This is a genomic window from Vibrio injensis, from assembly GCF_001895205.1.
Classification (GTDB): Bacteria; Pseudomonadota; Gammaproteobacteria; order Enterobacterales; family Vibrionaceae; genus Vibrio; species Vibrio injensis.
In genome coordinates, this window is sequence record NZ_BDJF01000027.1 from 692,058 (window position 1) to 749,728 (window position 57,671).

At 42.2% G+C, this 57,671-nt stretch carries 53 protein-coding genes and 2 pseudogenes (2 of these 55 cut by a window edge); 31 read left to right on the forward strand and 24 right to left on the reverse strand.

The window, feature by feature from the left end:
• The 3 genes from BSR11_RS15020 to BSR11_RS15030 form a co-directional block, all read right to left on the reverse strand.
• Positions 1-280, reverse strand: the beginning of a protein-coding gene (locus BSR11_RS15020) for an efflux RND transporter periplasmic adaptor subunit (protein ID WP_072671137.1). The gene continues 848 nt to the left of window position 1, outside the view; the window shows 280 of its 1,128 coding nt (coding positions 1-280); the start codon lies at positions 278-280; the stop codon falls past the left edge of the window.
• Positions 281-589: 309 nt separating this feature from the next.
• The gene (gene ylqF, locus BSR11_RS15025; RefSeq protein WP_072671138.1) at positions 590-1,534 is read right to left on the reverse strand and encodes a ribosome biogenesis GTPase YlqF; all 945 of its coding nucleotides are present in this window, start codon (positions 1,532-1,534) and stop codon (positions 590-592) included.
• 306 nt (positions 1,535-1,840) lie between these two features.
• Positions 1,841-2,926 (reverse strand): ABC transporter substrate-binding protein, encoded by a 1,086-nt coding sequence (locus tag BSR11_RS15030; RefSeq protein WP_072671139.1) that lies wholly within the window; start codon positions 2,924-2,926, stop codon positions 1,841-1,843.
• Positions 2,927-3,314: 388 nt separating this feature from the next.
• Here BSR11_RS15030 and BSR11_RS15035 point away from each other — a divergent pair, with 388 nt between their 5' ends.
• Together BSR11_RS15035 and BSR11_RS15040 are read left to right on the forward strand one after the other, a co-directional pair.
• Positions 3,315-4,367, forward strand: a complete 1,053-nt coding sequence (locus BSR11_RS15035) for a FecCD family ABC transporter permease (RefSeq protein WP_072671140.1) — start codon at positions 3,315-3,317, stop codon at positions 4,365-4,367.
• A gap of 1 nt (position 4,368) precedes the next feature.
• Positions 4,369-5,136 (forward strand): ABC transporter ATP-binding protein, encoded by a 768-nt coding sequence (locus BSR11_RS15040; RefSeq protein ID WP_072671141.1) that lies wholly within the window; start codon positions 4,369-4,371, stop codon positions 5,134-5,136.
• 104 nt (positions 5,137-5,240) lie between these two features.
• Here BSR11_RS15040 and BSR11_RS15045 read toward each other — a convergent pair whose 3' ends face one another.
• Genes BSR11_RS15045 through ltnD form a run of 6 tightly spaced genes read right to left on the reverse strand, consistent with a single transcriptional unit; the run spans position 5,241 to position 11,336 of the window.
• Positions 5,241-6,743 carry a GntP family permease gene (locus BSR11_RS15045; RefSeq protein WP_072671142.1) on the reverse strand — a complete coding sequence of 501 codons (1,503 nt, stop codon included), beginning with the start codon at positions 6,741-6,743 and terminating at the stop codon, positions 5,241-5,243.
• Positions 6,743-7,714: a D-erythronate dehydrogenase gene (gene denD, locus BSR11_RS15050; protein WP_072671143.1), complete on the reverse strand. Its 972-nt coding sequence runs from the start codon at positions 7,712-7,714 to the stop codon at positions 6,743-6,745. The genes BSR11_RS15045 and denD overlap by 1 nt, the downstream gene beginning before the upstream one ends.
• A gap of 52 nt (positions 7,715-7,766) precedes the next feature.
• Complete coding sequence (otnI, locus tag BSR11_RS15055; RefSeq protein WP_072671144.1) at positions 7,767-8,543, reverse strand: 2-oxo-tetronate isomerase; 777 nt, start codon at positions 8,541-8,543, stop codon at positions 7,767-7,769.
• Positions 8,543-9,175 (reverse strand): 3-oxo-tetronate 4-phosphate decarboxylase, encoded by a 633-nt coding sequence (otnC, locus tag BSR11_RS15060; RefSeq protein ID WP_072671145.1) that lies wholly within the window; start codon positions 9,173-9,175, stop codon positions 8,543-8,545. The genes otnI and otnC overlap by 1 nt, the downstream gene beginning before the upstream one ends.
• The gene (otnK, locus tag BSR11_RS15065) at positions 9,172-10,428 is read right to left on the reverse strand and encodes a 3-oxo-tetronate kinase (RefSeq protein WP_072671146.1); all 1,257 of its coding nucleotides are present in this window, start codon (positions 10,426-10,428) and stop codon (positions 9,172-9,174) included. The genes otnC and otnK overlap by 4 nt, the downstream gene beginning before the upstream one ends.
• A 2-nt stretch (positions 10,429-10,430) precedes the next feature.
• Positions 10,431-11,336, reverse strand: coding sequence for an L-threonate dehydrogenase (gene ltnD, locus BSR11_RS15070; RefSeq protein WP_072671147.1), 906 nt, complete (start codon positions 11,334-11,336; stop codon positions 10,431-10,433).
• Between the two features lie 260 nt (positions 11,337-11,596).
• On the opposite strand from ltnD, the gene BSR11_RS15075 reads away from it, so the two are divergent.
• The 7 genes from BSR11_RS15075 (at position 11,597) to BSR11_RS15105 (ending at position 20,063) form a co-directional block, all read left to right on the forward strand.
• Positions 11,597-12,367: a DeoR/GlpR family DNA-binding transcription regulator gene (locus BSR11_RS15075; RefSeq protein WP_072671148.1), complete on the forward strand. Its 771-nt coding sequence runs from the start codon at positions 11,597-11,599 to the stop codon at positions 12,365-12,367.
• 300 nt (positions 12,368-12,667) lie between these two features.
• On the forward strand, positions 12,668-13,648 hold the full coding sequence (locus tag BSR11_RS15080; protein ID WP_072671149.1) for a Bug family tripartite tricarboxylate transporter substrate binding protein: 981 nt from the start codon (positions 12,668-12,670) through the stop codon (positions 13,646-13,648).
• A gap of 102 nt (positions 13,649-13,750) precedes the next feature.
• Positions 13,751-14,242, forward strand: coding sequence for a tripartite tricarboxylate transporter TctB family protein (locus tag BSR11_RS15085; protein ID WP_072671150.1), 492 nt, complete (start codon positions 13,751-13,753; stop codon positions 14,240-14,242).
• A 12-nt stretch (positions 14,243-14,254) separates the two neighbouring features.
• Positions 14,255-15,757, forward strand: coding sequence for a tripartite tricarboxylate transporter permease (locus tag BSR11_RS15090; protein WP_072671151.1), 1,503 nt, complete (start codon positions 14,255-14,257; stop codon positions 15,755-15,757).
• Between the two features lie 125 nt (positions 15,758-15,882).
• The gene (locus tag BSR11_RS15095; protein ID WP_083545020.1) at positions 15,883-17,538 is read left to right on the forward strand and encodes an ATP-binding protein; all 1,656 of its coding nucleotides are present in this window, start codon (positions 15,883-15,885) and stop codon (positions 17,536-17,538) included.
• 20 nt (positions 17,539-17,558) lie between these two features.
• Positions 17,559-18,245 carry a response regulator gene (locus BSR11_RS15100; RefSeq protein ID WP_072671152.1) on the forward strand — a complete coding sequence of 229 codons (687 nt, stop codon included), beginning with the start codon at positions 17,559-17,561 and terminating at the stop codon, positions 18,243-18,245.
• Between the two features lie 222 nt (positions 18,246-18,467).
• Entirely contained in the window at positions 18,468-20,063 is a 1,596-nt protein-coding gene (locus BSR11_RS15105) for an ABC-F family ATPase (protein ID WP_072671153.1), read from the forward strand.
• Between the two features lie 108 nt (positions 20,064-20,171).
• Here BSR11_RS15105 and alr read toward each other — a convergent pair whose 3' ends face one another.
• Positions 20,172-21,272 carry an alanine racemase gene (gene alr, locus BSR11_RS15110; RefSeq protein WP_072671154.1) on the reverse strand — a complete coding sequence of 367 codons (1,101 nt, stop codon included), beginning with the start codon at positions 21,270-21,272 and terminating at the stop codon, positions 20,172-20,174.
• Positions 21,273-21,722: 450 nt separating this feature from the next.
• On the opposite strand from alr, the gene BSR11_RS15115 reads away from it, so the two are divergent.
• The 6 genes and pseudogenes from BSR11_RS15115 to BSR11_RS15135 all read left to right on the forward strand — a co-directional run bounded on the left by BSR11_RS15115 (position 21,723) and on the right by BSR11_RS15135 (position 26,839).
• Positions 21,723-23,246 carry a YjjI family glycine radical enzyme gene (locus BSR11_RS15115; RefSeq protein WP_240004081.1) on the forward strand — a complete coding sequence of 508 codons (1,524 nt, stop codon included), beginning with the start codon at positions 21,723-21,725 and terminating at the stop codon, positions 23,244-23,246.
• Entirely contained in the window at positions 23,246-24,055 is an 810-nt protein-coding gene (locus tag BSR11_RS15120; RefSeq protein WP_083545022.1) for a 4Fe-4S cluster-binding domain-containing protein, read from the forward strand. The genes BSR11_RS15115 and BSR11_RS15120 overlap by 1 nt, the downstream gene beginning before the upstream one ends.
• A gap of 537 nt (positions 24,056-24,592) precedes the next feature.
• Positions 24,593-25,273: pseudogene (locus BSR11_RS17480) on the forward strand (DUF1538 domain-containing protein); the annotation flags it as partial.
• A 75-nt stretch (positions 25,274-25,348) separates the two neighbouring features.
• The gene (locus BSR11_RS17485) at positions 25,349-26,077 is read left to right on the forward strand and encodes a DUF1538 domain-containing protein (RefSeq protein WP_374058305.1); all 729 of its coding nucleotides are present in this window, start codon (positions 25,349-25,351) and stop codon (positions 26,075-26,077) included.
• Positions 26,074-26,439, forward strand: a complete 366-nt coding sequence (locus BSR11_RS15130) for a hypothetical protein (protein ID WP_004396364.1) — start codon at positions 26,074-26,076, stop codon at positions 26,437-26,439. Before BSR11_RS17485 ends, BSR11_RS15130 begins: the two co-directional genes overlap by 4 nt.
• Positions 26,440-26,452: 13 nt before the next feature.
• Positions 26,453-26,839 (forward strand): CBS domain-containing protein, encoded by a 387-nt coding sequence (locus tag BSR11_RS15135; protein ID WP_004396362.1) that lies wholly within the window; start codon positions 26,453-26,455, stop codon positions 26,837-26,839.
• Positions 26,840-26,904: 65 nt separating this feature from the next.
• Here BSR11_RS15135 and BSR11_RS15140 read toward each other — a convergent pair whose 3' ends face one another.
• Positions 26,905-27,540 (reverse strand): hypothetical protein, encoded by a 636-nt coding sequence (locus BSR11_RS15140; protein WP_072671157.1) that lies wholly within the window; start codon positions 27,538-27,540, stop codon positions 26,905-26,907.
• Positions 27,541-28,061: 521 nt separating this feature from the next.
• Here BSR11_RS15140 and BSR11_RS15145 point away from each other — a divergent pair.
• Both BSR11_RS15145 and BSR11_RS15150 read left to right on the forward strand, forming a co-directional pair.
• Complete coding sequence (locus BSR11_RS15145) at positions 28,062-28,601, forward strand: cytochrome b (RefSeq protein ID WP_072671158.1); 540 nt, start codon at positions 28,062-28,064, stop codon at positions 28,599-28,601.
• Complete coding sequence (locus tag BSR11_RS15150; RefSeq protein WP_004396355.1) at positions 28,598-29,161, forward strand: YceI family protein; 564 nt, start codon at positions 28,598-28,600, stop codon at positions 29,159-29,161. Before BSR11_RS15145 ends, BSR11_RS15150 begins: the two co-directional genes overlap by 4 nt.
• A gap of 102 nt (positions 29,162-29,263) precedes the next feature.
• On the opposite strand, the gene focA is transcribed toward BSR11_RS15150, so the two are convergent.
• A complete protein-coding gene (gene focA, locus BSR11_RS15155; protein ID WP_072671159.1) occupies positions 29,264-30,718 on the reverse strand; it encodes a formate transporter FocA in 1,455 nt (484 codons plus the stop codon).
• 217 nt (positions 30,719-30,935) lie between these two features.
• Between focA and BSR11_RS15160 the strand changes: the two genes are divergently transcribed.
• Together BSR11_RS15160 and BSR11_RS15165 are read left to right on the forward strand one after the other, a co-directional pair.
• On the forward strand, positions 30,936-31,841 hold the full coding sequence (locus tag BSR11_RS15160; protein ID WP_072671160.1) for a LysR substrate-binding domain-containing protein: 906 nt from the start codon (positions 30,936-30,938) through the stop codon (positions 31,839-31,841).
• A 163-nt stretch (positions 31,842-32,004) separates the two neighbouring features.
• Complete coding sequence (locus BSR11_RS15165) at positions 32,005-32,499, forward strand: DUF1097 domain-containing protein (protein WP_072671161.1); 495 nt, start codon at positions 32,005-32,007, stop codon at positions 32,497-32,499.
• 205 nt (positions 32,500-32,704) lie between these two features.
• Here the strand turns inward: BSR11_RS15165 and BSR11_RS15170 are convergent, their stop codons facing one another.
• Positions 32,705-34,336 (reverse strand): ATP-dependent endonuclease, encoded by a 1,632-nt coding sequence (locus tag BSR11_RS15170; RefSeq protein WP_072671162.1) that lies wholly within the window; start codon positions 34,334-34,336, stop codon positions 32,705-32,707.
• 250 nt (positions 34,337-34,586) lie between these two features.
• Here BSR11_RS15170 and BSR11_RS15175 point away from each other — a divergent pair, with 250 nt between their 5' ends.
• From BSR11_RS15175 to BSR11_RS15185, 3 genes are all read left to right on the forward strand, one after another.
• Positions 34,587-36,326: a bifunctional metallophosphatase/5'-nucleotidase gene (locus BSR11_RS15175; RefSeq protein ID WP_072671163.1), complete on the forward strand. Its 1,740-nt coding sequence runs from the start codon at positions 34,587-34,589 to the stop codon at positions 36,324-36,326.
• A gap of 406 nt (positions 36,327-36,732) precedes the next feature.
• On the forward strand, positions 36,733-37,710 hold the full coding sequence (locus BSR11_RS15180; RefSeq protein ID WP_072671164.1) for a TerC/Alx family metal homeostasis membrane protein: 978 nt from the start codon (positions 36,733-36,735) through the stop codon (positions 37,708-37,710).
• Between the two features lie 228 nt (positions 37,711-37,938).
• Positions 37,939-38,130 (forward strand): hypothetical protein, encoded by a 192-nt coding sequence (locus BSR11_RS15185; RefSeq protein WP_072671165.1) that lies wholly within the window; start codon positions 37,939-37,941, stop codon positions 38,128-38,130.
• 95 nt (positions 38,131-38,225) lie between these two features.
• On the opposite strand, the gene BSR11_RS15190 is transcribed toward BSR11_RS15185, so the two are convergent.
• Together BSR11_RS15190 and BSR11_RS15195 are read right to left on the reverse strand one after the other, a co-directional pair.
• Positions 38,226-38,792, reverse strand: a complete 567-nt coding sequence (locus BSR11_RS15190) for a PhnA domain-containing protein (protein ID WP_072671166.1) — start codon at positions 38,790-38,792, stop codon at positions 38,226-38,228.
• Positions 38,793-38,930: 138 nt separating this feature from the next.
• Positions 38,931-39,725 carry a M48 family metallopeptidase gene (locus BSR11_RS15195; RefSeq protein ID WP_072671167.1) on the reverse strand — a complete coding sequence of 265 codons (795 nt, stop codon included), beginning with the start codon at positions 39,723-39,725 and terminating at the stop codon, positions 38,931-38,933.
• Between the two features lie 147 nt (positions 39,726-39,872).
• On the opposite strand from BSR11_RS15195, the gene BSR11_RS15200 reads away from it, so the two are divergent.
• The 4 genes from BSR11_RS15200 to BSR11_RS15215 all read left to right on the forward strand — a co-directional run bounded on the left by BSR11_RS15200 (position 39,873) and on the right by BSR11_RS15215 (position 43,256).
• Entirely contained in the window at positions 39,873-40,328 is a 456-nt protein-coding gene (locus tag BSR11_RS15200) for a hotdog fold thioesterase (RefSeq protein ID WP_072671168.1), read from the forward strand.
• On the forward strand, positions 40,325-40,558 hold the full coding sequence (locus BSR11_RS15205; protein WP_072671169.1) for a DUF3389 domain-containing protein: 234 nt from the start codon (positions 40,325-40,327) through the stop codon (positions 40,556-40,558). The genes BSR11_RS15200 and BSR11_RS15205 overlap by 4 nt, the downstream gene beginning before the upstream one ends.
• Positions 40,559-40,638: 80 nt before the next feature.
• Positions 40,639-42,327, forward strand: a complete 1,689-nt coding sequence (locus tag BSR11_RS15210; RefSeq protein WP_072671170.1) for an SgrR family transcriptional regulator — start codon at positions 40,639-40,641, stop codon at positions 42,325-42,327.
• A 41-nt stretch (positions 42,328-42,368) separates the two neighbouring features.
• A complete protein-coding gene (locus BSR11_RS15215) occupies positions 42,369-43,256 on the forward strand; it encodes a LysR family transcriptional regulator (RefSeq protein WP_072671171.1) in 888 nt (295 codons plus the stop codon).
• Between the two features lie 17 nt (positions 43,257-43,273).
• On the opposite strand, the pseudogene BSR11_RS15220 reads toward BSR11_RS15215, so the two are convergent.
• Positions 43,274-45,941: pseudogene (locus BSR11_RS15220) on the reverse strand (bifunctional acetate--CoA ligase family protein/GNAT family N-acetyltransferase).
• Between the two features lie 280 nt (positions 45,942-46,221).
• On the opposite strand from BSR11_RS15220, the gene BSR11_RS15225 reads away from it, so the two are divergent.
• Together BSR11_RS15225 and BSR11_RS15230 are read left to right on the forward strand one after the other, a co-directional pair.
• Positions 46,222-46,797 (forward strand): SPOR domain-containing protein, encoded by a 576-nt coding sequence (locus tag BSR11_RS15225; RefSeq protein WP_072671172.1) that lies wholly within the window; start codon positions 46,222-46,224, stop codon positions 46,795-46,797.
• A gap of 195 nt (positions 46,798-46,992) precedes the next feature.
• The gene (locus tag BSR11_RS15230) at positions 46,993-47,997 is read left to right on the forward strand and encodes a D-alanine--D-alanine ligase (RefSeq protein ID WP_072671173.1); all 1,005 of its coding nucleotides are present in this window, start codon (positions 46,993-46,995) and stop codon (positions 47,995-47,997) included.
• Here the strand turns inward: BSR11_RS15230 and BSR11_RS15235 are convergent.
• Positions 47,981-48,934 (reverse strand): tyrosine-type recombinase/integrase, encoded by a 954-nt coding sequence (locus BSR11_RS15235; RefSeq protein ID WP_072671174.1) that lies wholly within the window; start codon positions 48,932-48,934, stop codon positions 47,981-47,983. The genes BSR11_RS15230 and BSR11_RS15235 overlap by 17 nt on opposite strands.
• A 101-nt stretch (positions 48,935-49,035) precedes the next feature.
• On the opposite strand from BSR11_RS15235, the gene BSR11_RS15240 reads away from it, so the two are divergent.
• The 3 genes from BSR11_RS15240 to BSR11_RS15250 all read left to right on the forward strand — a co-directional run bounded on the left by BSR11_RS15240 (position 49,036) and on the right by BSR11_RS15250 (position 51,305).
• A complete protein-coding gene (locus BSR11_RS15240; protein WP_072671175.1) occupies positions 49,036-49,422 on the forward strand; it encodes a DUF3319 domain-containing protein in 387 nt (128 codons plus the stop codon).
• A gap of 18 nt (positions 49,423-49,440) precedes the next feature.
• Positions 49,441-49,752 carry a stress response translation initiation inhibitor YciH gene (yciH, locus tag BSR11_RS15245; RefSeq protein ID WP_004396328.1) on the forward strand — a complete coding sequence of 104 codons (312 nt, stop codon included), beginning with the start codon at positions 49,441-49,443 and terminating at the stop codon, positions 49,750-49,752.
• A gap of 281 nt (positions 49,753-50,033) precedes the next feature.
• Complete coding sequence (locus BSR11_RS15250) at positions 50,034-51,305, forward strand: O-acetylhomoserine aminocarboxypropyltransferase/cysteine synthase family protein (RefSeq protein WP_072671176.1); 1,272 nt, start codon at positions 50,034-50,036, stop codon at positions 51,303-51,305.
• A 279-nt stretch (positions 51,306-51,584) separates the two neighbouring features.
• Here BSR11_RS15250 and BSR11_RS15255 read toward each other — a convergent pair whose 3' ends face one another.
• From BSR11_RS15255 to BSR11_RS15285, 7 genes are all read right to left on the reverse strand, one after another.
• Positions 51,585-51,749 carry a YoaH family protein gene (locus tag BSR11_RS15255; protein ID WP_072671177.1) on the reverse strand — a complete coding sequence of 55 codons (165 nt, stop codon included), beginning with the start codon at positions 51,747-51,749 and terminating at the stop codon, positions 51,585-51,587.
• Positions 51,750-51,790: 41 nt separating this feature from the next.
• A complete protein-coding gene (locus BSR11_RS15260) occupies positions 51,791-52,951 on the reverse strand; it encodes a conjugal transfer protein TraF (protein WP_072671178.1) in 1,161 nt (386 codons plus the stop codon).
• Positions 52,952-53,009: 58 nt separating this feature from the next.
• The gene (locus BSR11_RS15265; protein WP_072671179.1) at positions 53,010-53,885 is read right to left on the reverse strand and encodes a DUF2861 family protein; all 876 of its coding nucleotides are present in this window, start codon (positions 53,883-53,885) and stop codon (positions 53,010-53,012) included.
• A gap of 3 nt (positions 53,886-53,888) precedes the next feature.
• A complete protein-coding gene (vxrB, locus tag BSR11_RS15270; RefSeq protein ID WP_072671180.1) occupies positions 53,889-54,548 on the reverse strand; it encodes a response regulator transcription factor VxrB in 660 nt (219 codons plus the stop codon).
• A complete protein-coding gene (gene vxrA, locus BSR11_RS15275; RefSeq protein WP_072671181.1) occupies positions 54,523-55,998 on the reverse strand; it encodes a sensor histidine kinase VxrA in 1,476 nt (491 codons plus the stop codon). Before vxrA ends, vxrB begins: the two co-directional genes overlap by 26 nt.
• 193 nt (positions 55,999-56,191) lie before the next feature.
• Positions 56,192-57,568, reverse strand: coding sequence for a Re/Si-specific NAD(P)(+) transhydrogenase subunit beta (gene pntB, locus BSR11_RS15280; RefSeq protein WP_072671182.1), 1,377 nt, complete (start codon positions 57,566-57,568; stop codon positions 56,192-56,194).
• A 12-nt stretch (positions 57,569-57,580) separates the two neighbouring features.
• Positions 57,581-57,671: the end of a Re/Si-specific NAD(P)(+) transhydrogenase subunit alpha gene (locus BSR11_RS15285; protein WP_072671183.1), read on the reverse strand. Its footprint extends 1,451 nt past the window's final position; the window shows 91 of its 1,542 coding nt (coding positions 1,452-1,542); the start codon falls outside the window, past its right edge; its stop codon occupies positions 57,581-57,583.

Below are 57,671 nucleotides of genomic sequence, written 5' to 3' on the forward strand. Positions count from 1 at the left end.
CTTGCGGAGTTGGGTTAGGGTTAATTTTAATTAATGGCGTACCTGCAGTAACGTGTTCACCGACCTGGTGGAAAACCTCGCCAACGATACCTTCAATTTGCGATTTGACGGAAACCGAGTGAGCAGGAACGATTTTTCCTACCGCGACGGCTTGTTTTTCAATTTGACCTAATTGTGCCGTGAGGGTTGGCAGTGAAGCTTTGGGCTGAGAAAAATGTGAGTTAACCCAATAACCACTGCCGATTAATACGATGCCGACTGCAATCCAGCGTTTTTTCATGTTAGGTTCCGTAAGTGAGATAAGATCATGAACGTATGATGGTAAATTGATGATTAGGTTCCGCAGATAATCATCAGACAGTGCTTTGTGAAAGCTATCTGTGGGTCTTAATTCGCCAGATAGCCTAACTGACCATAACCTCGTTTGTCACTTAGTGATGTGTCTTGAAATGTACGTTTGTGTATTGCTAAACACAGGAAGTGAGTGAATCAAAGCCTTAGACGATTAAGCGAGGGAGATAAAAAAAGCCACAACCTTAAGTGACGTTGTGACTTTTTGTGCGAGAGATTTTGCGTTGTGCTCTACTCGCTAGCGTTTATTGCGTAAATAGCGTTTACGACGCTCTTCTTTTATTTTCGCTTTTTCTTCCGCTTTGCGGATTTCTTCTTGTTCGACTTCGATTAATTCATTTGGGATCATCTCTGGGTGTTCTAAGGTAATTTGCCCAAGTACCCCTTGACGAAGTTCATGTAGAAGAATTTCCGATGCTTTATGCAAATCTACTCGTCCACCAGCGCGCAGCGCGCCTCGTTTTTGGCCGATTGCTTCCATCCATTCCACATCAGATTGCGGCGTGCCATCAACTTGATAACGTGCGGTGAGTTTGTCGGCATAATGTTTGGCGAGATACTCGACTGTGTAAAACGCGACATCTTCGTACTCCATTGCGGTATCTTTAATGGCACCTGTCGCGGCAAGGCGAAACCCACTGTGAGGGTTTTCAACTTTCGGCCATAAAATACCGGGAGTATCAGATAGCACGATACCATTTTGTAAATTGATCCGTTGTTGACGACGTGTTACCGCCGGTTGGTTACCGGTTTGGGCAATCGCTCGACCAGCCAACGTATTGATGATGGTAGACTTACCCACGTTAGGGATCCCCATGATCATGGTGCGGACATTTTTACCCACTTCTTCACGATGGGGAACGAGTTTGCGACACAAATCGAGAATTCGATGCACTTCTTGTGGATTCGCCGTGGTGATGGCCATGGCTTTCACCCCTTGTTCTTGCTCTAAATGAGCAATCCACAACTCGGTCATTTCAGGATCCGCTAAATCACGCTTATTCAGCACCTTAACGCAAGGTTTGTCGCCGCGAAGTTGAGAAATGAGCGGGTTTTCACTGCTATAAGGAATACGCGCATCGAGCACTTCGATAATCACATCAATTTGCGGAATTGCTTCTTCAATCTCTTTACGAGCCTTGTGCATGTGGCCCGGAAACCATTGAATTTTATTATTAACCATTTGAGTTTGTAGCCTTTCGTTTTTTGGTTTTAGCTGGTGGGGTATCAGGTGGGCATCAAAACAATCGATGAGTTTGATTGGGTCGCCATACTAACCATAATGACAGCAGCTCTTATGTTGAGTATTTTAGCATTTTTATCATAGCGCGGGAATCTACATATGATGAGGTTTGGTTTAGCTCATTAGTGAAGATGAAAAGTGAAGCAATTAATCGGTTGTGAGTAATGAAAAAGTTCACAGGAAAATGAGAATGATGAATTGATAAGCATTGAGCCCAACGAGAGCGTTGAGCTCAATGGCAAAGGATTAAGGAAGCTGAGTAACAAAGGTGCCTTGAGGGGTAACTGGTAAATATTTTTGATAGAAATCCAAATAGGCTTGCTCGGGATTGAGATCAGTGAAGACATCAGGGTAGAGCGCCTTAGCATAAAACTGAATCATTGCGCCGTCCATAATGGTTCGACATGCACCATGATAGGCGGCATACATCCGGTTGTTTTTTACTGCATTAATGGAAGACCAACCCAGCCGTTGTTTAAAGCCCGCTAGCCGTTGTTTTGCCGTTTCTTCGGCGACGTCTTGCCCTATGAGCATTGCATTGCTGGCAGTGCCGGATTCATACCCTGTAATAACAATCACATCGGGATTGCTGGCAATAATTTGTTCAGGGTTAAGTTTTCCCCACCATTCGACATAAGGGGCTGAAATATTATCGCCACCCGCCATGGTTGAGATAGCTCCCCACATATTTTTACCAAAGGTGTAGCCCACTTCATTTACCCCGCTTGCACCATATTCGGTATAGATTTTTGGTTGAGGTTTATTTGCCGCAGCCAGTCGTTGAGTTATCTTCTCGACACTTTCCTGATATTCATTCGCAATAGCTTCAGCCCGTTTTTCTTGTCCTGTGATGATGCCAATCAGTTGGGTGCTTTTTACATGCCGTTCTACCGTTTGAGCATTATAATCGACAACCACAATCGGAATCCCCATTGCTTCAAGGCGAGAGACTTCCGTGCTTAAGGCTTTATATTGCCAATCGGCTAATAGGATGAGGTCAGGGTTTAGGCTGATCACTTTTTCTATCGAAAATGAATTGGTATCTACTCGGCCAATTTCAGGGATATCATCCAGTGAGGGACGATGCTTAACATACATCTCCCAGTTGGCTGGCCGAGCTTGCCAGATGTATTTTGACATACCAACGACGTTGTCATAGGCCGCTTCTGTACCAATAGCCATATAGTCTTCAGGGTAAAAACCAACAATAACGCGTTGAGCGGGAGCGTTAAAGGTAACTTGCCTTTCTAATACATCAGTAACGGTAGTCACTGCTGAGAGAGCTGTGGTGCTAAAAGCCAGTGAAGCCATGATCAGGAATTTTTTGTACATACGATAAACTCTTCATTTGCTATTAAATGCATATTTGGCGCTGGAATGCGTCGGACTATTGACATGATTATAAGAATAAACTAAATAATTATGCAAATAGTTATTATTTAGATACTCAATGTGTGGTAATTATTATTTATTGAATGGTATTATTCACAGCCAAGGTCGCATAATGTGCGCTGATTCAATGCTAGTACGAGTCACGCATATACAGGCGTGTTCGAGAAAATAAGAATGAAAAGAAAGGCTTTGCTCACCTCTTTTATCATTATCCCAGTATCAGGTTTGATCACTGCAAAACCAAAAGTGCTCGATAGTGTTGTCTGGTTGTCATTGAATTTTTTCTCAACGAGTTGTTTTTGGCTACGAAAAACTGGATTAATAAAAAATGATCTCTGATACATTACAAGATGCTGTTATGACACAGCGAGAAAGTGAACGTCGCCGTAGTTGGATGTTATTTGGCTTCGGTTTATTGCTGATTGCTTCCTTTATTCTAGATATTATGACTGGTCCCTCGATGATCGATGTGACCTCGGTACTGCATGCATTATTAGAATGGATCGGGCTTCCTTTTCAGGTTGATGCTTCGACACAAGTGATTGTCAAAAATTTACGATTGCCTATTGCATTAATGGCTATCTTCGTCGGTGGATCGCTTGGGGTCGGCGGTGCAGAAATGCAAACGTTGTTGAATAATTCAATGGCGAGCCCTTATACGTTGGGAATGGCTGCCGCAGCTGGATTTGGTGCCGCTTTGGTACTTTATGTTGGTTCGCTAGGCATAGAGAACCATTTTGCGGTTCCCTTAGGCGCTTTTGTGTGTTGTATGCTTTCTGCTTGCTTTCTCTTTGCTCTTGCATCTGTACGTCATATTGGGTCTGGGCAGTTGATTTTGGCAGGCATAGCTTTGCTGTTTTTATTTCAATCTTTACTCTCATTAGTGCAGTTCATCTCTTCACCGGAGCTAAGCCAGCAAATTTTGTTTTGGTTGTTTGGCAGCTTATCGAAAGCAACGTGGAATAACTTGATGATCACCGCTGTCGTGGTCAGTTTGAGTGTTGTACTGTTACTAAAAGATGCTTGGAAGTTAACGGCACTGCGTTTAGGGGAAGAGCGGGCAAAAAGCCTCGGAGTGAATATTGTTCGGCTCAGGTTAAAAACATTATTTCTCGTTGCACTGATGACGGCAACGGTGACCAGCTTCGTGGGTATTATTGGGTTTATTGGTATTGTCGCTCCCAATATCGCTAAGATTTTGGTCGGTGAGGATCAACGTTTCTTTCTTCCCTTATCCTTTTTAATCGGCGCATTTTTACTCTCTACCGCCTCTGTTTTATCGAAAGTAATTGTTCCAGGAGCGCTGTTCCCAATTGGTATTGTGACCGCCATTGTTGGAGTGCCCTTTTTCTTTTGGCTCATTATTGGCAAGGCGCGTTAATATGTTACAAGTTAACAATCTTCATGTTCGATTTGGTGATTTAGTCTTGGCGGATGGGGTGAGTTTTTCATTACAACCGGGTCAAGTAACGGCAATTCTTGGTCCCAACGGTACAGGAAAAAGTACCTTACTCAAAACCTTGTTTGGTGATATACGATGGCAAGAAGGCGAAATTCGCTTCCATCAACAAATACTCAATAAGCAGCATCTTGTGCAATGGCGTCAACAGTTTGGTTACATGCCACAAGATATTCATCTTGATGTCAACTTGTCGGTGATTGAAGTGATTTTGCTTGGGCGTTTGGATGCCTTGAGTATGCGCATTGATGATAGGGTGTTGAATGATGGCCTGTCGATCCTTTCTCGTTTAGGTTTACGTCATTTGGCGCATCGAGATGTCAGAACCTTAAGTGGAGGGCAGTGCCAGATGATTTTATTTGCTCAAGCATTGATGCGCAGCCCTTCCATCTTAATGCTGGATGAACCTGTTAGTGCGCTCGATTTGCACCATCAACATGTGTTGCTTGAGCATTTGGTTGAGCAAACTCGCCAGCATCAATACACTACGATTATGGTGTTGCATGATCTTAATCTTGCCGCGCAATATGCGGATAATCTTTTGGTGATGAAACAAGGGCAGTTGTTAGCCCAAGGGAAACCGCAAGATCTCTTGACTTCCGAATTGATATATCAACTGTATCAGGTGGATGCAGATGTACTGATCGATGATAAAGGGATTCCTTTTGTTCGTACTCGACGTTCTGCATAGAAAGTTTTGATCTTCTGGTATTGTTGTGAGAATAAACCGATGAGGAGAGCCATCCTCATCGGTTTATTTAAATCATTCCGCTTTCATAAAAGGGGAAATGGATATTAATGATTTATTTTGGTAAAGCTCTGACTCATTGAACGGCTCTGTGAGCTCATAAAATAGAGACACCAGCCGAGAATAACAAGAGGTAGTAGAGGATCATAAATAGAGCCAGCGGTCCCAAAAATAAGGTTCAGTGTCATGATTAACGTACCGCCAATCGCCCAAGCAAGGGTGGTTGGAATGGTCCAAATCACCAATTGTTTGCGAACTTCTGTCACTCCCATTAGACGGTTGACAATATGGAATAGGCTGTCATTAAAATAGCCCGCGAATAGACTGCCCATTGTTGCAGCGGAAGCGGCAAAAAGCATGTTCACATCTTGAATCTCGGCTAAAACTGGCGCAGAAATGGATGCCGCGGTAATCATTGAAACCGTCCCACTGCCCTGAATAACTCGCACTAATGTTGCGATAATAAACGGGATCATGATTGGTGAGATGGGTAATGAGGCGACTTGGTTAGCAATTTCAGCCCCAGCGCCTGACTCGCGTAGTACGTTGCCCAGAGCACCGCCAGCACCAGTAACGAGAAGGATGATCCCTGATGTTGAAATGCCTTGTTCCAGCTTCGCAGTTGTCTCTGCTTTGTCTAGGTATGGCGTCAAAGTGTATACCGCCAGTAATGTACTGATCGATAGCGCAATGATCGGGTGACCAAGGAATTGAATAGCCTGGCCGAAAAAGCTGGTGCTAAATCCCGTTAATCCGAGTTGTTTCTCTGCCAGCTGTGTCAGCGAATTTGCTAGGATCAGTAAAATCGGTACCACGATAGGCATGATTGATTTAGTCAAAGAGGGTAATGCTTTTGCTGACTTTGACGCCATATAGTCCGCGTGAACTTTTTTCTGTTCTTCTGGTGCTTTAGCCAACGTCACTGGTGTCGCGTATTCGGGGAAATGCTTCTCTAGCCAACGCGCATACATGACAATTCCGGCCACTGATGGTAAAGCGATGAGCAAACCAAAACCGAGCATCGAAGCGATATCTACACCAAAAATACTTGCTACTCCCAACGGTCCAGGTGTTGGTGGGATACAGTGGTGAGCCACGACAAGACCACCTGCTAGTGCGACCGTAAGAGTGAGAATCGAACGTTGAGAAGTCTTAGCCAAAGACTTAGCAATTGGATAAAGGATGATTAAGGCACTATCGACAAAGACGGGAATACTGACAATGTATCCGGTGATCGCTAATGCCAGTTCTTCCTTTCGTTTACCTAGCCATTTAATGAAGTGATAGGCGATGGATTCTCCAGCGCCAGAGGTTTCCAAAATGGCTCCCATCATGACACCCAGACCAATGACAATGCCAATGCCACTTAAGGTACCGCCAAATCCTTGGCTGATGGCCGACATTGTTTCATTAACACTTAATCCACCAATCAAGCCCGCAATACAAGCGGCTGCAAGCATTGCGATCAAGACATGAACCCGAGTGCGCAGAACCAGAAATATCAAAACAAATACCGCGATGATCAAACCGATAACTGAAGTAGATAACATTATGCATCCTCCATTTCTACGACTGAGCAAGTCGTAAGGTAGCGAGAAAGAACGGCATTAAAATTGGCATCAACACTGAAACCTAAGTTGAGTTCCTTTGTGTTATCAATGGATTGAGGCCAGCTTGCTACGATCGATTCAATCGCTTTATCTTTTTTAATGGTGACGAGATCGGTGCGAGAAGGAGCCACTTGCTCTGCCATTGCAGCAAGCATAGTGCGTGGCGTAACTCTAATACCGGGTAAGTTAAAAGTTCGATAACCCTGGATAGCACTACGCTCCAGTCGGCTTGCGTGGATAATATTCTGAATGACAGTTTCTGGGCTGGATATCCACAGTCCGAGGTCAAGATCCACTGGACAGTTGGATGTTTGACCTTTTAGCGGTTCGCGAATCATGCCACTTACGAACGATGACGCGGCCTGATTGGGGACGCCGGGACGGATACAGATCGTTGGCAGACGAACGCTGATCGCATCAACCAGATTTTTACGACCATAATCGTTTACCAACAGTTCGCCTATGGCTTTTTGTGTACCGTATGAAGAACTGGGCTGAGTCGCCGTCATTGGCGTCACTACCTCTGGTAATGCTCCACCAAACACCGCGAGCGAACTAGAAAATACAAAGCGTATCTCTGAATTGACTTGACGGCACTGTTCAAGCATTAACTGTGTTGCTGTCAAGTTAACCTTGATGCCAAGATCGAAATCTTGTTCTGCATGACTTGATACAATCGCAGCAAGGTGAAATACATGAGTGGTTGTCGGACCAATCAAGGTAGCCACTTGTTGTGGATCGGTGATGTCGGCGACGATGGCACTGACTCGTGGATCTTCAGTGATAGTACCGTTGGGTTTGACTCGATCGACAATCATTAAAGACTGAATCGAGCCTGAATCTTGTTGGAGTAGGGTTTGAGCTAGTAGAGATCCGAGAAATCCGGCACCACCAGTGATTACGATGTTCATACACATGTCCTTGTTGTATTGCTTGTTATTATTGTTATTATTGTTATGAGCGTTATAAGTAAGGCTTTACCCAGCCTAAGCCTTGTTCGGTAGTGGTTTTAGGTTTGTATTCGCACCCGATCCAACCGTCATAACCGGAGTTATCCAGTACATCGAAGAGATACGGGTAGTTGATTTCACCGTCACTAGGTTCATTACGGTGTGGCACTGACGCAATTTGAATATGGCCAGTAAATGGCGCTAAATCGCGGATCAGAACATCCAGATCGCCATCCATGATCTGTGCGTGGTACAGATCGAGTTGTAATTTCACATTCGGACGATTAACCATCTGAATCAATTCAACGGCACGCCGTTGATGAGCAATGAAGTAATGAGGAACATCGCGCTGGTTTAAAGGTTCAATCAGTACATCAATGCCATGTTCGGCAAAGGTATCCGCAGCGTAACGAATGTTGGCGATAAAGGTATCGATGTGTTGTTGCTGGCTGTACGCTGGATCGATGATGCCTGACATAGCGTGTACTTTTTTGCAGTTGAGTGCTTTGGCATACATCAGTGTGGTGGTGACACTTTGCCTAAATTCTTGCTCACGCCCCGGTAGAGCCGCGAAGCCTTTTTCACCGGCATCCCAGTCGCCGGGAGGCATATTAAACAGCGCTTGTTCAAGCCCGTATTGCTCTAATTTTTTCGCCAACACTTGTGGTTCGAAAGCATAAGGAAACAAAAATTCGATCGCCTTAAAGCCAGCACGATGTGCATGCTCAAAGCGTTCTATAAAAGGCACTTCGTTGAACAGCATGGTAAGGTTCGCAGCAAATTTAGCCATTACTTTCCTCTCCCTTGTAGGTCTTCCACCTCGACATTTGTGAGATAACGAACTGGATGGTTATTGAGTAAAAACATTAACTTGGCCGTTTCTTCTAATTCTTCAGCGTTATCCACGGCATCTTCTAGATCGGCGCCAGTGATGACTGGGCCGTGGTTAGCCAGTAAGAATGCACGGTAATCGGCGGCACGTTTAGCCAGTTCTTCGGCAATACGCGGTTCACCCGGGCGCAAATAGGGAATGACAGGTAATTGGCCGATACGCATCACGTAGTAAGGTGTGAAAGGGCGAATAGCATTATCAGCATCGAGATTATCGAGGCAGGAGAGCGCTGTCAGATAAGTAGAATGCAAATGCACAATTGCGTTACATTTCGGATTGTTTCGGTAGATAGCCAGATGGAAGGCTATCTCTTTTGAAGCACGTTTACCGGAGAGCTGATTACCCTCAATATCTACCACAGATAATTCTTCGGCGATTAAACGGCCAAATGAAGAGCCTGTTGGTGTAGCGAGAAAATGGCCGTTCGGTAATTTCAATGATAGGTTTCCTGCACCACCCGTGGCGTAACCACGTTCAAACATGGAGCGTGCAAGGCTAACCATCTGTTCTCTAAGTTGTTGTTCTGTCATAGATAAAAATCCTGTGCTTTTTCGAAGAAGCGTTCATCGCCGAAGTTACCTGACTTAAGTGCCAACGATAGTGAACCGTCGATAGATTGGACCCAAGGCACACCTGGGGCGATTTGTGGTCCGATGTGAAAACCTGTGACACCAAGGCTTTGGGTTACAATTCCGGACGTTTCACCGCCAGCAACAATAAAGTTTTTAACCCCAAACTCTTGCAATTGATGGGCAAGTTGACTGAAAAATTGCTCTACCGCTTCACTTGAAGTGGCCGCACCGTATTGCGCTTGAATGTCCTTGAGTTTGTCCGGATCTGCGGTGGCATACACCATGGGTGCGTAGTGACTATCAAGTTGCGCGGTGACCCAAATAAACGCTTGTTGTACATAGTTTTTATCGCGTAGGCACGCTTCGACGTCGACGGCAAAATGCGGTGCTACCGATTGATAACGGGCGACTTGTTGATTCGTCATGACTGAGCAAGATCCAGAAAGCACGACACCGGGTGCTTTTGTCGGTAAGCCTGCCGATTGAGCTTCGCTTTGATCGGCCAGTTTGTTGGCCCAATTTTGAGCGATACCTGCAGCTAAGCCTGATCCACCAGTGATCAATTTGAGTGATTTCACTGCCTGACCGATAGTAATCAGATGATTGCTATTAATGGCATCAACAACCGCGTAGCGTTTTCCCTCCTCTTGTAATTGAGCAAAACGTGCAACAACGGCGTCTACACCTTGCTCAATGACTTGATAATTAACCAGACCACATTCACCTTGAGATTGGTTATTCATCAGACGAACTAAGCTCGAATCTGTCATTGGTGTTACAGGATGGTGGCGCATGCCCGATTCGTTCAGGAGTTCACCAAGCACAAATAGATAACCATTGAATACGGTACGGCCATTAACTGGCAGTGCTGGGCAAACGATAGTGAAGGTTTCATTCAGTTCTGCTAGTAGGGCATCGATCACCGGACCGATATTGCCTTGTGCAGTACTATCGAAAGTCGAGCAGTATTTAAAATAAAACTGCTGGCAGCCCTGAGCTTGCAACCAACGAAGCGCTTCCAGTGATTGGTTGACGGCTTGTTCAGCGGGACATGAGCGGGATTTAAGGCTGATGACCACGGCATCGGCGTCTACATGAATGTTTTTCTTTGGTATGCCGTTGAGCTGTACAGTGCGCATGCCATTTTCAACCAGAAAACCTGCAATATCGGTTGCGCCAGTAAAATCATCAGCAATGACTCCAAGTAACATAATTATTTCTCCATGCCAGGTAGATTGATGCCATCAAAAATCTTGATCACTGCGCTGTCATCTTCTTGACCAAAACCTGCATTACTAGCAGAGATAAACATGTTGAGTGCTGTACTCGCCAGTGGCAGAGGGAATTTCAGATCTTGTGCGGTATTGGCGACCAGATTAAGGTCTTTAACAAAGATATCGACCATTGATTTTGGCGAGTAGTCACCATCAACAACGTGTTTCATTCGGTTTTCAAACATCCAAGAATTACCTGCTGCGTTAGTGACCACGTCGTACATTAAATCGAGAGGAATATTGGCACGAGCGGCCAGTGCCATCGCTTCAGCTCCGGCAGCAATATGTACACCTGCCAAAAGTTGGTGAATGATTTTAACAGTAGCACCAAGGCCAATTTCGGTACCGATGTTATAAACTTTGCCTGCCGTTGCCGCTAACACGGGAGCCAATTTAGTGAATGCCTCTATACTTCCGGATGCCATGATGGTCATATCACCGGCTTCGGCTTTTATTGCACCACCGGAAACGGGGGCGTCTAACATCAGCAAGTGGTAAGGCTTAAGGCCCGCTTCAATATCTTTTGCATCTTGGGCAGAGATGGTGGCAGACACCATGATTGCTGTGCCTGGTTTTAGGTTGGCGGCTAAACCTGAATCGAACAAAATCGATTTCACTTGCTTGGCGTTGATGACTAACAATAAAACCGCATCGAGTTCGTGAGCAAATAGATTGGCGTCGCTAGCTACCGCTTTCGCCCCGTAGTTACCTAGTGTTTCGAGAGCGATTGGGTTGAGGTCAATGCCGTACACATCGAGTCCTGCGCGAATACAGGATTTTGCAGCCCCCATCCCCATAGATCCTAATCCGATCACCGCTATCGATTTCACGGTTTGATTATCCATATACTTATCTCGCATTAAAGATTGATGTTAATTTGTGTTATTAATTGTGATTCTATGTGATGCTTGGTGAGGTGTCATGCGTCTTCCGTCACAAAAATTAACAATTATTAGTAATAATATGGAAATTAACTAGATGTTCACACTTTATAGCTTCAGTCTTTCTCCAGAACTTGTTTGTTTTTAACAATAGTTAACACAACTTCACACCATGGCTGATGACTGGTAATATGAGTACACTCATTACTTATAGCTAAGTCATTATGATTCCAGCAGAACGTCACAAAACTATCCTATCTCTGCTTTCACAACAGGAAGTGATCAGCATTAACGAACTGGTTGAGCAATTAGAGGTGTCGCACATGACCATTCGTCGCGATATCGCTAAACTTGAAAAATTGGGTAAGGTATTGTCCGTGTCAGGCGGTGTGCAACTGACTAAAGTGCTGCATCAGGAGCCTTCTCATGATGCTAAAGCGACGCAACACGCTAACGAGAAAGCGATGATTGGCCTTATTGCTAGCCAGTTGGTGCCACAAAATGCTACGGTTTATCTTGATGCTGGGACCACTACACTGGAAATCGCTCATCAACTTGCTAGCCGTAATGATCTACTTTTCATTACTAACGATTTTGTTATTGCGGCTTTTCTGACCCATCACAGTAAAAGCGAGCTTTATCATACGGGCGGAAGAATTGATCGTGAGAATCAGTCCAGCGTAGGGAGTAAAGTGTCAGACTTTCTGGCGGGAATGAATGTGGATATCGCGTTTGTCTCAACTTCATCATGGAATCTGCGCGGTATCTCTACGCCCAGTGAGCCTAAAGTCATTGTCAAAAAGGCAGTCGCAGCGGCAGCACAAAAAGTCATCCTTGTTTCTGACTCCTCTAAATATGGCAAAGTTGCCACCTTTCATGCGCTCGATATGCAGTGTTTTGATGTGGTGATCACTGACCGGGCATTTCCAATCAGTGTCCGACAAGAATTAGCAGAAGAAGGGATTTCAGTGTTGATCGAGAGTAAAAACTCTTAATCATTGCCCCATAAGCTCGTCATTTTTTTCAAGATTGGTGTCAGCTGCTAATTAGATCAATGGGTTAGCTGACGTCTACCTTTTTCGGCCAATAATTAACATCATAAAAACCATAAACACCATAAGCGGTACGGTAAAAAGTGTCCTTCTTCTCGTTAATTTACTTTATTGTCACTTAATGTAAACAAGTTGAAAACATTATAAGTTGTTTTAATTAACCTTTGTTAGTGAAGCAACAATATAAGCCAGATTAGAAACTATAAAAATAATTTACATTAAGTCAGACACAAGGATAGAACGATGAATAAATTAAAATATATCTCTGTAACATGGTTGATAATACTTAGCTCTTTATTAGGGGTATCCTCTGCTTTTGCGAAATCATATCCTCCAAGAACCATTAATATGGTTGCTCCAGCGGGTGCGGGTGGAGGATGGGATATTACGATTCGTACCGTAGCTAAGACATTAAAAGATGAGGGGATTATTAATGCTAATCTACCGGTGATTAATCGTCCCGGTGGTGGAGGTGCAGTAAATTTGGCTTATATGCAAAGTCAGAAAGGTAAAGGAGACTTAATTTCTGTTTATTCTCCTCCAATCTTACTGACTCATTTAGTTGGTTTAACACCATACAGTTACCAAGATACGACTCCTATTGCGCGTTTAATTACGGATTATGCCGCTTTTGTTGTGCCTAAAAATTCTCCTTATACCTCAATTAATCAGGTTATGGAGGCACTAAAAGAAGATCCTAAGTCTATTAAAATAGGTGGAACATCCGCTGCTGGCTCAATGGACCATATTCAATTTCTCTTAGTGGCGAAAGCTGCTGGGGTTAATAATTTAAAAAATATTGACTATATATCATTTCAAGACGGTGGTGTTGTTGCTCAGGTTTTAGGCGGACATATTGATTTGATTTCAACGGGGTTAGGCGATGTAGCTGGTTTAATACAAAGTGGTGAGTTGAGAGCATTAGCTCAAACTGCTGATAAACGAGTTGGTGAAGGGATGATGGCCGAAATTCCTACCGTTAGAGAGCAGGGGATTGATGTGGTTTTTGAAAATTGGCGTGGTTTATTTGGGCCGAAAGATATGCCAGAAGAAGCCATCAATTATTGGCGTGATGCTTTAGAGAAAATGATTCATACCGATAGCTGGAAAGCCGCATTACAACGTAATGGATGGGATGATGCTTATCTGGATTTTGATGATTTTCAACCATTCTTAGAAAATACGAATCAACAATACAATGCATTGATTAAAGAAGTTTTCTAGAGTTATATAAATTTTCAATACAGAAATAAACCAATTGCCTAGATAAAAATTATAGTTATAGGTATTGGTTTATTCTCTTGTACATTTATGGATGATATAAATATGAAAGATTATAGTAAATCTAATTGGGATGGATTGACCGGTATTATCAGTGTTCTCTTTGGCTTAAGCTATGGTGGTTACGCCTATTTATTACCAAGACCTATATTTGGTAATGAGTGGGAACCAATTATTATGCCTTTGTCGATTTCGGTATTTATGATTGTGATTGGATTATTATTGATCGTTAATGGTCGATTTTCTCCATCAATGACAGCAATAATGAAGACGATTGATGAGCATTCAAAAAATAAGATTAATACATATAGGGTACTATCAACGTGTTTAATTTCATCGCTGTATTCTTTTATGTTTGAGCCAGTTGGCTTTGTTATAAGTACGATATTTTTTATGCTGATGATGTTAATGGTTACATGTGGTATTAAACGTTGGAAGCAATCATTAGTCATTGGTGTGGTTTTTTCTGTTGGGATTTACTTCATTTTCAATGAATTATTATCCATTAATTTACCTAGCGGAACACTTTTTAGTTAAGGAAAATTAACAATGACAGATATATTTACGAATCTTTTTAATGGCTTTGGGATTGCTTTACAGCCTTATTATCTTCTACTGATAACACTTGGTGGGATCATGGGAACGATTATCGGCATGTTACCAGGTCTTGGTCCGGCGACGGGCGTTGCGGTTCTATTGCCCATGACTTATGCCATGGGGCCTACGGCATCATTAATTACGATGACAGGGATCTATATGGGGGCCATGTTTGGTGGTTCCCGTAGTTCAATTTTAATCAATACACCCGGAGACGGTGCTGCCTTAGCGGCAACTTTCGATGGTTATCCGATGGCAATGAAAGGGCGTGCAGAAGCGGCACTTGCTATCTCAGCAATCGCATCATTGATCGGAGGTACTATCGCTGCGGTGCTCATGACCTTTCTTGCTGAGCCTGTAGCCAACTTTGCGATTAGATTTGGCCCAGCAGAATATTTTATGTTAATGCTAGCCGCCCTTTCGATGACGGTTTCTATGTCTAAAGGCAATATGCTGAAAGGTTTCTTCTCTATGGCAATAGGATTAGCGATTGCAACAATCGGCATTGATGCTCAATCCGGATTAAGTCGTTTTACTTTTGGCTCCCTTGAGCTCCAAACAGGTGTTGACTTCTTGGTGGTGATTATTGGCATTTATGCATTAGGAGAAGTGCTGAAAAGCATGACAACCTTAGGTGATGGTAGTAAAAAAGCACAGACTCAGTTTAAACGGATTTGGATCAGTAAAGAGGATTGGCGCAGATCAAAATGGCCAATTTTACGCAGTGCCCCTGTTGGTTTTATTGTCGGAGCACTTCCCGGTGCAGGGGGAACAATGGCATCGTTACTTTGTTATAATAATGAGAAACAACTCTCACCCAACAAAGATGAATTTGGCAAAGGTGCCATAGAAGGGCTAGCCGCTCCTGAATCAGCGAATAACTCAGCATCCATTGGAGCGATGATTCCTATGCTCTCATTAGGTATCCCTGGTTCCGGTACGACGGCAGTCATGATGGGAGCCTTATTAATGTTAGGAATACAACCTGGGCCGCTTTTATTCACCCAGCATCCAGAAACAGCGTGGGGATTGATCGCAAGTTTATTTGTCGCGAATATTATTCTGGCTTTTGTAAATATTCCATTAGCAGGTGTTTTAGTTCGTATGCTCGCTATCCCTGCGAATGTTTTATATCCTATTGTTCTAGGGCTTGCATTCGTGGGCTGTTATGCTATTGGGAATTCAGTGGTAGATTTTTATATCTTAATTTTATTAGGTATCGTTGGGTTTATTATGCACAAACTGGTTATTCCTACAGCGCCAATGATTCTTGCTGTTATTGTTGGCAGCCAAATGGAACAGTCGTTTAGGCAAGCATTTCGGATCTCTAATCAAGAGTTCAGTATTTTTGTTCAATCAGGAATTGCTCAATTTCTATTGATAGTGACGATTTTTTCAATCTGTTGGCCATTAATTAACGCATTTAGAAATAAAAGCCTTTCAAATATGGCTTAAGATAAATATTTCAAAGGGTAAAGTCATTTTGTGACTTTGCCCTTTTTTTGTTACATTCTGGTAGCAAAGTTGTTGTCTTTAGGTATGCTGTGGAATAGGGGATTTGTGCAATTATATGAGTGAATATGTATAAAGTAATGCGTAAAAATCTGGATGTGGTTCAGATAAATAACAATCAAAACCGATGTTTTTTTATGCATTTACGCTTTCGTAATAAGATATTCTTATTGCTGACTTTTTTACTCCTGATTCAATTCCTTTACATGGCCTGGGGATTCTATCAAGCATTAGCTTCTTCTATTGATGATCAAGTTCGCACTCGTGCATTATTACAAGCTCAAGATATTGCTAGTGATCCAGAGTTGATTACTTTAGTAGAAACAAAAAACATTACAGAAATTCAAAAGGCGATTGAGCGTATCATGCATTATTCTGATGCGAGTTTTATTGTTATTGGTGATAAAAATGGTATTCGCTTATTTCATCCAGAGCCGGATCGTATAGGTTATCCAATGCAAGGTGATGATAATGCGGGAGCTTTATTAAGAAAGGAATCGTATACTTCTTTACGAGAAGGGAGTTTAGGTTATGGTATACGAGGGAAGTCACCGATTATTGATAGCCAAGGTAATATTATTGGTGTGGTTTCAGTCGGTTATCTATTAACACGGTTTCAATATTGGCTTAAAGACTACTTTCGTCCTTTGCTTGTTGATGCCTTATTATTAATTTCTATTTCATTATTATTAGTCTGGTTGTTTTCTCGGCACATACAAAGAAAAATGAATAATATGGAGCCAGAAGAAATTTCGCTCTCTTGGGAAATTCAGCAATCTATTTTATATGCTGTCTATGAGGGTATTATTGCGGTTGATTTACAAGGTAGGATAATTGTTATAAATCCAGCAGCAAAACGCTATCTTCCATCCAGTTTAGAAGAAAATATTAACATTAGAGATTATCTTAATGATTGTAGTTGGTTAGATAATAAGAGTTCGCTCATCGATAAGCAAAAAGATGAGTTTTATCGATTAAACCATCATCAAATTATCGCTAATCGAGAACCCATATTACATAATAAAAATCTTGTTGGTTGGGTCCTGAGCTTTCGTGAGCAGAATGATGTGTATGCGGTCTCCGCAAGCTTAACTCAAATTAAACAATATAGTGATAATTTTCGTGTTCTTCGCCATGAGTTTTCTAATAAATTAACGACACTTTCTGGATTGTTAAAAATGGGGAAAATCCAAGAGGCCATGATATTAATTAATAATGAAAGTAGTAGTAAACAAGAGCTTTTAGACTTTATTCAGCATTCTATTCGCGTCAATCAAGTCGCTGCATTTTTACTAGGGAAAGCTTTACGTGCACAAGAGTTAAATATTGATTTTCGTTTAGATCCAACTTGTCAGTTAAGTAACAATCAAACAAAGTTAGATGATCATCAATTATGTACAGTATTGGGAAATTTGATCGAGAATGCCTTTGATTCATGTCGAATAAATCAAACGAAGAATCCTTATGTCGGCATTTTAATTACTGATGCAGGACAAGATATTTTGATTGAAGTGTCTGACAATGGAAGCGGTCTGTCTAGACAGGAGAAGGAGATAATATGGAATCAAGGTGTGACTCGTAAAGATGATAAGGAAGATCATGGTCTTGGGCTATATCTTGTCGATCACTATGTAAAACAAGCGGGTGGTTTTATTAACATTGATAATGCTGAACCTCAGGGATGTATTTTTTCTGTATTTATCCCCAATTATATTAATAATTAGCATAAAGTCAGGAGGGAGGAATGGAAACGATTGATATCGTTATTGTTGAGGATGACGTAAATATTACTAATATTTATTTGGATATCATTCAAGGTTTTAGTCGATTTACTGTTGTTGGGATCGCCGAAACCCAGAAGACAGCTCGCACTATTATTCAAGCTTATCAACCACAGCTTATCTTACTCGACAACTATCTGCCAGATGGTTTAGGTATTGATTTATATCGTGATATTCTTGCTCAGAAAAAGAAAAGAAAACAAGATGTTGTACTTATCACAGCATCAGATGACGTAAACACGGTTCAAGAAGCGATGCAGCTTGGTTGTTTTGACTATTTACTCAAACCTATATCTTTTGATCGATTTCAACAAACATTACAACGGTATCTAGATCTCAATAATGCAATGAAAGCTTATGATAATTTAAATCAAAAATACATTGATGAATTATTTAACATTCAGCATAGAAAGCAGCAAGTTAGCCTTCTACCTAAAGGTATAGAGCAGATAACATTAGATAAAATTATTCGTCTATTATCTTTAAATAATGGCGATAAGTTTACCGTTGAAAAGGTAAGTCTACATACTGGTGTGAGTAAAACGACAGCTCGGAGATATTTAGAATACTGTGCTACTCATGGTCTTATTATTAGTGAAAATGAATACGGTAAAGTTGGTCGTCCCGAGCGTGTTTATACTAAAAATTAACTCTTTTTATTTTAAATGATCATTTTTTGTCAGTAATGCCGTATTCAAAATTGGATGTGTTTTTCATATTGATTACGGTTTATTGTCTATTTTGTTAGATGAACGATTTGTCTGCAAATTTAGGTGATATTTGTCACAAAAAGTGCTACCATCGGCGGCATTTTTTAAAGGTAAGTAAAACTAACCTTTTGTTTATCATCATCCAACAACTTGGAATTTTTTGTGTTAACGACTGCAAACATCACCATGCAATTTGGCGATAAGCCATTATTTGAAAATATCTCGATTAAATTTGGTAATGGCAATCGCTATGGCCTGATTGGCGCAAACGGTTGTGGTAAATCCACCTTTATGAAAATCCTTAGCGGTGAACTTGAACCCTCTTCTGGTACGGTTTCCACGGATCCCAATGAGCGGATGGCAAAGCTGGGTCAGGATCAGTTCGCTTTTGAGAACTATACCGTGGTCGATACGGTGATCATGGGTCATAAAGAATTGTGGAAAGTAAAAGAAGAACGCGACCGCATTTATGCGTTACCGGAAATGACCGATGAAGATGGTATGCGAGTTGGCGATCTTGAAACTGAATTTGCTGAAATGGACGGCTATTCAGCGGAAGCTCGCGCTGGAGAGTTGCTACTTGGGCTTGGCATTCCTGAAGCACAGCATTTTGGTTTAATGAGTGAAGTGGCTCCAGGTCTGAAACTTCGAGTTTTACTGGCGCAAGTGTTATTCGCCGAGCCAGAAATTATGCTGCTTGATGAGCCAACCAACAACTTGGATATGCATACTATCGCTTGGTTAGAGCAAGTGCTATTGGCGCGCAACTGCACCATGATCATTATTTCTCACGACCGTCACTTTTTAAATACCGTATGTACCCATATGGCGGATTTAGACTATGGTGAACTGCGTCTTTTCCACGGTAACTACGATGAATACATGAGCGCCGCTGAACAAGCTCGTGAGCGTTTACATGCTGATAATGCCAAGAAAAAGGCGCAAATTGCTGAGCTACAAACCTTTGTGAGCCGCTTCTCTGCTAACGCTTCAAAAGCGAAGCAAGCTACGTCGCGTCAAAAGCAGTTGGATAAAATCCAGCTACAAGAGGTGAAGCCATCAAGCCGTCAATCACCGTTTATTCGTTTTGACCAAAAGAAAGAGCTATTTCGTAATGCTCTAGAAGTTGAAGGGCTTAAACAAGGTTACGGCGATAACATCTTGTTTGATAACGTGAACTTAATGGTAGAGGTGGGTGAGCGCATCGCCATCATCGGTGAAAACGGTATCGGTAAATCAACCATGCTCAATACCCTAGCGGGTGCAATGGAGCCGATGGCAGGCATGATTAAATGGTCTGAAAATAATAACATCGGTTTCTACGCGCAAGATCACGCTCATGATTTCAGTGACGATATGACGTTATTGGATTGGATGAGCCAGTGGAAAAACGAAGGTGAAGATGAGCAAACGGTGCGAGGCATCTTAGGTCGTATGCTGTTTTCGCAAAACGACATTAAAAAGTCGGTCAAAGTGATTTCAGGTGGTGAGCAAGGTCGAATGCTATTTGGTAAGTTAATCATGCAAAAACCGAACATTTTGTTGATGGACGAACCAACCAACCACATGGATATGGAATCAATTGAAGCGTTGAACCTAGCGTTAGAGAACTACAAAGGCACCTTACTGTTTGTCTCCCATGACCGTCAATTCGTTTCGTCTATTGCAACGCGGATCATTGAGATCACTAAACAAGGCGTCAACGATTTCCACGGCACCTATGATGAATACTTAGCCAAACAAGGTTTGATAGGCTAATCAGGTAAATCATGAACCTTTACCAAGCCACCGCATTGCGCGGTGGCTTTTTAATCGTAAAGCGGTTTAGGGATGACTAATTATTTTCACCATCAATGAAATGATAAATTATACCGTACAGCGTTCAACCACTTTATCTATATAATGACGAGCCACCCGATTAGTTAATTTAATCGTTAATTCATAAGGAATGGTACCAATATGTTTCGCTACTGTTTCTACTGGTAAGTTTTTCCCCCACATCTCTACGTTATCACCCACTTGATCCATCGCATCAGGCCCAAGATCTACGGTTATCATGTCCATGGATACTCGCCCGACAATTGGCACTTGGCGACCATTAATAAATACTGGCGTACCTGCTGGGGCGGAGCGAGGATAACCATCACCATAGCCCATAGCGATAACTCCGATTTTCGTATCTCGTTTTGCATGCCAAGTTTCACCATAGCCTATAGGTTGATTCGCGGTATGTTGACGAACAGCAATTAAACGTGTACTGACGGTCATTACTGGCAGTAATTGGTGATCTATTCCCGAATGATAAAGGCTAGGGGAAATGCCGTACAAAGCGATCCCCGCTCTGGCGACATTGAATTGTGATTCTGGCCAAAATAAAATACCTGCCGAATTAGCCAAACTTTTCGGGCCGGAATACGGGAACGCCGCTTGTGAAAAACACTCGATTTGTTTCAGCGTCGCAGGATGAGAAAGATCGTCTGCACAGCTAAAATGGCTCATAAAACCGAGTTGACCTTTAAGTTTTCCGCATCTTTCAATGCGCTGCACATATTCTGTCACTTGTTCTGGACGAACGCCAAGCCGATGCATTCCAGTATCAATTTTCAGCCAAATACTGATAGGGTTAGCCAAGTTACTTTGTTCTAAATCTCGTAATTGCTCTTCACAATGAATGACGGTTGCGAGCTTGAGTTCGGCGGCACGTTGTAAATCATCAGCACAGAAACAGCCTTCCAGTAGCAGGACTGGTTGATCAATACCATGAGCGATAAGCTCTTCTGCTTCTTCGACTCGTGCTACGGCAAACCAATCTGCCATTGGCAGTGCTTTTGCCAACTGGACGGCACCATGACCATAGGCATCGCCTTTGATGACAGCAATCAGTTTTTGCTGTCCAGAGAGTGACTTTAAACGTAAATAGTTATGGCGAAGTGCGATTAAGTCTATTGAGGCCTGAGCGGTTTTCATACAACATCCTATGTACTTGAAATTCGTCTCTCTACATCAGAGATAACGGTCAACTTTTGGTTATTATGTAGCAAATTTGTATGGTTTGTTAGTATCTTGTAGTTTCATTGACTGTGATCTTGCTAATAATGTTGTATAAAATGTTGTTTGTTTTTGCTTGGAAAGAACGCTGTACCTTTCTCAAGGTGATTTTCAATTAAAAATACTGGCTTTAAGATAAAAACAGAATGTTTGATTTTGGTTATATAAAGATAACTAATTGGAGATAGTTTCTGAAAGGGGGGGATAATTAAACCATCTCTATTGTATAAGTTTTTGTTTTAAAAATGGTTAATACGTGCTGCAGTTCATACTTTAAGCCATCATAATGGTCTGTGTCTTGATTCCGCTTTCCGACTATTAAAACCATTGGTAGCATAAGGTTATTGATGAGTAAACGATGTGGATACGATGATGACCGATGATCTTTTCTCTATTGTGACCAATCCAATCTTAAGCCCGAAACAAAAAACGCTTGCTTTAGCGGCTCAAGCAGAAGCCAGTTTACCTTATGTCTCTCGCAGTCAAGAATTAACCCAAGCAATGGAGCAAGGCATTATTTGCGATATGTATGAGGGGCATGCACCGTTTAAACCTCGTTATGTCTTACCCGATTATCAACGCTTTCTAACTCAAGGTTCGCGCTATTTAGAATTGACTCCTGCAGAAGATTTTGACGATGCATTAATGAAATTAATGGTGTTATATCATCATGTACCCTCAGTGACCAATATGCCGGTATTCTTGGGCTACCTTGATCAACTGTTGTTACCTTATTGTGATGATGTGACGGACGAGCATCTTTACCGTTCCTTAAAACGTTTTTGGATTCAATTAGATAGAACGCTTCCTGATGCCTTTATGCATGCGAATATTGGTCCAGAGGATAATCGTATTTGTCGCATGGTGTTAAACATTGATGCGGAACTGCAGCAGGTCGCTCCTAATTTAACGCTCATGTATGACCCACAGCGCACGCCAAACAGTTTACTTCGTCAAGCAACGGATAATATTATCCACTGCAGTAAACCACATATTGCGAATTGGCCTTTACATCAAGCCTTCTTTGCAGAGCAAAATAGGCAGCCAAGTTTTGGTATTGTCAGTTGTTATAACGCTTTGCCCGTGGGTGGCGGTGCGAATACCTTGGTACGCTTGAATCTTAAAGCGGTTGCTGAACAAGCACAAAATATCGATACGTTCTTAAATCATACGCTACCTTATTATTGTCACTTGATGTACGAATTAATTGAACAGCGTTGCCGCTTCTTACATGAACAATCCCACTTCTTTACGGGCTTTTTGGTCGAAGAAGGGCTCATTGAAGAAGCTCGCTTTGCACCAATGTTTGGTGTTTATGGCATGGCCGAAGCGGTCAATCATTTATTATCGGGTAAGGCAGAATATGGGCGCGACCCTGCGGCTAACCAAGTCGCATTAACGATCAGCCAAACTTTAAGTGACATTGTCACCACAACGCCAGTCACTTATGGCTTAGCGAATCGAGCTTTACTGCATTCTCAAGGTGGGCTATCCATTGATACGCAGACCACCCCAGGAATTCGAATTCGTTATGGTCAAGAGCCAGACCCGGTTAGCCATTTATTAGCCTTAGCACCGCAGCACGCTTACTATCCTTCTGGAGTCAGTGAGATTTTAACTCTAGACGAAACCATTAAAGCGAATCCTCAGGCGTTAACCGATCTCTGCTTAGGCGCTTTCGCTCATGGAATGAGGGAGTTCACGGCTAATACTCACGGAAATGATTTAGTGAGAATTACGGGCTATATGGTAAAAAAATCGGACTTAGAAGCGTATTATCAACAAGGCTCTCGCACGAATACAACGGCGCTTGGTGCTGAAGCCTGCACTGAAACAAAAGTCACTCAACGAGCACCAAGAGTGGTGAGTCATGAATTTATTGCAGGTGAGTAATGCCGACCACAGTGATTTCGGATAATGATGAGATAACGATCCAGCGTTCAATAACGGGGCAAGTTGCTCGATTATTACCTTATTCTGTGGTCGATGGACCCGGCAACCGCTTGGTATTTTTTCTTCAAGGCTGTAATTATCGCTGCCCTGCTTGTCATAATCCGCAAACTATTGCTCGCTGTCATGAGGATTCTCAAGCGATGACGGTGTTTAACGCTGTTGAGCAGATCTGGCAGCGACGACACTTCATTACCGGCATTACTCTCAGTGGTGGTGAGGCGAGTTTACAAATCGAATTTGTTCGCGAGCTATTTAAAGCGGTGAAAACCACCCCAGAGCTATCGTCATTAACTTGCTTACTCGATAGTAATGGCAGTCTTTCGCTCAAGCACTGGCAAAGCTTGTTGCCTTGGATGGATGGAGCAATGATCGATTTAAAAGCGTGGCATGAAAGGTGTCATTATCAATTAACAGGGCATAGCAATGTGCCCGTTAAACGGTCGTTACACTTTCTGGCTGAACATGGCAAATTAAGCGAAGTACGTTTATTACTCATACCTGAAAAAACGGACTACGACTTATATAGTGACCCATTAGCGCAATTTTTAAATCAGTTACAACAGTTACAGTCAGCCAAAGGCTCGGCTTTTCGACTCCGCATTAATGCTTTTGCCAATCATGGTGTTTCTGGCATTGCCAAGTCTTGGCCTGCGGCTACCGCAGAGCAAGTAAGCCGTTTGATGACAAAGCTTACTGGCGATGCTTTATCGAATAATCTTGAGCTAAATATCAGTTGTGTAATGGATTAGTGGTGGTTATGATTTCGTCTGCAAATTAATATCTAACAATGTCAGTAGGCTTAATACCACAAAAGCTAGGTGCTAACAGGCCTAGCTTTTTCTTTTCTTATTAACTTCACCCCTCCTACTTGAAGCTGCAGCGGTGTTGGTTATGTTCGTTCACCTCAATCATACAGTCTGCCTATGCTCATGGGGACAAACTCACTTTCCACCTGCCACTCCAAGTTGTTTGGGTATACCCCTTTTGATGTTGCTCTTTTACAAACGGTGTTTATTTTAAGTTCGTTACGAAATGTGGAATAGAGTAACCATGTTTTGCTTTAGCTATTTTTTTCTCTTTATTACGTATCATTTTTGCGTGAGTTAACAAAAAATCAACGCTATTTTTGAATAACATTATGTTTTTTCTTATCGTTTTATATAATTGTTTGGCTACTTTTTGTAGATGTAGTGTATTGTTTAATATGTACTTTTCAAATAACAACGGTTAATTATCGTCCATTTTGACAGCGCAATGGACTCTCTTCACGTAAAACAGGAATAATGATGTTATTTATCAAGGATTTTTATCATGCGCTTTTGCATGCGCTAAAAAATTTATTGCCGATTGTTGCTGTCGTGCTTTTCTTTCAGCTCGTGATATTACGCCAAGTTCCGGATGATGTATGGACAATGACGTTTGGTTTATTAGTCGTAGCGATTGGTGTCGCTCTCTTTCTACAAGGATTAGAGCTAAGTATCTTTCCTATCGGAAAAAGCTTAGCCAACCAATTTGCATGGCGTGGCTCGATTCCTATTCTGCTCAGTTTTGGGTTTGCTATCGGCTTTTCTGCCGTGGTCGCTGAACCAGCACTGATTGCGGTGGCTGAACAGGCGCAAACCATCAGTGAAGGACGAATTGATAGTCTTACCTTACGTTTATTAGTCGCAACGTCGGTTGGTTTTGTTATTGCATTAGGCGTTTTTCGTACCATCATGGGATATCCCTTACGTTGGTTTATGATTATCGGATACTTATTAGCGATTGCTATTACGTATTTTGCACCGGAGGAGATTATTGGGATTGCGTATGATTCGGGGGGAGTAACGACCAATATTGTAACGGTACCATTAATTACCGCGATTGGTGTTGGCTTAGCGATCTCGATTCGTGGGCGAAATCCACTGATTGATGGTTTTGGCTTAGCTGCGATGGCTGCGATGGCACCAAGACTAACGGTTCAACTTTATGGTATCTACGTCTATTCTTTTGATACATCTCAAGTTTCTTCTTTTATTAGTACTCTACCTACAGATGAACATTTGATTTGGTATGTCCCCTTTATAGAGCTTCTAGGAACCGTGAGGGATGTATTACCTATAATGCTAACTATTTTATTTTTCCAATATTTAGTGTTAAGGAGGAGATTAAATAATCCGAGAAGCATTATTTTTGGTTTTGTTTTAGTAGTTATTGGTTTGCACATTTTTGTTTTAGGTTTAAAACTGGGGCTTTTTCCAATAGGCAATTCTATGGCAGAACAGCTGATTATGAGCGGTAATGTACTTTACGTATATCTATTTGCTTTTATGATCGGTTTTTCGGCGACAATGGCTGAACCTGCTTTAATTGCGGTTGGCAAGCAAGCTGAGGAGTGTGCTTCTGGTAAAGTAAATGGTTCATTGATTAGAATATTTGCCGCTTTAGGTTTAGCGATAGGTATCACTATCGGAGCTTATCGAGTTGTCAATGGTGCATCGCTTTATGAATTTATTGTTGGTGGTTATGCGCTAGTTATAATATTAACATTAATGACGCCAAAATATATTATTGCATTAGCGTATGATTTGGGAGGGGTAACGACATCTGACATGACCGTTCCTCTTATTACCGCTCTTGGTATTGGCTTAGCGACTCATATCGAAGGCCGAAACGTATTGATTGATGGTTTTGGTTTGATTGCCTTTGCCTCAATTTTTCCGATAGTTACAGTAATGATCTACGCCATTTTCACACAATGGTATTTTCAATTTTCAAAGGTGAAATCATGAAGTTTTCCGTATTAGTTGCCGTCGTACCCGAAGAATTCGAGCAAGAAGCGATTGATACCGCTCGTGAGCAAGGCGCAGGTGGTATTACCGTATTGGCAGGCCGAGGGATCAGTAATGAGACCAGAAAAACGTTTTTTGGCTTAACCTACGATGGTAGTCAATCCGTTTTACTCATGGTGTTAGAAAAATCTCTTTCTTTACAAGTCTTGAAGTCGTTACAAGCACTGTTACGTCCAAGTGAAGAAGATTCAAGAGGAATTGCTTTTACGATTGGATTAGAACATTTAGCAGGGATTGACCTCAATCAACTGGATAAATTTGAACAGCAGCTGTTCCAACAGCAGTTAAAAGATACATTATAAGGATAAACACCCTATGTTAGTAAAAGACGTTATGATTCGTGACGTTGTCACAATATCGCCGTTCGCTAAGTTACGTGAAGCCATGATGTTGATGAAAAAACATCATTTAAAATCTCTGGTCGTTGAACAGCAAAATGCTAATGATGCGTTTGGTTTAATCACTTATACCGATATTGTCAAAACAGTGATCGCGGAAGGTGGTGATATTGACTTGTTGAATGTCTATGACGTATGCGCCAAACCGGCGATATCCGTTGGTGAAAATCTGGCGTTAAAACATGTAGCAACGCTGATGACTCAACAACATATTAAACGTCTACTGGTTTTAAATGATAATCAACTGCTCGGGTTTGTATCGATGGATGATATTATGGATGCCTTACTGGCGCGCATCGATTAATATCATGACAGGATCCAGCTTTGAGTACGGCTTAGGTGGACACCTAGGCCGTAGTATCTATGGTGTTAAGCACCCTGTAATACGGCATAAAGCTGAATGTATTTACGTACGAGTTGTTGGTTTTTAGAGCGCTTAAGAGGGTGGCCATACTTAATATAGCAGGGGGTCATGGTAAAAGTGGACTCTAAGGTTTGCAGCAGTTGTGATTCACTTTCATAGAGAGTGATGCCCTGTGCTTGATAGTCAGCCAGCTCATCAGGCAAGCGTCCTGTCCACCAATGTAACAATTCACGACTCTTTTGGCTGCGACTAATCCAATGATCGGTGAGCAAGAGTAATAGATCGTTGGGTTGAATGGCATAAGCGTACTCTTGTTTCCAAGCACAAATATCTCGCAATAGTTTTGCGCGGCACGTTTTCCCAGCACTGACCATATGTTGCGTTATTATCCACACTGTCCCTGCATCACTACTGACTCTAAAATGATAAGGGAGATCATTGTTGGGCATAAAGTCTAACGGTATGTATTCGCAGGAATGACCAAACTCAGTTAATGTTCGCGCTAATCGTCGGGCAAAAGCATGACTGAGGTGATGTTGACTCATTCCTTGATTATGAATAGTGGGGTAGTGCTTTTCACACAGTTTTAAACAATCGGCTTGAAACTCATTGACACTTTGCGTCACTATATCCAACAGCAAGACGATGTACTCCTTCGCAAAATTTACTTAAAACGATCCAACCTCAATCGTTTCCTAAAATTCAAATCCCGTTGATCTCGAAAAATTAACCATCAAGCATCGATAGCCTAATAAATAATAGTGTACTGTCAATCAGTTGGCTCTGATGAAAAGATCAGCATCATTACCAGCATGATGAAGCAATCGCGCTGATCTTGGCAACTGAAAGCAGTGTAGAGTGTGCTTTAGCATACATTTTTCTTTTCATTTTTCTGAGTCAAGCGAAAGCATATCAAGGCAATGTGTTTCATAATGTTACCATTTAAGTTGAAGTGCATATAAGCCAATTTCATTAACTCGTTGAAATTAAACAATGATTTGTTCTTCGGTGTCAGTCACACTGTGTGAAATATGGCATGAAAAAGTTTCTTCAAATAAATTGAACAACATCATCAAGTGCCTTGTCTATCCAGAACGGAGCAAATGGTAAATACTCTGTTATCAAGATGTATCAACTCGGCACTTTTACACAGAGAAATCCTATGAAGACCCAAGTGACACATTACAATCGACCGTTGCAAATTATTCATTGGCTATCCGCTGTTGTTGTCATTGGTATGTTTGCCGCGGGCCTATGGATGGTTGATTTATCCTACTATAGCCAGTGGTATCACACGGTTCCGCATTGGCACAAGTCAATTGGCATATTGCTGGCAGGGTTAACCTTATTTCGTTTTATTTGGAAGTTAGTGACGCCGTCACCTTCAGTAGAAGGTAAACCACTTGAGCGTATCGCTGCCAAAATTGTTCATAAGCTTATCTATGTAAATTTGGCAGTGATCTTTATTTCTGGTTACTTAATTTCTACCGCCGATGGCCGAGGCATTTCGGTGTTCGATTGGTTCACTGTACCTAGCCTTGGTAGTTTGTTTCCAAGACAGACAGATATTTCAGGTGATGTTCATTTTTATGCCGCTTGGTTTTTGATCATTATGGTTTCTATTCATGCCTTAGCTGCACTGAAACATCACTTTATCAATAAAGACAATACATTACGTAAAATGACAGGAGCAAAAAAATGAAAAAGAGCTTACTTGGATTAGCGTTCGCTTTGGCATTACCTTTTAGTGCTAACGCTGCTGACTATGTAATCGATACTCAAGGAGCTCATGCTTCTATCAACTTTAAAGTGAACCATTTAGGTTTTAGTTATATTAAAGGCCGTTTTAATACCTTTAATGGTGAGTTTTCTTATGATCCTGAGAATATTGCAGCTTCAAAAGTTACGGTAAATGTTGATACACGCAGTCTCGATTCTAATCATGCTGAGCGAGATCGTCATATCCGTAGCGCAGATTTTATCAATGCCTCGCAATTTTCCACCGCGACATTTACCAGTACTCAGGTGGTGGATAAAGGCGATGGTAACTTAGCGATTACTGGTGATCTTACTTTGCATGGCCATACTAAGCCAATTACTATCGATGCTCAGTTTATTGGTGCAGGTACGGACCCTTGGGGTGGACAGCGTGCCGGATTCATGGGTACGACTCGTCTAGAATTAAAAGACTTCGCGATTAAAGTGGTTGGCCCATCAAGTTACGTTGACATGGAGCTGCACGTTGAAGGCATCAAAAAATAATCGCTGTGCTGATTTTTATTTGAGTCTCTAAATGGAAAAATTCCCTGAGTATTCAGGGAATTTTTTTCTACTGCATTAACATTGCGATGGGGTGATTATCGCTTAGGCTCTTGCTAACTCTTTTTCTGTTTTAACCGCAGTCACTCGTTCACCATAAATTGCACGTAACTCGGCCAACACATGATTGCGATTCAGAACTCCGACAAATTGCCCTTTATCTAAAACAGGCAGCACATGGGGTTTACTGACTTTCATACTTTTTGCACGCTCTTCAACGGACAGCGCATTAAATCGAGTGGCAATACCCATACTGGTCGTTGGGAAAAGTTGCTCTTTATCGATGCAGAAGAACTCTGCCACATCAACTAAACTATCACTCGCATTAATAGCAATTACATCACGAGTCATTAAATCAACCACTTTTTGTTCTGCATTCGGCAAATAGTCTTGGCACCATAGTTCGACCATCACATCGTGAGCTGAGAACATGCCGATCAAACGACCTTGGCGATCGATGACAGGAGCGGCGGTAAGATAATTATCCAGTAGAGTATCGATAGCAGATGGTACTGGAGTCTCTGCACTGAGAGTAATGGCTTTTTTATCCATCATATCTTGAACGATAATTGCGTTTTTCATAGTAGTTTCCTTAACCGACTGAAGAGGGGTAGTTTTTGTTATGGTGCTCACATGAGCGGCTTTTAAGTGTGGGCGACGATAGATTGACCAATTCGCTAAACCAACCAAAACGGCACCGCCGACAATATTTCCTAAAGTGACAGGGATAAGATTGGCCGTAATAAAAGCAGAGATATTGAGGTCGGCGTATTGAGCAGGAGTGCTGCCGACCTGTATCCAGAAGCTTTCTGGAGCAAAGGCATGAATCACAATACCTAAAGGGATCATGAACATATTGGCAACACAGTGCTCAAAGCCACTAGAGACAAACATCGCTACTGGCAATATTGTCATCGCAGCTTTTGTCATTGCATTGGCTGAACTAAAGGTTAACCAGATGGCTAAACATACCAAAAGGTTACAAAGCACCCCTAAGGCGAAAGCTTGAACAGCCGTATGATGCAGTTTATGTTGAGCGATATTTAGCGCATTAAGCCCCCATTGACCGTTATCCAATTGATATAAGCCAGCCGCCGCCACCAATAAGAGTAGGAACATCGCACCAATAAAATTACCAATGTATACTTTGCCCCAGATAGCGAGCATTTTGCTAAAGCTTATCTGTTTATTCGCCCATGAAATGCTCGATAGTACTGAGCTGGTGAATAGCTCACCGCCACAAATCACAATCAGTATTAGCCCCATACTAAAAGCAAGGCCACCAGCAAGGCGGCTTAATCCCCAGCCTGCACTTTCACTGCCTGTCGTGACGGTAATGTAAAACAGAAAAGCTAAGCCAATAAACGCACCAGCCATCACCGCTAAACTTAGCGTCAGTCCACTGGTCTTTTGCGCTTTACTTAAAGCAAATTTTTCTGCTTCAGCCATCATTTCATAGGGTGAAAAATAGTGTTGATTTTCAGCGTTGGCTGTCGACATACGCGCTCTCCAGACTCACATTCATAATTACCTCCTGACAAATTAAACAACGCCGTATGGGTTGTTACCAAACCAGACTAGGGCAGACGAGCAGGGCGGTAAAATGGATAATTCTTGGTTACCCTATCAATTTTATTGATATAGTTGGGTGAGCCAGTAAAATGAAACGAATTGCTCATTATGGGCAGGGTAATGATGGTTATAAAAAGGATGGAGAGTGCGATATTCATTAAAACAGTTGGCCGTTTTCGATGCGGTAGCAGATTCCGGTAGTGTCAGTGTCGCGGCAGATAAACTCGCCTTAACTCAGTCGGCCACCAGTATGTCGCTCGCACAGCTAGAAAAAATGTTAGGACGTCCACTATTTGAACGTCAAGGCAAGCAGATGGCACTGACCCATTGGGGGATGTGGTTGCGTCCGAAAGCGAAACGCTTACTGCAAGATGCTCAACAAATTGAAATGGGCTTTTATGATCAGCATTTATTGAGTGGGGAGATTCGTCTTGGTGCGAGTCAAACCCCTGCCGAGCATCTTGTCCCCGATCTTATCAGTATTATTGATAGTGATTTTCCAGAGATTCGTATAGAGCTGGGCGTCAGAAGTACCCAGAGTGTGATTGACGGTATTTTAGACTATCGCTATGACTTAGGTATTATCGAAGGTCGCTGTGATGATAGCCGAATTCTTCAAGAAGTTTGGTGTCGAGATCACTTGTGTATTGTGGCTTCAGCTCATCATCCGTTTGCGAAACGTGATGTGGTGAGTTTAGCTCAGCTAGAACAGGCAAAATGGGTATTGCGTGAACAGGGCTCAGGTACTCGTGGCATCTTTGAGAGTGCCATACATAAGCTTATCCCTGATTTGGATGTATGGCGTGAATATGAGCATGTTCCAGTACTGCGTAGTTTAGTAGAAAATGGTCCCTATTTAACCTGTTTGCCTTATTTGGATGTCGAACGATTTATTCAAAATGGTCAGTTGGTCGCGCTGAATGTCCCTCAGTTAAGCATGGAAAGAACGCTAACTTTTATTTGGCGAGCAGATATGGCTGAAAACCCGTTAGCTGAGTGTATTCGTCGTGAAGGATTACGGATGATGAAGGGTAAGCCTTATGTTCTTTAGTTTCAAAATATGTTGATTTACCGTTTGCGTCACAAATTTATGTATTAATCTTCATTCGTTACCTCAAATATGTGTTCATGATCACTAGTTATTGTGTGGGTTCCCCTTTACTATGCCGCTTATTGATAACGTTGTTTTCAAGCGGCTAGCTGCGGAGAGGATCATGAATATATTGTTTGCTATTTCACTGACGACGGGGATCTTATCCGGTATTTGGGGATGGATTGCTGTGTCGTTAGGGCTTCTCTCTTGGGCTGGTTTTTTAGGTTGTACCAGTTTTTTTGCTACCCCGAATGAAGGGATCAGAGGATTACTGCAAAGTTTACTGTGCAACATCAGCGGGGTTTTTTGGGCGTTAGTGATTATCTACAGCTCTTCGTGGATGGGTGTTGATGTATTAGGTTATATCATCACTGCAATCGTTGCCTTTATGATGTGTATTCAAGCCAGTAAAAGTTGGCTCGCTTATATTCCCGGTACCTTTATTGGATCTTGTGCGACGTTTGCAGCAGCAGAACAATGGCCCTTAGTGATCCCTTCTTTACTGCTTGGCGGTATTTTTGGTTATTTGATGAAAACGAGCGGGGTATGGCTTCATCAACGCGCACAAAGTGCTTCTCAAACTAAACGCTTAAAATCCATCAATCGGGTCAGTTAAACCGTTTATTTGATAATGGAGCCATTATCCAAAATACGATGGTTGCCTTGCTTATTTTTGTATCAATGACGTCATATCATCTTTTCTGATATCAACATTCATATTTCCCCTAAATGTGACTGTTTTGCTCCTTTGATACTGAGCACAGCCTAACATTAATGGCTGTGCTTTTTTTGGTTGATTTAGGTTCTAATTGATTTTGGCTCTAACTGCTGCCATTTGCCATTGTAATGACACGTTTTAGTGTCCAGCGTAGTAAGACCGGGATAGATTCAAGACCATTTTTATCGCAGTGAGAAACTATCGCTAGAGCTAGGTCAGGCTTTGCGTGTTTTTTGAGCACGCGGCTAACCACTTTTTTAGCCGGAATAGGATGATCATGAGGGATCTTGACCATGTCTTTAAAAAAGTCTTCAAAGCCGTGAGAATAGAGAAAATGCTCGATATCACGATCAGGAAGTTCGGTTAACCGATGTCGAGGTTGATCATTGCCTAGCATACTGATCACTGTTGCCGCATACTTTTTACCTGCAGGATCGCCGTCGGTAACCACATGCCACTCAATCGAAAAAGCTTTGGCCACTTTGATCAATGACTTTAACCCTGATTGAGCAAACTCGATAATTTGTACGCCTTCTGCAGCCAAGTTATAACCACATTGTCTCGCTAATTCACTGAATAACCAGACTTCAGTTTCGCCTTCTACCAGTAGCCAACAGCGCGCAAAGAGTGCACCAGAACGATGAAAGCGAATATGGAAACCAATTCTTCTTAACTCATCTCGGCTAACGCCATGAATAGGCATACTGGTAGCGATCGTTTTATCTGACTGTCGGACTAAACGGCGGATCGAATGTAGTGGCACAGAACCGAGAAGATCACCACTGTTGGTGGTTAAGATCTTTTGCATCGGTAACAACTCCAAAAGGCTCCAAGCTCTGGCTAAGTGAGTGGGGTGTAAACGTCCTTCTGGATCCTCAACGATTAAAATCGGTCGCGCATAGCGACGAAGATCATTCGGTCCTTTTGCTTGAAGATAGGCATTAAGCAGCCCGAGCAGTAGCAGCCGCGTTTGACGATTTTTGGTTTCATCGACAATTTGCGTTAAGCTTTTATCATTACTTGGAGAGGCGTAAACTAAGCTTTCGCGCTCACGACGTGGATTTTTGCGTTTTTGATCTTTAAAAGAAAAATAATGTTCGACTAAAGCTTGCATAGCACTCAGGCTACTGCGCATTTCACCTTTATTAACATGACCAGGAATGGCCATTAGACGGCGACATGTGTTACTGATTCGTTTTTCAACACGGGTATTTTTGCCGTTACCTTCGACGAAAGGGCGTTCAAATTGTCGAGAATCTCGCAATCGGATCACCGGATGTAAACTCATGAGCGTGTGAGCGATTTGTGCACTGTTATGAACTAAAATAGGATTACCGTCTAAATCTAAAAAAGCATAATCCGTTGAGATATCGTATTGTATTCGCGTTCCACTGACACGATAAATGATTCGTTGATTACCCTGTTCGTCTTGTCGCCACACGGGTTTCAGCTTGCGATAACGCCCAGCTCGATGTTCGCGAGGTTCTGTGGTGACAAAACTTAAAATGATTTGAATGTCTTGGGTTTGGGGATGAGAGACAGAATAATCGACATGGAAATCTTGCAATTCGAACTGGTAAGGCCGACCATCGGCAGGTAGCATGATCGAGAGTGCATCCAATAACGAGGATTTGCCCCATGTATTCTCCCCAATGAGGGTGGTTAACTCATCGAAAGCGAGTGATAAACGGCGAATGCCACGAAATCCTGATATTTCAATACGTTCTAGATGCATCGGCAAGGTCCTTTTTCTCAACGCGTGCCTGCTTGCGCTGAGCTTTTCTTTTAGCATAAAGGAAAAAGTCTGAAAAAGCAGACTGTTAAGGCTTGAAACTTGTCCTCATCTCACAAATTCATCCCTTTTATCCCGTGTTACGTAATAAACAATAGGACAGTTGAGCACTTTTTTTGCAAACCTATTTCATAAAAGTCACGATTCTGTCATGATTTTTCCGCTAGGATGAGCGCGAAAGAGAGAGAAAGTTATGAAAAAAATAAAAAATATTACATCAATCACTCTGGCTCATATCAATGATACCCATTCTTATTTTGAGCCAACATCATTACAACTGACCTTAAATATTGATGGGCAGACCATGACGCCTTTTGTCAGTGCTGGCGGTTTTGCGCGTATTGCCACTCGCGTTGAGCAGTTAAGAGCGGATGCTAAGCGGATGCAGAGAGAATTTATCTTGGTTCACGCTGGCGATTGTTTCCAAGGCACGCTCTATTTTTCGTTATTCAAAGGATTAGCGAACGCGGAAATGCTCAATTCACTGGGCCTTGATGCTATGACTTTAGGGAATCACGAGCTGGATATGGGTAATGATCCGGTGGCGCAATTTGCTGAGCGTATCCAATTTCCTTTACTTGCCGGTAATTGGGATTTATCGCAAGAGCATGAAGATAAACCTCACCGTTTAGCGATTAACCCGCGTGTGCATGCTTTTGATGTTGATAAGCAGTGCGCTCGATGGATTGTTAAATCCGCGCAGGGGAGTGATATCGCTCTCTTTGGTTTATCTTTGGATAAAATGGATGATATAGCCAACCCAGATGCTGATACACCATTTATCAACGCCTTAGAAACAGCTAAGAATACCATTCAACAGATCCACAATGCTGGGATTAATAAAATTATTCTCGTCAGCCACTTAGGCTATGAAGCTGACAAAGAGTTAGCGGCTAAGGTTGATGGGATAAGTTTAATCGTTGGTGGTCATACTCACGTATTGCAAGGTGATTTTAGCTCACTAGGTTTAAGTTGTGAGGAATCCTATGGACAAAAAATTAACCAAACTTACGTTGTTCAAGCTGGGCTGTATGCATTGGCGTTAGGCCACTGCCAGATAGACTTTGATGAACAAGGCAACGTAGTGAATTTCTCAGGGCGTAATGAGTTATTGCTGGGTCGACGATTATTCCTTGATGCGAGCATGAGTGAAGCAGGCAGTGATTCTGCTTATCTCGATGCCTGTGATTTTGTCAACAACCACCCTAATGTCGTGGTGTGTAAAAAAGATCCGCGAGTGCATGCTATTTTGCGCAATAAATACATTCCTCGCGTGCGAGAGTTGCAGCAGCAAATCATTGGTCATGCTACTCAAGCACTACGCCATGTGCGTATTCCCGATCAAGAAGGCCCCAGTGAATTGGCTCCTTTAGTCGCCAGAGCCTTTATGCATGTGATGCGTAAACGTGGCTATCCGGTTCAGTTTGCAATTCATAATGCGGGCGGTGTGAGAACCTCTTTATCTGCTGGTGCTGTTTCTGTTGCCGATATTGCCGGAAAATTGCTTCCGTTTGCCGTGCCGATTGGCGTCTATCGTTTAAAAGGTAAAAGCTTAGCTAAAGCCCTTGAAGGGGCAATTAATAACGCTTTAAATAACGGTGTCGAGGGAACGGGAGCGGGAAGTTATCCTTATACCCATCACCTTTCCTTTGAGTATCTGCCCGAACGGCCACTTGGAGAGCGAATCACCAATTTACAGATCTGGCAAAAGGGGCAGTGGCATCCTGTGCAAGCGGAACAGGAATATTGGGGAACTTCCTCTGCTTACACTATGAAAGGGAAAGAAGGCTACCAAGGACTGACAGAAATGAAAGGGGAAGGAAAGATAACTACGATTTCCATGGCCGATGCCTTTATTGAGTTTTTAACCGATAATCCTTCGATACTCAGTAATGACGCTGAACGACAAGAAACGGGACAATACACACGTTAATATGGCGTGTTCTTTGCAAAGCATTGTGTGCTGTGACTCAAACAGGGGAGAAGCCAATGTGGAGTAAAGACTGGTTAGATGCTTTAGTGGTGGTTGTTTGGATTAGTTTATGGGCAGGTTTAGTGTATGTTTTGCCCTTTGCAGGTGTTTAATTGCTATAAACTCTAGACGAAAGTAGCGACTCAGCATAAAATGGCGACGTTTGGGGAGTAGTCGCCATTTGTTTATTTGTCGTCATCACGTTAAGCATCGCTTATCCGGCAAATATAAATAGTCTGTTTTACCACTTCTATTTCGACGAGACCAACGCATTCCATACTGCTGATTTAGGCAGTGAACTAACTGGTATGCGGAAGGTGTCGTTTTCCTATCGAGAATCCGTTTTCCTTCCGCCTGTGGAGGAATCATGACCCCGATCATCTATATTTCGTTTACGTTGTTAACCTTTGCTCTGGTTGCTATGGATATTTGGCAAACTCGTGGTAACCGAATTACCCTGCAACGCGCGTTAAGCTGGAGCGTGGTCTGGATTTTACTCGCGTTTTTGTTTGCGGCAGTCCTTTATCTCTTTTGGGATGATTATGCTGTTCATAGCCCTTACAGCGCCTCGCAAGCAACATTAGCTTTTCTAACCGGTTATCTACTCGAGAAATCACTTAGTATTGATAATTTGTTTGTCTTTGCGATTATTTTTCATCAATACGCCGTGCCGGAGTCGCTTCGTCCAAGAGCGCTTTTGTTCGGAGTGATTGGTGCTCTTGTGTTGCGTGCGGTGATGATTATCGTTGGTGCTCAATTACTTGAACAATATCATGGCTTATTGTATGTGTTTGCCCTGTTCTTAATGTGGACTGGTGTGCAGTTATTACGAGAAAAGCCAGCGAGTCACGCTAATCCATTAGCAGAAAAAATCATCCGACGTTGCTGCCGAGTGACGAATCAATACCAAGGACATGCACTTTGGGTACGTGTTGGCAAACGTTGGTGGGTTACTCCGATGTTGATCGTTGTTGGTGTGATCGCCTGTATGGACGTGATGTTTGCACTGGATTCTATTCCAGCCATCTTTGCAGTGACGAGAGAGCCTTTTCTCGTGCTCGCCGCTAACGTTTTTGCTTTGCTTGGCTTGCGTTCATTATTTTTTGTTTTACAAGGCTTGCTGGATAAGTTTATCTATTTAAAACCGGCTTTAGCATTCATTATGATGTTTATTGGCGTAAAAATGTTACTGGTTGGTTCTCGTTGGGAAATACCAACTTGGATATCATTGTCGGTGCTATTAACCACTATGCTATTTGCGATCATCGCATCACTTGTTAAAGGGCAGGCTCGATCTCAAGCTGCTGTTATTAAGTTAGAAAATAGTGACTTTCCGCGAGAGTAAAATATTTGTTAATGAAGTATCTAGAAAGTCGTGGAGCGGATTGTTCTTATGCATAGGATGGTCAAATATCAGTTTTAAATGCGATTACATTGAATATATATTCCGCAGTTGTTATAGGGTTGTTTCATTAGTTTTTTTAATTCGAAATGACAAATTTTGTCACTTCTTTTGTAGCAATAGCTTGCTTAAAATGCGCGCAAATAAGTTACCGAATTAAGAGAGGCTCACATGGCACAAGCAATGCGTTTAGGTACTTTAACAGCACCAACCTCTATGGATAAAAAAACCTATGCGGTTAACTTCAAAGGATTGATAGCTCATTTGGTGGATATTCTTTTTGTGGAAACAAAACAAGCAACGTACTACCACACCGCAGAATTATCTAGCCATATTCAACGTGATATTGGATTAACACGTTAAGCAAAAAGACAAGTTGTTAAAAGACAAAAGCCGACGAAAACGTCGGCTTTTTGCTATATACATTTAGCGCTTACCAAAGATAAGCACAAAGTTGCTTATTTCTTGCGGCAATACTCAGCGATAATGTACATAGTTTGACCATTAACTTTACCCTGAATGTGCTTTGGATCATCGGTTAAGTTAATACCACGTACCGCCGTTCCTTGTTTGATTACCATGCTTGAGCCTTTCACTGGAAGATCTTTGATTACCGTGATGTCATCGCCTTTTTTGAGTTCAACACCATTCACGTCACGGGGCTTATCTTCATCATCGTTCATACCGATTTCGGCCCATTTTTGAAGATCTTCTTCCATATACATCATATCGAGCAAATCTTGCGCCCAGCTCTCTGCTGCGGATAAACGCTTGAGTTGACGCCATGCCATTACCTGAATAGGTGCTACTTGGCTCCACATACTGTCATTTAGACAGCGCCAGTGATTCGCGTCCATCGTTTCAGGTTGTTCGATTTGTGAGCTGCAGGTGGCGCAAAGCATGATAGCGTGATCGACGGTGATCTGTGTATGCGGCGCAACCACATAAGGAGAAAGTGAGCTTTGTGCCGCGCACAGTTCACATTTTGAGTCACAGCGTTCGAGTAAAGTTGCTTCAGTAGACATTGATTCCCACCTCTATAAAGTTAAGTTCGCGGGTATTATCCACTTTATGCCTACGATTGGAAGGGCTATACCCCGAGAATGTTCAGTGTTTCCCGGGGATCTGAAGGTAATTAAAGCCGTTTTGAACGAGATGTTAGTTTATGGTCCACAATTGGGCGCTTGTCGAGTGGTATCTGGCAATGTTGATATCTTCGCAGCCAGATCATTAATGCGTGTGCTGTGGGAAGGATGGGTCGATAGTAGCTCAGGGGGTTGTTGTCCCATCGAAGCTCTTGCCATATTTCGCCATAGTTCGATACTTTGTGTCGGATCAAACCCAGCTTGGGCCATTAAGGTTAATCCTAAGCGATCCGCTTCTGATTCTTGGCGGCGGCCATAAGGCATAATCACGCCATATTGAACACCGACACCTAAAGCCGCCATGGTCAAATCACGATATTGTGCATATTCTGAAGCTCCTAAAGCAACATCAGTGACTTGTAATCCGACATTGGCCAGTTGGGCTTGAGAGAGGCGTTCATTACTATGATTGGCAAGTACATGAGCAATTTCATGACCAATCACCGTTGCCAGTTGATCTTGATTGACGGCAACGCTTAGTAATCCGGTATAGACTCCGATTTTGCCGCCAGGTAGGGCAAAAGCATTCACTTGTGGACTATCAAACAGGACAACTTCCCATTGCTCGACGCTAGGCTGTGCTGGGACGTACTGAAGAAGGGCATCGGTGACGCATTGTACGTAGCGAGTCAAGGCCGCATCTTGACTGATCGGCAACTCACTTTTCATTTGACTAAAAGATTGCACACCGAGTGTGCTCATTTGGGTATTCGAGAACAGCAATAGCTGGTTGCGCCCAGTTGGCGAAGCGCTGCAGGCGGTTAAACCAATCAACGTCATCGTTAAGCTTAAGATTTTTATTCTTAAACGCATAACACATCCTTAATCATAATCATCCCTATAATGACTCGGTAGGATAGATAGCCAAGTGGTTGTACAATATACCCAAGTTTATTGGAGATGCAATATTGCTGGATACGCGTTGTTGACGGCTATTGATGTATTTTATTAAGGGTGAACATGGAAATTTGGAAAAAGCCAATCAACTTAGAGCGATTAAATGCCACGTCAAAAAATACTATGATGGAGCATTTGAATATTATTTATACCGAGATCACGGAAAACTCTATTTCGGCAACCATGCCTGTCTGTTCGTATACACATCAACCATTGGGTATGTTGCATGGCGGAGCCTCAGTGGTTTTAGCCGAAACCTTAGGCTCCATTGCCGGTAATTTTGCCGTCGATGAGACTCGCTATTGCGTAGGATTAGACATTAATGCTAATCACTTACGGGCCATGCGACAAGGTGAGGTAATTGGCACGGCGAAACCTATCCATCTCGGTATTTCCACTCAAGTTTGGCAGATAGATATTACCGATGAACAAGGCCGCTTAGTTTGTGTCAGTCGTTTAACGTTGGCGGTCAAACAGCAGCGTAATAAAGTTAGGCAAGATAGCGAGGCAATCGAATGATGATTGAATTTTCCGGTGGGAAAATTATTGCCACCGCACATGAAGTGGTGGTGCGCTTACTGGGTGAGCATTCAATTAGTCTACAATCTTCAAGTGACAATGTCACTTTACTTGGCAGAGGCGCAAATGTAATGCTGGCCAACAGTGGCGGTGTAAAATGGTCAGTTAAACTCGATAACAACGAACAATTATCTGAGCTTGCTCAATCTTTAGGTTGCGATATCTCCTAAACTGCTGGCCTGCTCTTGCACTGAAGGACCTAAATAGAGGAAACTGTAGTAAGTTTTTAAGATATAGAGTTTCCTCCTTTATGAGTAGCCCTCGCTTACGTGTCCAGTTTGAAACCTTATTTGCTCATTTTCATGGTCAAGATGCAGAGACACAATTAGACGATATTACCGACATTTTATTTTGCACTCGACGTAATGCGCGTATTGTACTTAATAAATTAGAAGATGAGGGATGGATTGAATGGCATCCCGCTCCAGGACGCGGCAAACTCTCACAGCTTATTTTTAAACGTAGTCGGGCAGATGTCAGTGAAAACCTTGCTCGTCGTTATCTGCAAGAAGGCAAGATAGGTCAAGCGCTGGCGGTATTGGATCAAGATGCCGCTAAGTTAACTCAAGTTATCCAAAGTTATCTAGGTGTACAACACCAAGAAGGCTTACAAGTGGTGCGCTTGCCGTATTATCGGCCACTCTCTATGCTTAATCCTACGAAGCCGATGCGCCGATCTGAGCTGCATATTGCGCGACAAATTTATTCAGGTTTGACTCGTTTAGATGAAGAGGAACAGCTGCAAGCGGATCTTGCGCATCACTGGCAAGCGTTAAGCTCAACACACTGGCGGTTTTATTTACGTCCAGGAGTACGTTTTCATAACGGTGAATTAATGACTACTGAGATAGTGGTGCAGAGTCTATGGCAATTACGTTTGGTCAATTTGTTTGCACACATTGACGCCATTACGACTCCTGATAATTGGGTTGTCGATATTCATCTAGCTAAACCCGATACTCGTTTACCGCTATTATTGGCAGAATCTTGTGCAAAAATTTTATTGCCAGAGTCATTAAGAGCGGATGATTTTGATCAAAAACCAATAGGTAGTGGCCCTTATAAGGTTTTGATTAATGACGAAAAAAGACTAGTGCTACAAGCATTTGATGGCTATTTTGGTTTTCGTCCGTTGCTGGACCGTGTCGAAGTATGGGTTATTGATGAAGTGCACTCCTCAATGGTATTTCCGAGCTTAACGCACCCGATAAAAAGTCAGCGCGGTTCATTTAGTGAAGATGTTGAACTCGATCCCGGTTGCACTTATTTATTACTCAATCGTCGTAACGGTATTGCGTCTAATGAGACTTGGGCTAATTATTTACAAACCAAACTCAGTGCGCTGAATTTATTTCGTTTGTTACCAGAAGAAAAGGTGGTTGAACTGGGCGTATTGCCTGCTTATGGATTAAAGCCGGGTTGGTATCATCAAAATGGGCCAATGTCAGCCGTTGAACCACCAATCGGTAAAACCGTTACGGTTGCTTATCATGCTCAACATCCTATGTTTCCTACTTTAGCGAAGTGTATTGAACGCCTACTTAAAGAAGATGGCATTGAGGCAACTTTCATTAAATATGAATTAACCGTTGATGATGTCGATCAGGTGGACATTTGGATCAAAGCCATGGGCATCGCTAACCATCGGGATGATGCACTGGCTGGCTGGTTATTGGATTACTCCGATATAGAACCAATGAGCCAAGCCGAGGATTTTTATCGTTGGTCTGGATTGATTGATCAATGGCGTGCGAGCGATGAATCAACCCCTTTTCCCGCTCAAGAGCTCGGTAAGTCCTTAGTCGCCAGTAAACAGATCATTCCAATGTTTCATTGCTGGTTAGGGGTGAATAAAGATCAATGTGGTGCGTTACAAAATGCAAAGTGCAATGCCTTAGGTTGGTTTGATTTTAGCCAAGTATGGGTAAAACCAGAGTAAAACGATCGTCAAATCACCGATCTTGTTTGAGGAAAAAAGAGATGCAAAGCCCGATTACTTTAGAAGCACTACATATCCTAGATGCGATTGAGCGGCGGGGGAGTTTTGCCGCGGCGGCCAATGAGCTGAACCGTGCACCAAGCTCATTGAGTTATCAAATTCAAAAGCTTGAACAAGATTTGGATATGATGATTTTTGATCGCTCTGGTCATAAAGCCAGTTTTACTGATGCTGGACGGTTGATCCTTGAGCGTGGGCGAACCATTTTGTCCGCCGCCGAGAAGCTAGTTAACGATGCGACGTTACTTGCTAACGGCTGGGAGCTAGATATTACATTGGCTTTTGATGGCATCATTCCGGTCGCGAACTTTTTTCCTTTGGTGGATGCATTAGGTAATGTCAGTAAAACTCGGATTCGTCTACAAGAAGAGATTTTAGCCGGAAGTTGGGAGTCTCTCGCTACAGGAAGAGCCGATTTACTGATTTGCCCTAAGATAGACAGTTTACCGCAAGAGGTAAAATCAGAGCGATTAGGCTCAATGTCACTGATTTGGGTTGCCGCGAGCGATCATTATGTTCATCGCCGCCGTGGCGAATTTGATGAGCAGGCTCGACAAAAGTATCGAGTGATTGCGATTGCCGATACAGCGCGTGAACAACCAGCGATGAGTGTCAATATTTTAGAAAAGCAGCCGCGTTTAACGGTGAGTAATTTTAATGCCAAGTGCCAAGCGCTGGTGGAAGGATTAGGTATTGGTACTTTGCCGATACAAACTGCACAACCGTTAATTGCCAGTGGGCAATTGAAAAAAATATCCGGTAGTGCAGATAAACACATTGATATTGTTATGGCTTGGCGCAGAAACACGACTGGTGAAGCAAAATCGTGGTGTATTCAATATTTGAAAAAACATTGGGATCTTGTTTGATCTACCAGAGTATTGGTTTACGGTTCGGTTAGGGTCAAGACCATGTCTGCCGTTCCATCTTCAAAGTGGATCTCGATACTAAAGCCCAGTTTTTGGGCTAAATTAAGCATCCCTTTATTGCTAGGCATGGTCATACCCGAGATGCGGGCAGTCCCTTTCGCTTGGCAGTAATCAATGATCTTTTTCATTAACAATGATCCGAGCCCTTTTCCTTTAAGATCGGAGCGGATCAAAATGGCAAATTCAGCATCACTGTTATCATGGTTGATTAATGCTCGTGAGACACCAATGATCTCTGCTGGTGAGGTTTTATGGCTGACAGCAACAAAAGCCATCTCTCGGTCATAATCAATTTGGGTAAAGTTGGCTAGGGCTTCGTGATTAAACTCACCGACATCCGAAAAAAAACGTTTGTATAGATCTTCTTTTGAAACTCGATTGATAAAAGCGGCATGTTGTGGCTCATCTTCGGGGAGAATCGGTCGAATCGTTAGCGGCTCCCCATCTTTAGCTATGATATTTTCGACCAATTCAGAAGGATAGGGGCGAATAGCTAATCGACTTTGTGCATCCCCTTCGAAACGTTGTAATACCAAATCAGCATCTAGAATCGTAAATTGATCGCCATTGACCAGCAAAGGGTGAATATCTAATTCGTGTACTTGTGGACATTCAATAATCAGTTGGGAGATTCGGACTAAAAACTCGGATAAACCGTCAATATCAATAGGAATTGGTTGTTTTTGCAAACGAATTTTACCGCTGCGTAGCGCTCGAACAATTAAGTATCTTGCCAGTGTCATGTTTAATGGTGGTAATGCCGCGACCGCATCCAGTGATTCCTCCCACTCTGATCCTCCTTGGCCCAGTAAAATCACTGGACCAAAAATAGCATCGTGTTTGACTTTAAGCCAGTTTGGCCATCGCTTGCACTAACAAGCCATACACTCTGGCTGCCGGATAGGAGAGTTGAGTTCTATCAAGGATCGATTGCGCGGCATTAGCCACTTCGTTACGGTTGCGTAGGTTAAGCATAACGCCTTGCACGTCGGATTTATGACTAATGTCTGGAGATCGCAATTTTACCGCAACCGGATAGCCAATCGTTTCTGCTATGTGTACCGCCTCGCTACTGTCTGAAGCAATCCAGGTAGGTAACACATTAAAATGAAAGCATTTGAGGAACGTACCTATTTGATGAGTATCAATGTGCACACTTTCTTGTTCGCTTAAATGCTCGGCTATCCACGCTTTGGCGCTATTGATTTCTGACGCGGTCACCAACTCAGTGGTCGTCGGGGTTTCCATCAGCTGTTTTTGGTTACGCCTAAATTCAACCAAATGCATGAAGGCCACGACCGCACTTTCTGGTGTGCGGTAGGTCGGGATGCCAGCTTGAGTAAAAATGTGCCGAGCCGGGCGAGCGGTGAGTTCCCCAGACCAATTGGTCAGAATATTAAAACGCCTCGCCCGAGGGTGAGTTTTGATCACCTCAACAATAGCCATTGCTGTTTGCTCTGAGTGCGCGATGGCGGAAGGAGAGTGCATAATCAGAATGGCATCGATATCATCACTATCAAGCACTGCTTTTAACGCATTAACATAACGAATGTGGTCAGCATCTCCAACAATATCTATTGGGTTGTTTTGCGACCAACTACGTGGAAGGCATTGATCAAGCTGTTGATAAACGGTTGGATTTAATTGTGCTAATTTCCCCCCACGTTCGAGCAACGTATCGACGGCCATAATAGCAGGTCCACCACCATTAGTGATGATTGCCAGTCGCTCGCCTTGGAGTGGTACGGCATGAGTTAACGTTTCAACGGCGGCAAACAGCTCATGCGTATTATTAACCCTCAGCATACCGGTTCTGCGAATGGCAGAGTCATAAATAATATCTAGGGTATCTTCGCCTCCAGTGTGTATTTTAGCTGCCTTTCGTCCTGCCGCGGTTCTACCACCTTTTAAAACAAGTATTCGTCGATTACGAGACGCGGCACGTGCTGCGGATAAAAAGCGACGTGCATCTTTGATGGTATCGACATACAACAAAATAGCATGAGTGTGTTTGTCGATACTGAGCGAATCGAGCAAATCGGCGAAGTCGATATCGCAGGCGTTGCCTAGGGAAATAAAAGCCGAAAAGCCAATTTGTTTATCATTGGCCCAATCGAGAATCGTCGTGCATACCGCAGCCGATTGGGAGATAAAAGCAATATGCCCCTTTAAGGCATTAACCGGAGAAAATGAGCCATTGAAATGTATCCAGGGCAGAATAATCCCAAGGCTATTAGGGCCTAGTACGCGAATTCCGGCTTGCTTGGCAATCGTTAGGCACTGCTGCTGAATTTCGTGCTGTTGAGCATCTTCACTGTACATATCGGCGGATAATACGATAACGCATGAGACGCCTTTTTCTGCCAATTGGCTAAAGAGTTGTAGATTACGAGAAGCATGAGTACAAAGAATCGCAATATCGGGGACGAGAGGTAAATCAAGTACAGTTTTGTAAGCCAAGACGCCACATACCGATGGGTAACGTGGCGTCACCGGCATAATTGCCCCATCGAAACCGCCCTGAAGTAGGTTTTTCATAACGATATTACCCGCTCGAAAAGATCGCGTTGAAGCGCCGATCACAGCCACAGATCTTGGATTAAGTAGCGGGTTGATAGAATTCATGATGTGAAGACCTAACAGGTAATGAGCCTAATAACCAAGTTTTGCCTCTGGTGTGAAATGTTTACCAAAGGTCAATACCGCCTTATGAACAATACTTTAGTTAAAATTGTCTGATGGTGTTGATGTATTTAGTCTGGATGTGATCTTCATGACATCATCTCTCTTCCAGTTTGTGTCATAAATCACAGGATAATCAGAGATAATGACATCCTATACTTGATTATAAGACGCGCTATCGGCATGATTTACATTACTTTCTATCTAAGGTGTGTATTGGTTTATGAAAAGAATTGCGATTGTTGGTTTGTGCGCGCTGCTCGCCGCCTGTGCCTCGGAAAATTATATCACGGATGTAACAACTCAAAGTCATACGGAAGAGTTTGCTGTAGCCGATATTCCTAAACCTATCGTCTCAGAAAGGGGCAATGCTGACGGAGTATCCGAACGCAATGTTCAAGCTCAAGTGATCAAAATGACGCCTGCCGAAGAGCAAAAAATCGTTAAAGCCACGCCACCAGCTAAACCTAAAGTTACCATTGCTCCACCAACTGAGCAGCAATTGGCAATGAATCCACGTTATGGCTTTACCATTCAAGTTGTCGCTGTTGGCGCACAAACCAAAGTTGATCAATTTGCTAATCAGTTACCTAAAGATGGCCAACCAATTTGGGAAAACTACAAGGTTGTTAATGGTACTAAATGGTACACGGTTTTGTATGGTGATTACGCCACTCGTCAGGAAGCATTGAATGCCTTGCAAGGATTACCTGAAGAATTTCGTGACTTGAAACCATTTGTTAAGAGTATCGATAGTATTAAAAATTCAGACTTTCCTACATTAAATAAACTCAATTAATGAACATCTACAACAGGGGCTTTTGCCCCTGTGCTGTTTATTCTCTACACAATTAAACTAAGATTAGGTAATAAATCCTTTTCTATGGTGTACCTCTGTGCTGAATTGTCTATCATAGCCGATAGAATGAATGTGGTTACCACATCAGTTGGTCTTGTGGTCTGCAAGCAAATTTTGGTGTAACGGAACGGTTTAATGAATAAAACAACAATTTTACTTTTATGTGGTGGAGGCTCGTCAGAACACGAGATCTCGCTAGTTTCTGCTGATTATTTACAGCAACAACTGACGTTAACGTCATCGTTCGACGTGATTCGAGTAGAGATGAAACCCACGGGGTGGTTTACTGATTCCGGTGATATGGTTTACCTTGATACGAATTCTGCCTCACTAAATAGCGATCATGGCTCTCGTCACATCGATTTTGTTGTGCCTTGCATCCACGGCTATCCGGGTGAAACGGGCGATATCCAATCAATGTTAGAGCTGGCCGGTATCCCATATTTAGGATGTGGACCAGAAGCCAGCAGTAATAGTTTCAATAAAATCACGTCGAAACTGTGGTATGACGCACTCGGTATTCCTAATACACCCTACTTATTTTTAACAGAAAATAACGATGAAGCTTTACGTCAAGCCCAGCTAGCTTTTGATAAATGGGGCTCTGTATTCATCAAGGCGGCTCGGCAAGGTTCATCGGTTGGCTGTTACAAGGTCACCGATAGGCAGCAAATTGCCAAGGCAATTGATGATGCATTTACCTTTTCTGATCAAGTGCTGGTTGAACAAGCCGTCAAACCGCGAGAGTTAGAGGTTGCTGCTTATGAGCTTGGGGGAAAACTCCATATTACTCAGCCTGGCGAGATCATTGCTCCTGATGATGCTTTTTATAGCTATGAAGAGAAGTACAGTGCCAATAGTCATTCAATTACTAAAGTAGCTGCGGATAATATCACTGTAGAGCAAAGAGATCTCATTAAGCGCTGTGCAGAGAAGGTTTTTGTGCATATGAAATTAAGGCATCTTGCTCGAATAGACTTTTTCCTTACCTCACAAGGCGAAATTTATCTTAATGAAGTGAATACTTTTCCTGGAATGACGCCCATTTCCATGTTCCCGAAAATGCTGGAACACCACGGCCACTCATTCTCGGTTTTTTTAGCTGATTGTGTCCAACGCTCACTTATGTCCAAGGTTTAATTCGAGTAAATTTTATTTTAGCAACTTCTGCGGTGTATAATTTACCTAAGTATTGGTTAGGCATCGCAGGGCTTAACCAACGCCCAAAACTTTGAATATCTTTAGTATGATAGCCTTGTTCGGCTAGCTCTTTTACGGCACCAATTCGGGTCGATTGACCTGAAAATTTTAAATGTGGTAGAGCTAATAAATCACCAGCACGCCTTAATATACGGTAGATGGATGAATCATCTAAAGGTTGATTATTGATATTGCCATGCCTATCAATCGAGCGAAAAACTGCGCCATCTTGCTGAGAGATCAATGCCGTCCAACGAGCTAATATTTGCTGCGCTGAAGGGGATAATTGATAGATTTCATTGCCAATGCTAAGTTGACTATGATCTTCTGCTATATCTTTGAAGCTGAGCTTTTTAAGCTCTCCTCGTTTCATGGCACATTCAAACATCACGTGATAGATAGCCAAATCACGTATTGCTAGACTTTCATTGCTTTCGGCCATTAATTGATAAAGTGATGCCAAGTGTTGACGAGTAAAACATTCAGCCTGTTTCTCATCGCCGTATTTTTCCGCCCTTAAGCGTTGAAGAAGTTGACGAACTTGCACATTCAACGTCGGATCTTTTTGATTCAGTAAGTAATGAATCATACCGATAGTGACAGAGTAACGTCTAATGGTACTAAACTTTCTTACCTTGGCTTCACTTTCAAGAAATAATCTAACGGCGGTAACGGAAGCCGGTAAAGGGTTTACCGATTTTCTTTGGCAAAATTCAGTGAAAATATTCCAATCTTTACTGAAGGCGAGTAATGAATTTTTTTGATAATGTTCTTGGGTCAATAGAGCAAGCTGCTGTGGTGTGATAGGATGCTTAAATTCCAATAGTTTAGCTTTGATCTGTTTTGCTTCAGTCAATTGTACAAGAGGTCTTTTCATGTTAACGCACTATAACTTTCTAATTAGTTACTAAATATACTTGCGTACCGAGAAGATACAATTATTATTTAACTATCAATGACAAAAATAAGTAGGTCATCATGGCAATTACTACATACCGAGGGTTTACTTTAAAATCTGCAGATAACTCCCCAGACATCTGGCAAGTGCAGATCAAAAAAAACGTTTTAACTGGAAACCTCGCTGCAGTAAAAAAAAGTATTGATTGGTTTTGTGATACGGCATCGCTGATTGACCCAAGTGAATTTGAATCGATTGGCAAAAAACGGGAAGGTAGTGCACAAACAATTCAAGAGCAATTTAACGGTTTCATGTTAAAAAATGATACCGGAGAACCCAATGGATGGTATTGCTTTTTCAATGGCCGCTTGATCAAAGGAGCAAAAGTTGCTATTCAAAAACATATCGAAGCTTATCTGATTGCAAAACAGAAAGCGGAAGCCCAACAAACTCAATTAAAAAAATAACAAAGAACGAAGTATATTATGACTCTTGTATATTCAACGGAAACGGGCCGTATTAAGCCTGAAGCCCCAAGCATTGAGCGTCCAAAAGGTGATGGGATTGTCAGAATTCACAAAGAAACAAAAGGCCGAAAAGGCAAAGGTGTGTCGATTATTAAGGGTTTAGATCTTGATGATGCGCCTCTAAAGTTGCTGGCTGCTGAGCTAAAAAAGTCCTGTGGCTGCGGTGGTTCGATAAAGGACGGCCACATTGAAATTCAAGGTGAAATGCGTGACAAAATTAAGCAGTTGCTTGAAAAAAAAGGTTACACGGTAAAGCTTGCTGGCAGCTAATAACGACACTTGTATGTTGATAACAAGAGTCGTTATTAGCTATTTTATGGTAAATAGACCTTATGTTTAATCTTCGGCGTATGCTGAGTAGAAGTAGAGTAAGGTCTATCTCAAGCTCTCTTTTTATCGCCCACATTGAATAGATAAAACCACCTTTACCTTCGCCGATTTATTTAACATAACAATGATAATGCGCACTAAAGTGTGACCGTTAACATTGACAGGAATATCATGCCCATGGTTCTATACATGCCTTACGTTTATCACTATAAGGACATGTAATGAAACGTGAAACGATAGCTTTACACCATGGTTATCATGCTGATAATCAAAACTCTGTTGCGGTACCTATTCATCAAACTACTTCATTCAGTTTTAATGATGCACAACATGCAGCCGATCTTTTTGATTTAAAAGTTCAAGGTAATATTTATTCTAGGATAATGAATCCAACCTGTGATGTGCTTGAGCAACGTATCTCGGCGCTTGAAGGTGGTATTGGCGCTTTGGCGGTAGCTTCTGGTATGGCCGCGATTACTTATGCTATCCAAACTCTTGCTCAAGCTGGCGATAATATTATTTCTATCAGTGAGTTATATGGTGGTACTTATAATCTATTTGCTCATACTTTGCCCAGACAAGGCATTGAAGTTCGATTTGTAGACAAAGATAATTTTACTCAGTTAGCTCAACTGATTGATGATAGAACCCGAGCGGTTTTTTGTGAAAGTATCGGTAATCCATCCGGCAGTATTGTTGACATTGAAACGCTGGCTAACTTAGTTCATCAACATGGTTTACCATTAATTGTTGATAATACTGTTGCGACCCCCTTTTTATGGCGACCTTTTGAACATGGCGCGGACATTGTTGTTCACTCTGCGACCAAATATATTGGCGGTCACGGAACCACGATTGGTGGTCTGATTGTCGATTCAGGTAAATTCCCATGGCATGCTTACCCACAGCGTTTCCCATTATTAAATGAACCCGATATTTCATATCATGGTGTCAACTATGCTCAAGATATTGGTGCTGCGGCTTTTATTGCTCGAGCACGGGTCGTTCCTTTGAGGAATATGGGCGCGGCGCTGAGTGCTCACGCGGCTTGGAATCTGTTACAGGGATTAGAGACATTAGCTTTGCGGATTGAGCGAATTAATGATAATACTTTAGCTGTAGCTCAGTGGCTTAACCAGCACCCACAAGTGAATTGGGTAAATTATGCAGGCTTAAGGACTCACAAAGATCACTCACTTGCCCAAAAATATATGCACGGAAAGGCGTCTGGCATTCTCAGTTTTGGTATAGTCGGTGGCCGAGAAGCTGGAACACGCTTTTATGATGCATTAAATCTAATTCTTCGTTTAGTGAATATTGGTGATGCTAAAAGTTGTGCTGCGATTCCAGCATCGACGACTCATCGCCAGCTCAATGATCAAGAATTACAAGCTGCGGGTGTTTCAGCCGATATGGTTAGATTATCGATAGGTATCGAGCATATTGATGATTTACTTGCGGACCTTGAACAAGCATTACAAGCAACATTGTAAACATGTCAATCATGGCCCTGATGAGTATCGAATTAGTGGCCATGATCATCACCCTTCCCCCTTTTTTATTAAGCTTATTTGCTCTTTAATTATTTCGTCTAATTCTATTATTTAAACTATTTCGTATATCAATAAAGTTACGCCGTATCTTAAGTTATAGTGCATTAGATTGTTGGATTTTTAGTACAGATGTGTATGGTATAAGTTCATAATTTAAAATGAATAAGTAAGTGATATTAATGAACGAAGAGCACATGAGTGCTCTTCTAAATCAGATAGCTATTCGGTTTTATTCTGTAAATCTTCAGCATACTGACGGCGAATTTCCTGAGAAACGATTTGAATCGCCTGTGCAGTGCTGATCCCTTTAGCCATCAATTTCTGAATTTTTTCTACAGCGGCTTGCTGTTCACTGTGAGTTAAAGTCGGTATATCGTCAAACATAAAAAAGGCTCCTATTACGGAGCCTCACTATAAAGAGACAATCAGTAACTAGCAAGAAAGTTTACGTATGCCCCCATAGCATTTTCATTGGTATAACTTGCACCAATATCAAGCTGAATGATATTCAACGGTGATAAACCAATCCCTGCAGTAATGGTGCCATCTCGGCCACTATAAGCTAGGTTTTTATTATACCCTACTCTCAATTTTAATTGACGCATGATATCCACTTCACCACCAATACGGATCATCTGCGTATCATCGGCAAAGTTATTAAATCGGCGGTCGGTATTCAAATCATAATCCACACTCAAGGTCGCATAATCAGCAACGATACCTGCACCGAGTGTGATTTGTGGGCGGATTTGATAATCATACTGAACAGAGTTAACCATTTGTGTCGTAATATCTCGACTGATCAAATTGGTGGCAGCCGCACCTAAACGATAAGGCCCATAAAACCATACCGCGCCAGCATCAATGTTAAATGTCGTTTCTCCCGTACCGTTATCTAACAAATCTTTGAATTCATAGTTGTTAAAGCTGGCTTGATAAACATAAGTATAAATGCGTTGTAATTTCGGAGTGATACCAAAAGCCATATGTTGACCGAGGAAGGTTTGATATTTGGCTAACGAGATACCAACTTCAGTAACGGCAATAGAGACGGCATTAATACCACTATTCTGTGCTTGCTCAAGAATACATTCAGGACTACCGGGATTAGCACTTACAGGGCAATCTGATGCGATGCTGGGAGCCGCATATACTTCTGTGTACGCTTTACCAAATATATTCGCAGAGATGTAGCGGTTTGGTATACCAAAAGCGATAACCCCGCCCAGGTTTGCGTTAAGGGTATCGCCGTCAATATCATTAAGCGCCGTCTGTAATTCGGTGGCTTTACTTGGATCATTACTATTAATAAGATCAGCAATATTATCGATACTTTTCACTAATTTATCAGGATCGTTATAAGTAAATCCAATGCTGGGTAAAATCATCCCTGCGTCATCATTACGTCGATAAATAGCGACTAAAGCAGGATTATAGAACGGAGCAGTAAGATAGTTTGCTGAGACCACGCCAACGCCACCCATGGCATCTCCGCGGGCTTCTATAGCATAATTTGCCGCAAGAGTCTCTGTGGCAACCAGCAGCGCAGGAAGCGTTAAAAGCCAAATGTGTTTTTTATTGTTCATATCCAATAAACCGTTGGTTACTTTGTTGTTATAACGGCTTATTGTCTATCAACTTTAATCATTCCTCTAGAGAAACATTATAGGTTTTACTAATAACTTGAGCTTGCTCTATGATTATTGGTCCTTGCCAGCGCTTATGAGTCATTGAAACCGCAAGGATATAGCGATCCGATGTTAGTTCTGTGAGCTCAAGTTGAGTCGGATAGTTTGATTCATAACTTTGTTGCCAAATTTCTTTATACTCACCATCAAAATAATCGTACACCGACACATCTAACCGAGGTAATGGGCAATGGCGATTCAATAATGCATTTTTATCGACAGTCCATTGATCTTTACTCGACCAACGAACCGTTTGCTTAGCTTTAGGTTCGCCAAAGATAACCCAAGTACTCCACGAATCTTGATCTTCAGCTGTAATATCGATTCGATACAACCCCATAGATAACTTAGAGTTCAGATTATAATGCTTGCGATAGGTTATCGCACCATCAGTGACGCCGTCACCAAGGTGAATAAAGCTACTGTCTGTAGAAATTGGTTTCTCAATCCATTGAGTTAACGTTATATTATTCAAAGCCTTATCGCTTTGTGCTTCTAGTATGACTTGATACGCATCACGACCAGGACTTTGAATATCCACCTTACGAACCACAATACTGTTTAACCATGATGGAAACGTCTTACTGGCTAACCCCTTACCACAGTCAACCGATAACGATTGGATCAATAAATCATTTAAATGTGTTTTGGTATTTTTCGTTTGGTTGAGTTGCCAAACTTCAACCAGAGAATGAAACATTCGGTCGAGATCGTTATTGAGTAGGTGTTGATGTACCTGAGTTAACGGGCTATTACTCTCAAACCATTCCACACTCTGTGCATAAAAAGGCACGCACATAAGCGTGCCAATAAGGCCTATTTTTCTATACATAATTTAGGCTTTCATCTTATACCCGACACCACGAAGCGTTTCTATTTCTAAACCTGGTAGCTTTTGCCGCAATTGTAATACATGCGTATCCACCGTTCGTGTGGTCGGGAAATGATTATAACCCCACACATGATCCAATAATTCATCACGAGTAAATACTCGACCTAAATTACTGGCGAGGAAAAGCAACAAATCAAACTCAGTTCGCGTTAAGGTAATACACTGTTGGTTAAAAAAGACTTCTCGAGTGGCTTTATCGATAACCAAATTTGGTGTAATCACTTTGCTATCATCACTATCCTCACCATCCGGCGAACGAAGCTGCGCTCTTATCCGAGCAAATAATTCAGCTTCTGCAAATGGCTTGGTCAGATAGTCATTCCCTCCTGCGTCTAAGCCCGTAACTTTATCTTTGACGGTCACTAAAGCGGTCAATAAGATAACCGGGATTTCTTTTAAAGCCTTCCATTCAGCAAGATGAGCAATAGAATCACCATCAGGCAATTGTCTATCTAAAATAACTAAATCCGCTTTTTCCCAATATTGATTCACTGCAGCGATAGTTTCTGCATGTAAACAGTCATATCCCGCTTGCTCCAAACTTACCAATAAACCGTCAGCAAGGTTTTTATCATCTTCAACGAGAAGCAATGTCTGTTTCACAAGGTATCTCCAATATAAACGTGGTTGGTGGTCCGATTAAGGTTAAACGGCCCCCCATTCGACCAACCATCGATTCAACAATCGTTAAGCCAAGTCCTAAGCCACTTTTACTTACAAAGGGCTTGCGTAAATGACGCCAATCTTTATGAGTCAACGAACCTTGATCGGTTACTTTAATCGTAACTGAATCAGTTTTTGACGTCACTTCTAGGGTTATAGGTGCAACACCATATTTTACGGCATTGCGAATCAAATTATCGATACAGGTACCAAGCCAATACACATTGAGCTTTGCCGCTATATCTTGTTTAATAATTAACTCAATAGGTTGAGTAAACTCTTCTTCTACTTTGTATTGCAACCATTCTTCCACAGAAGGAACCCAAGCGGTCGCTAGTGGTTTATTATCCGACTGTAAGTAATCTTTGCTGGCTTCAGCAAGCTGCCTTAAACGACGAGAATCCTCGCAAAGACGACGAAACTCATCGTATACAGTTTCGGGTAAATGTTCAAATTCTCGACGAAACCCTTCAACCGTCAACGATAAACTGGCAATTGGTGTTCTCAATTCATGGGTAAGAATTTGTAAGATTAGCATCCTACTTTTCATTTCTTGTCGTTTAGAGTTCCAGCGATAAATTGACCAACTGATCACCAAGAAAATATTTGCCAACACTAGTACAAACATACTGATACGAAGCAAATCCGTATGATCTTGTACGTTCCAGCATAAATTGCCTCGTTGAACAAAGCATGTGGTATCACTCTCTACAAAACTAAAAGCCAAACCGGCTTGACTGGCATTTTTTTGCCAAATGCTGTCATCGAATAAATAGTATTCATCGCCTTTTCTTAACCAAAGCTCATCCTTATCACCAAACATGATTGCACCAGAGATCAGCGCATTCATCGCATCTTCGTTCATTCTTTGCAAACGTCCCAATAAAGATTGACTAGGCGCTTGCGCTCGCTCTTGAATATGCATAAAAGGCTCAAGTTGCGCATACTGATCGGGATAAACTTCTGCATAACGAGCAGCATAAGTACCACCACCAGGATGAATCAATGAGCTTCTGGCAAACCAACGTACGGGTAATTGACTTCCTTTACACAACGCTCGAGTAAAAACTAAAGGTTCGGTCACTAAAGGGTTCAAAGGTAAATTACCCGAGCAGTTTTGTGCTAACTGATATAAAAGTTGGATATCTTTTAATGGATAAGATGCCGTTTGTGGCAACATAGTTTCTGGCGTTAATAATCGAGTTGGATACTCTTTTTGAATCGTACGAATATCATAGGTGACCATGGCTGCTTGCTCATCAAATAGCGATACAAACAGTTCAATCCGCTCCGGTAGGGAATCGGCAAAAGCTGAAACAGTAAAAGTGCAAGTGGCTAGCACTAGGCTGCGGATGAGTGTTTTTGTCAATGTGAATAATCGTTTGATCATAAAACCATAAAGTGATGATGCATTATCTATAAACAGAAACAGCGCTTGTTATATCACTGTCAATAATATACCAAAGTATCGCTCTTATTGACTCAAACAACGTTATTTACCCTGTTGACCTTAGATCGAATACTCGAATACCAGAAAGCAAGAAGCCAGCAAAATGCTGGCTTCTTGCTTCGGTTTAAGCAGATTACAATGCTTTAGAGATGGCGTCTACACTCTCTTTTGCATCACCAAATAACATGAAAGTATTGTCTTTGAAGAACAACGGATTTTGCACTCCAGCATAACCCGTATTCATCGAACGTTTGAATACAATGACCTGTTTCGCATGCCACACTTCTAATACTGGCATACCTGCTATTGGGCTATGAGGATCATCTAACGCTGCGGGATTGACCGTATCATTCGCTCCAATCACTAACACTGTATCGGTTTTGGATAGGTCATCGTTAATTTCATCCATTTCTAATACAATATCGTAAGGTACTTTAGCTTCGGCTAGTAGCACGTTCATGTGACCCGGTAACCGACCAGCCACAGGATGAATCCCAAAACGGACATCAATCCCTAATGCTCGTAACTTCTCTGTGATCTCGTAAACAGGATATTGCGCTTGCGCGACAGCCATACCATAACCCGGGGTAATTACGACTGAACGAGAGTTTTTGAGAAGTTCTGCCACTTCTTCAGCATTCATTTCTCGGTATTCACCTTGCTGTTCATCACTGCTGATCACTACTTCTTGACCAAAACCACCAGCAATAACACTGATGAATGAGCGGTTCATCGCCTTACACATAATATAAGACAGAATCGCCCCAGACGATCCGACTAAAGCGCCGGTCACAATCAGCAAATCATTGGCGAGCATAAAACCAGCGGCAGCGGCGGCCCATCCCGAATAAGAATTGAGCATTGAAACCACAACTGGCATATCAGCGCCACCGATTGATGCAACCAGATGGTAGCCAAAGGCTAAAGCAATCACGGTCATGATGATCAACGGCAATAAGCCACCATCAAGCTTTAGAAATTGCATGAGTAATAGAAGCGATATTACTAACGCCGCGAGATTTAACTTATGTTTATGCGGCAAATTTAGAGGCGACGAGCTAATTGAACCGCTCAATTTACCAAACGCGACGATCGATCCAGTAAACGTCACGGCACCAATGAATACTCCGATAAAAACTTCGACCAAATGAATCACATGTTCCGCATGAGTATCCACCAAAGGAGCAGCGAGCAAACTGTTATAACCGACCAATACAGCAGCCATACCGACAAAGCTGTGCAACATCGCAACGAGCTCTGGCATCTGTGTCATCTCGACTTTATTAGCGAAACGGATCCCAATGACGGCCCCAATGATCATGGCCAAAATAATCCAGCTCAATCCTTGTGCTTCAGGACTGAAAATGGTAGCTAGCAGCGCGATCGTCATACCAGCCATACCGTAATAGTTACCGGTAAGTGCTGATTCTTGTTTCGATAATCCCGCTAGACTCAAAATAAAACATAAGGCAGCAATAATATAAGCCGCGTGTACTAATCCTGCAGACATTATTATTCTCCTTTAGTCTTTACGGAACATGTCAAGCATACGTTTCGTGACCGTAAAGCCGCCAAAAATATTGATACTTGCAATCAAAACGGCAATAAATGCC

What these genes read in the sequence shown, in the direction of transcription:
- ylqF (WP_072671138.1), bottom strand. Translation starts at nt 1,534, where the DNA reads ATGGTTAATAATAAAATTCAATGGTTTCCGGGCCACATGCACAAGGCT.
- BSR11_RS15030 (WP_072671139.1), bottom strand. Translation starts at nt 2,926, where the DNA reads ATGTACAAAAAATTCCTGATCATGGCTTCACTGGCTTTTAGCACCACA.
- BSR11_RS15035 (WP_072671140.1), top strand. Translation starts at nt 3,315, where the DNA reads ATGATCTCTGATACATTACAAGATGCTGTTATGACACAGCGAGAAAGT.
- BSR11_RS15040 (WP_072671141.1), top strand. Translation starts at nt 4,369, where the DNA reads ATGTTACAAGTTAACAATCTTCATGTTCGATTTGGTGATTTAGTCTTG.
- BSR11_RS15045 (WP_072671142.1), bottom strand. Translation starts at nt 6,743, where the DNA reads ATGTTATCTACTTCAGTTATCGGTTTGATCATCGCGGTATTTGTTTTG.
- denD (WP_072671143.1), bottom strand. Translation starts at nt 7,714, where the DNA reads ATGAACATCGTAATCACTGGTGGTGCCGGATTTCTCGGATCTCTACTA.
- otnI (WP_072671144.1), bottom strand. Translation starts at nt 8,543, where the DNA reads ATGGCTAAATTTGCTGCGAACCTTACCATGCTGTTCAACGAAGTGCCT.
- otnC (WP_072671145.1), bottom strand. Translation starts at nt 9,175, where the DNA reads ATGACAGAACAACAACTTAGAGAACAGATGGTTAGCCTTGCACGCTCC.
- otnK (WP_072671146.1), bottom strand. Translation starts at nt 10,428, where the DNA reads ATGTTACTTGGAGTCATTGCTGATGATTTTACTGGCGCAACCGATATT.
- ltnD (WP_072671147.1), bottom strand. Translation starts at nt 11,336, where the DNA reads ATGGATAATCAAACCGTGAAATCGATAGCGGTGATCGGATTAGGATCT.
- BSR11_RS15075 (WP_072671148.1), top strand. Translation starts at nt 11,597, where the DNA reads ATGATTCCAGCAGAACGTCACAAAACTATCCTATCTCTGCTTTCACAA.
- BSR11_RS15080 (WP_072671149.1), top strand. Translation starts at nt 12,668, where the DNA reads ATGAATAAATTAAAATATATCTCTGTAACATGGTTGATAATACTTAGC.
- BSR11_RS15085 (WP_072671150.1), top strand. Translation starts at nt 13,751, where the DNA reads ATGAAAGATTATAGTAAATCTAATTGGGATGGATTGACCGGTATTATC.
- BSR11_RS15090 (WP_072671151.1), top strand. Translation starts at nt 14,255, where the DNA reads ATGACAGATATATTTACGAATCTTTTTAATGGCTTTGGGATTGCTTTA.
- BSR11_RS15095 (WP_083545020.1), top strand. Translation starts at nt 15,883, where the DNA reads ATGTATAAAGTAATGCGTAAAAATCTGGATGTGGTTCAGATAAATAAC.
- BSR11_RS15100 (WP_072671152.1), top strand. Translation starts at nt 17,559, where the DNA reads ATGGAAACGATTGATATCGTTATTGTTGAGGATGACGTAAATATTACT.
- alr (WP_072671154.1), bottom strand. Translation starts at nt 21,272, where the DNA reads ATGAAAACCGCTCAGGCCTCAATAGACTTAATCGCACTTCGCCATAAC.
- BSR11_RS15115 (WP_240004081.1), top strand. Translation starts at nt 21,723, where the DNA reads ATGATGACCGATGATCTTTTCTCTATTGTGACCAATCCAATCTTAAGC.
- BSR11_RS15120 (WP_083545022.1), top strand. Translation starts at nt 23,246, where the DNA reads ATGCCGACCACAGTGATTTCGGATAATGATGAGATAACGATCCAGCGT.
- BSR11_RS15130 (WP_004396364.1), top strand. Translation starts at nt 26,074, where the DNA reads ATGAAGTTTTCCGTATTAGTTGCCGTCGTACCCGAAGAATTCGAGCAA.
- BSR11_RS15135 (WP_004396362.1), top strand. Translation starts at nt 26,453, where the DNA reads ATGTTAGTAAAAGACGTTATGATTCGTGACGTTGTCACAATATCGCCG.
- BSR11_RS15145 (WP_072671158.1), top strand. Translation starts at nt 28,062, where the DNA reads ATGAAGACCCAAGTGACACATTACAATCGACCGTTGCAAATTATTCAT.
- BSR11_RS15150 (WP_004396355.1), top strand. Translation starts at nt 28,598, where the DNA reads ATGAAAAAGAGCTTACTTGGATTAGCGTTCGCTTTGGCATTACCTTTT.
- focA (WP_072671159.1), bottom strand. Translation starts at nt 30,718, where the DNA reads ATGTCGACAGCCAACGCTGAAAATCAACACTATTTTTCACCCTATGAA.
- BSR11_RS15165 (WP_072671161.1), top strand. Translation starts at nt 32,005, where the DNA reads ATGAATATATTGTTTGCTATTTCACTGACGACGGGGATCTTATCCGGT.
- BSR11_RS15170 (WP_072671162.1), bottom strand. Translation starts at nt 34,336, where the DNA reads ATGCATCTAGAACGTATTGAAATATCAGGATTTCGTGGCATTCGCCGT.
- BSR11_RS15175 (WP_072671163.1), top strand. Translation starts at nt 34,587, where the DNA reads ATGAAAAAAATAAAAAATATTACATCAATCACTCTGGCTCATATCAAT.
- BSR11_RS15180 (WP_072671164.1), top strand. Translation starts at nt 36,733, where the DNA reads ATGACCCCGATCATCTATATTTCGTTTACGTTGTTAACCTTTGCTCTG.
- BSR11_RS15185 (WP_072671165.1), top strand. Translation starts at nt 37,939, where the DNA reads ATGGCACAAGCAATGCGTTTAGGTACTTTAACAGCACCAACCTCTATG.
- BSR11_RS15190 (WP_072671166.1), bottom strand. Translation starts at nt 38,792, where the DNA reads ATGTCTACTGAAGCAACTTTACTCGAACGCTGTGACTCAAAATGTGAA.
- BSR11_RS15195 (WP_072671167.1), bottom strand. Translation starts at nt 39,725, where the DNA reads ATGCGTTTAAGAATAAAAATCTTAAGCTTAACGATGACGTTGATTGGT.
- BSR11_RS15200 (WP_072671168.1), top strand. Translation starts at nt 39,873, where the DNA reads ATGGAAATTTGGAAAAAGCCAATCAACTTAGAGCGATTAAATGCCACG.
- BSR11_RS15205 (WP_072671169.1), top strand. Translation starts at nt 40,325, where the DNA reads ATGATGATTGAATTTTCCGGTGGGAAAATTATTGCCACCGCACATGAA.
- BSR11_RS15210 (WP_072671170.1), top strand. Translation starts at nt 40,639, where the DNA reads ATGAGTAGCCCTCGCTTACGTGTCCAGTTTGAAACCTTATTTGCTCAT.
- BSR11_RS15215 (WP_072671171.1), top strand. Translation starts at nt 42,369, where the DNA reads ATGCAAAGCCCGATTACTTTAGAAGCACTACATATCCTAGATGCGATT.
- BSR11_RS15225 (WP_072671172.1), top strand. Translation starts at nt 46,222, where the DNA reads ATGAAAAGAATTGCGATTGTTGGTTTGTGCGCGCTGCTCGCCGCCTGT.
- BSR11_RS15230 (WP_072671173.1), top strand. Translation starts at nt 46,993, where the DNA reads ATGAATAAAACAACAATTTTACTTTTATGTGGTGGAGGCTCGTCAGAA.
- BSR11_RS15235 (WP_072671174.1), bottom strand. Translation starts at nt 48,934, where the DNA reads ATGAAAAGACCTCTTGTACAATTGACTGAAGCAAAACAGATCAAAGCT.
- BSR11_RS15240 (WP_072671175.1), top strand. Translation starts at nt 49,036, where the DNA reads ATGGCAATTACTACATACCGAGGGTTTACTTTAAAATCTGCAGATAAC.
- yciH (WP_004396328.1), top strand. Translation starts at nt 49,441, where the DNA reads ATGACTCTTGTATATTCAACGGAAACGGGCCGTATTAAGCCTGAAGCC.
- BSR11_RS15250 (WP_072671176.1), top strand. Translation starts at nt 50,034, where the DNA reads ATGAAACGTGAAACGATAGCTTTACACCATGGTTATCATGCTGATAAT.
- BSR11_RS15255 (WP_072671177.1), bottom strand. Translation starts at nt 51,749, where the DNA reads ATGTTTGACGATATACCGACTTTAACTCACAGTGAACAGCAAGCCGCT.
- BSR11_RS15260 (WP_072671178.1), bottom strand. Translation starts at nt 52,951, where the DNA reads ATGAACAATAAAAAACACATTTGGCTTTTAACGCTTCCTGCGCTGCTG.
- BSR11_RS15265 (WP_072671179.1), bottom strand. Translation starts at nt 53,885, where the DNA reads ATGTATAGAAAAATAGGCCTTATTGGCACGCTTATGTGCGTGCCTTTT.
- vxrA (WP_072671181.1), bottom strand. Translation starts at nt 55,998, where the DNA reads ATGATCAAACGATTATTCACATTGACAAAAACACTCATCCGCAGCCTA.
- pntB (WP_072671182.1), bottom strand. Translation starts at nt 57,568, where the DNA reads ATGTCTGCAGGATTAGTACACGCGGCTTATATTATTGCTGCCTTATGT.